This is a genomic window from Aliiglaciecola sp. NS0011-25 (assembly GCF_040370605.1).
GTDB classification, from domain to species: domain Bacteria; phylum Pseudomonadota; class Gammaproteobacteria; order Enterobacterales; family Alteromonadaceae; genus Aliiglaciecola; species Aliiglaciecola lipolytica_A.
Window position 1 is genome coordinate 1 of record NZ_BAABWR010000027.1, and the last position, 53,512, is coordinate 53,512.

Annotated in this window: 55 protein-coding genes; 23 read left to right on the forward strand and 32 right to left on the reverse strand. The window is 40.7% G+C overall.

The genetic code is table 11. The features are described 5' to 3' along the window. Window positions 1-207: 207 nt before the first annotated feature. The 11 genes from ABWV72_RS18870 to ABWV72_RS18920 all read right to left on the reverse strand — a co-directional run bounded on the left by ABWV72_RS18870 (window position 208) and on the right by ABWV72_RS18920 (window position 8,662). Window positions 208-771, reverse strand: coding sequence for a PhnA domain-containing protein (locus tag ABWV72_RS18870; RefSeq protein WP_216049807.1), 564 nt, complete (start codon window positions 769-771; stop codon window positions 208-210). A gap of 100 nt (window positions 772-871) precedes the next feature. Next, window positions 872-1,399, reverse strand: coding sequence for a hypothetical protein (locus ABWV72_RS18875; protein ID WP_303501281.1), 528 nt, complete (start codon window positions 1,397-1,399; stop codon window positions 872-874). 101 nt (window positions 1,400-1,500) lie between these two features. Further along, on the reverse strand, window positions 1,501-2,025 hold the full coding sequence (locus ABWV72_RS18880) for a lipocalin family protein (protein ID WP_216049805.1): 525 nt from the start codon (window positions 2,023-2,025) through the stop codon (window positions 1,501-1,503). Between the two features lie 113 nt (window positions 2,026-2,138). Further along, window positions 2,139-2,600, reverse strand: coding sequence for a GNAT family N-acetyltransferase (locus tag ABWV72_RS18885; protein WP_252729356.1), 462 nt, complete (start codon window positions 2,598-2,600; stop codon window positions 2,139-2,141). A 61-nt stretch (window positions 2,601-2,661) separates the two neighbouring features. Next, window positions 2,662-3,516 (reverse strand): alpha/beta hydrolase family protein, encoded by an 855-nt coding sequence (locus ABWV72_RS18890; RefSeq protein ID WP_342806714.1) that lies wholly within the window; start codon window positions 3,514-3,516, stop codon window positions 2,662-2,664. A gap of 89 nt (window positions 3,517-3,605) precedes the next feature. Next, window positions 3,606-4,634 (reverse strand): methionine synthase, encoded by a 1,029-nt coding sequence (locus ABWV72_RS18895; protein ID WP_216049803.1) that lies wholly within the window; start codon window positions 4,632-4,634, stop codon window positions 3,606-3,608. Window positions 4,635-4,665: 31 nt separating this feature from the next. Then, window positions 4,666-5,640, reverse strand: coding sequence for a DUF1852 domain-containing protein (locus tag ABWV72_RS18900; RefSeq protein ID WP_216049802.1), 975 nt, complete (start codon window positions 5,638-5,640; stop codon window positions 4,666-4,668). 528 nt (window positions 5,641-6,168) lie between these two features. Next, window positions 6,169-6,699 (reverse strand): DoxX family protein, encoded by a 531-nt coding sequence (locus ABWV72_RS18905; protein ID WP_216049801.1) that lies wholly within the window; start codon window positions 6,697-6,699, stop codon window positions 6,169-6,171. Window positions 6,700-6,711: 12 nt separating this feature from the next. Next, a complete protein-coding gene (locus tag ABWV72_RS18910; protein WP_353372391.1) occupies window positions 6,712-7,452 on the reverse strand; it encodes an HvfC/BufC family peptide modification chaperone in 741 nt (246 codons plus the stop codon). Continuing rightward, window positions 7,445-8,293 carry an MNIO family bufferin maturase gene (gene bufB / locus ABWV72_RS18915; RefSeq protein ID WP_353372393.1) on the reverse strand — a complete coding sequence of 283 codons (849 nt, stop codon included), beginning with the start codon at window positions 8,291-8,293 and terminating at the stop codon, window positions 7,445-7,447. Before bufB ends, ABWV72_RS18910 begins: the two co-directional genes overlap by 8 nt. Window positions 8,294-8,308: 15 nt before the next feature. Continuing rightward, a complete protein-coding gene (locus ABWV72_RS18920; protein WP_216049798.1) occupies window positions 8,309-8,662 on the reverse strand; it encodes a BufA1 family periplasmic bufferin-type metallophore in 354 nt (117 codons plus the stop codon). A gap of 486 nt (window positions 8,663-9,148) precedes the next feature. Here ABWV72_RS18920 and ABWV72_RS18925 point away from each other — a divergent pair, with 486 nt between their 5' ends. The 6 genes from ABWV72_RS18925 (at window position 9,149) to gloA2 (ending at window position 15,852) form a co-directional block, all read left to right on the forward strand. Next, window positions 9,149-9,694, forward strand: coding sequence for a GbsR/MarR family transcriptional regulator (locus ABWV72_RS18925; RefSeq protein WP_216049797.1), 546 nt, complete (start codon window positions 9,149-9,151; stop codon window positions 9,692-9,694). Window positions 9,695-9,798: 104 nt separating this feature from the next. After that, window positions 9,799-11,160, forward strand: coding sequence for a cytochrome ubiquinol oxidase subunit I (locus ABWV72_RS18930; protein ID WP_216049796.1), 1,362 nt, complete (start codon window positions 9,799-9,801; stop codon window positions 11,158-11,160). Further along, window positions 11,160-12,158, forward strand: a complete 999-nt coding sequence (gene cydB / locus ABWV72_RS18935) for a cytochrome d ubiquinol oxidase subunit II (protein ID WP_216049795.1) — start codon at window positions 11,160-11,162, stop codon at window positions 12,156-12,158. The genes ABWV72_RS18930 and cydB overlap by 1 nt, the downstream gene beginning before the upstream one ends. Window positions 12,159-12,340: 182 nt before the next feature. Next, a complete protein-coding gene (locus ABWV72_RS18940) occupies window positions 12,341-13,312 on the forward strand; it encodes an aldo/keto reductase (RefSeq protein WP_353372396.1) in 972 nt (323 codons plus the stop codon). A gap of 18 nt (window positions 13,313-13,330) precedes the next feature. After that, on the forward strand, window positions 13,331-15,445 hold the full coding sequence (locus ABWV72_RS18945) for an alpha-amylase family glycosyl hydrolase (protein ID WP_342806706.1): 2,115 nt from the start codon (window positions 13,331-13,333) through the stop codon (window positions 15,443-15,445). Window positions 15,446-15,462: 17 nt separating this feature from the next. Beyond that, window positions 15,463-15,852 (forward strand): SMU1112c/YaeR family gloxylase I-like metalloprotein, encoded by a 390-nt coding sequence (gene gloA2, locus ABWV72_RS18950; RefSeq protein ID WP_216049792.1) that lies wholly within the window; start codon window positions 15,463-15,465, stop codon window positions 15,850-15,852. Window positions 15,853-15,917: 65 nt separating this feature from the next. Here gloA2 and ABWV72_RS18955 read toward each other — a convergent pair whose 3' ends face one another. Then, the gene (locus ABWV72_RS18955; protein WP_216049791.1) at window positions 15,918-16,340 is read right to left on the reverse strand and encodes a VOC family protein; all 423 of its coding nucleotides are present in this window, start codon (window positions 16,338-16,340) and stop codon (window positions 15,918-15,920) included. 271 nt (window positions 16,341-16,611) lie between these two features. Here ABWV72_RS18955 and soxR point away from each other — a divergent pair, with 271 nt between their 5' ends. The 4 genes from soxR to ABWV72_RS18975 all read left to right on the forward strand — a co-directional run bounded on the left by soxR (window position 16,612) and on the right by ABWV72_RS18975 (window position 19,550). Continuing rightward, the gene (soxR, locus tag ABWV72_RS18960) at window positions 16,612-17,079 is read left to right on the forward strand and encodes a redox-sensitive transcriptional activator SoxR (RefSeq protein WP_216049790.1); all 468 of its coding nucleotides are present in this window, start codon (window positions 16,612-16,614) and stop codon (window positions 17,077-17,079) included. A 146-nt stretch (window positions 17,080-17,225) separates the two neighbouring features. Beyond that, entirely contained in the window at window positions 17,226-18,518 is a 1,293-nt protein-coding gene (locus tag ABWV72_RS18965; RefSeq protein ID WP_353372400.1) for an NAD(P)/FAD-dependent oxidoreductase, read from the forward strand. A gap of 465 nt (window positions 18,519-18,983) precedes the next feature. Next, window positions 18,984-19,172: a hypothetical protein gene (locus ABWV72_RS18970; RefSeq protein ID WP_216049787.1), complete on the forward strand. Its 189-nt coding sequence runs from the start codon at window positions 18,984-18,986 to the stop codon at window positions 19,170-19,172. A 21-nt stretch (window positions 19,173-19,193) separates the two neighbouring features. Then, entirely contained in the window at window positions 19,194-19,550 is a 357-nt protein-coding gene (locus ABWV72_RS18975; protein WP_216049786.1) for a hypothetical protein, read from the forward strand. Window positions 19,551-19,563: 13 nt separating this feature from the next. On the opposite strand, the gene ABWV72_RS18980 is transcribed toward ABWV72_RS18975, so the two are convergent. Further along, on the reverse strand, window positions 19,564-20,754 hold the full coding sequence (locus tag ABWV72_RS18980; RefSeq protein WP_353372402.1) for a tetratricopeptide repeat protein: 1,191 nt from the start codon (window positions 20,752-20,754) through the stop codon (window positions 19,564-19,566). Between the two features lie 55 nt (window positions 20,755-20,809). Beyond that, window positions 20,810-21,559: a ferredoxin--NADP reductase gene (locus ABWV72_RS18985; RefSeq protein WP_216049784.1), complete on the reverse strand. Its 750-nt coding sequence runs from the start codon at window positions 21,557-21,559 to the stop codon at window positions 20,810-20,812. Between the two features lie 172 nt (window positions 21,560-21,731). On the opposite strand from ABWV72_RS18985, the gene ABWV72_RS18990 reads away from it, so the two are divergent. From ABWV72_RS18990 to ABWV72_RS19000, 3 genes are all read left to right on the forward strand, one after another. Further along, a complete protein-coding gene (locus ABWV72_RS18990; RefSeq protein ID WP_353372405.1) occupies window positions 21,732-22,796 on the forward strand; it encodes an agmatine deiminase family protein in 1,065 nt (354 codons plus the stop codon). 1 nt (window position 22,797) lies between these two features. Then, entirely contained in the window at window positions 22,798-23,691 is an 894-nt protein-coding gene (locus ABWV72_RS18995) for a carbon-nitrogen hydrolase (RefSeq protein WP_216049782.1), read from the forward strand. A 97-nt stretch (window positions 23,692-23,788) separates the two neighbouring features. Next, the gene (locus tag ABWV72_RS19000; RefSeq protein ID WP_353372407.1) at window positions 23,789-24,682 is read left to right on the forward strand and encodes a transporter substrate-binding domain-containing protein; all 894 of its coding nucleotides are present in this window, start codon (window positions 23,789-23,791) and stop codon (window positions 24,680-24,682) included. Window positions 24,683-24,690: 8 nt separating this feature from the next. Here the strand turns inward: ABWV72_RS19000 and ABWV72_RS19005 are convergent, their stop codons facing one another. From ABWV72_RS19005 to ABWV72_RS19020, 4 genes are all read right to left on the reverse strand, one after another. Next, window positions 24,691-25,299 carry a glutathione S-transferase family protein gene (locus ABWV72_RS19005; RefSeq protein WP_342806698.1) on the reverse strand — a complete coding sequence of 203 codons (609 nt, stop codon included), beginning with the start codon at window positions 25,297-25,299 and terminating at the stop codon, window positions 24,691-24,693. Continuing rightward, window positions 25,286-25,720 (reverse strand): DUF4112 domain-containing protein, encoded by a 435-nt coding sequence (locus ABWV72_RS19010; RefSeq protein ID WP_216049779.1) that lies wholly within the window; start codon window positions 25,718-25,720, stop codon window positions 25,286-25,288. The genes ABWV72_RS19005 and ABWV72_RS19010 overlap by 14 nt, the downstream gene beginning before the upstream one ends. Further along, window positions 25,717-26,796: a ferrochelatase gene (hemH, locus tag ABWV72_RS19015; RefSeq protein ID WP_353372410.1), complete on the reverse strand. Its 1,080-nt coding sequence runs from the start codon at window positions 26,794-26,796 to the stop codon at window positions 25,717-25,719. Before hemH ends, ABWV72_RS19010 begins: the two co-directional genes overlap by 4 nt. A gap of 99 nt (window positions 26,797-26,895) precedes the next feature. After that, window positions 26,896-28,542, reverse strand: a complete 1,647-nt coding sequence (locus ABWV72_RS19020; protein ID WP_436792309.1) for an AbgT family transporter — start codon at window positions 28,540-28,542, stop codon at window positions 26,896-26,898. Between the two features lie 652 nt (window positions 28,543-29,194). Between ABWV72_RS19020 and ABWV72_RS19025 the strand changes: the two genes are divergently transcribed. Genes ABWV72_RS19025 through ABWV72_RS19040 form a run of 4 tightly spaced genes read left to right on the forward strand, consistent with a single transcriptional unit; the run spans window position 29,195 to window position 34,187 of the window. Continuing rightward, window positions 29,195-29,746, forward strand: a complete 552-nt coding sequence (locus tag ABWV72_RS19025) for a hypothetical protein (protein ID WP_216049777.1) — start codon at window positions 29,195-29,197, stop codon at window positions 29,744-29,746. Window positions 29,747-29,757: 11 nt separating this feature from the next. Further along, complete coding sequence (locus ABWV72_RS19030; RefSeq protein ID WP_353372412.1) at window positions 29,758-31,527, forward strand: OmpA family protein; 1,770 nt, start codon at window positions 29,758-29,760, stop codon at window positions 31,525-31,527. 20 nt (window positions 31,528-31,547) lie between these two features. Continuing rightward, on the forward strand, window positions 31,548-32,039 hold the full coding sequence (locus ABWV72_RS19035) for a Rab family GTPase (RefSeq protein WP_216049775.1): 492 nt from the start codon (window positions 31,548-31,550) through the stop codon (window positions 32,037-32,039). 6 nt (window positions 32,040-32,045) lie between these two features. Then, window positions 32,046-34,187: a putative bifunctional diguanylate cyclase/phosphodiesterase gene (locus ABWV72_RS19040; protein ID WP_216049774.1), complete on the forward strand. Its 2,142-nt coding sequence runs from the start codon at window positions 32,046-32,048 to the stop codon at window positions 34,185-34,187. Between the two features lie 37 nt (window positions 34,188-34,224). On the opposite strand, the gene ABWV72_RS19045 is transcribed toward ABWV72_RS19040, so the two are convergent. From ABWV72_RS19045 to ABWV72_RS19095, 11 genes are all read right to left on the reverse strand, one after another. Beyond that, the gene (locus ABWV72_RS19045) at window positions 34,225-35,394 is read right to left on the reverse strand and encodes an acyl-CoA dehydrogenase (protein WP_353372415.1); all 1,170 of its coding nucleotides are present in this window, start codon (window positions 35,392-35,394) and stop codon (window positions 34,225-34,227) included. Between the two features lie 21 nt (window positions 35,395-35,415). Beyond that, window positions 35,416-35,934, reverse strand: coding sequence for a GNAT family N-acetyltransferase (locus tag ABWV72_RS19050; protein ID WP_216049772.1), 519 nt, complete (start codon window positions 35,932-35,934; stop codon window positions 35,416-35,418). A gap of 75 nt (window positions 35,935-36,009) precedes the next feature. Beyond that, window positions 36,010-36,894: a protease modulator HflC gene (gene hflC, locus ABWV72_RS19055; RefSeq protein ID WP_216049771.1), complete on the reverse strand. Its 885-nt coding sequence runs from the start codon at window positions 36,892-36,894 to the stop codon at window positions 36,010-36,012. Window positions 36,895-36,896: 2 nt separating this feature from the next. Further along, window positions 36,897-38,054, reverse strand: coding sequence for an FtsH protease activity modulator HflK (gene hflK, locus ABWV72_RS19060; protein WP_216049835.1), 1,158 nt, complete (start codon window positions 38,052-38,054; stop codon window positions 36,897-36,899). A gap of 77 nt (window positions 38,055-38,131) precedes the next feature. Then, window positions 38,132-39,421 (reverse strand): ribosome rescue GTPase HflX, encoded by a 1,290-nt coding sequence (gene hflX / locus ABWV72_RS19065; protein ID WP_216049770.1) that lies wholly within the window; start codon window positions 39,419-39,421, stop codon window positions 38,132-38,134. A 19-nt stretch (window positions 39,422-39,440) separates the two neighbouring features. Then, window positions 39,441-39,689, reverse strand: coding sequence for an RNA chaperone Hfq (gene hfq, locus ABWV72_RS19070; RefSeq protein ID WP_008843456.1), 249 nt, complete (start codon window positions 39,687-39,689; stop codon window positions 39,441-39,443). 86 nt (window positions 39,690-39,775) lie between these two features. Next, window positions 39,776-40,720: a tRNA (adenosine(37)-N6)-dimethylallyltransferase MiaA gene (gene miaA, locus ABWV72_RS19075; RefSeq protein ID WP_353372418.1), complete on the reverse strand. Its 945-nt coding sequence runs from the start codon at window positions 40,718-40,720 to the stop codon at window positions 39,776-39,778. After that, window positions 40,713-42,578: a DNA mismatch repair endonuclease MutL gene (gene mutL, locus ABWV72_RS19080; RefSeq protein ID WP_353372420.1), complete on the reverse strand. Its 1,866-nt coding sequence runs from the start codon at window positions 42,576-42,578 to the stop codon at window positions 40,713-40,715. Before mutL ends, miaA begins: the two co-directional genes overlap by 8 nt. A gap of 42 nt (window positions 42,579-42,620) precedes the next feature. After that, window positions 42,621-43,910: an N-acetylmuramoyl-L-alanine amidase gene (locus ABWV72_RS19085; protein ID WP_353372432.1), complete on the reverse strand. Its 1,290-nt coding sequence runs from the start codon at window positions 43,908-43,910 to the stop codon at window positions 42,621-42,623. A gap of 53 nt (window positions 43,911-43,963) precedes the next feature. Continuing rightward, window positions 43,964-44,422: a tRNA (adenosine(37)-N6)-threonylcarbamoyltransferase complex ATPase subunit type 1 TsaE gene (gene tsaE, locus ABWV72_RS19090; protein ID WP_216049767.1), complete on the reverse strand. Its 459-nt coding sequence runs from the start codon at window positions 44,420-44,422 to the stop codon at window positions 43,964-43,966. 2 nt (window positions 44,423-44,424) lie between these two features. Next, window positions 44,425-45,936, reverse strand: a complete 1,512-nt coding sequence (locus ABWV72_RS19095; protein WP_353372423.1) for an NAD(P)H-hydrate dehydratase — start codon at window positions 45,934-45,936, stop codon at window positions 44,425-44,427. Between ABWV72_RS19095 and queG the strand changes: the two genes are divergently transcribed. Then, window positions 45,930-47,081, forward strand: a complete 1,152-nt coding sequence (gene queG / locus ABWV72_RS19100; protein ID WP_353372425.1) for a tRNA epoxyqueuosine(34) reductase QueG — start codon at window positions 45,930-45,932, stop codon at window positions 47,079-47,081. The two genes, ABWV72_RS19095 and queG, sit on opposite strands and share 7 nt — an antisense overlap. 39 nt (window positions 47,082-47,120) lie before the next feature. Here the strand turns inward: queG and ABWV72_RS19105 are convergent, their stop codons facing one another. The 3 genes from ABWV72_RS19105 to nudC form a co-directional block, all read right to left on the reverse strand. Beyond that, window positions 47,121-47,741, reverse strand: coding sequence for a hypothetical protein (locus tag ABWV72_RS19105; RefSeq protein ID WP_353372427.1), 621 nt, complete (start codon window positions 47,739-47,741; stop codon window positions 47,121-47,123). Then, a complete protein-coding gene (gene hemE, locus ABWV72_RS19110; RefSeq protein WP_216049833.1) occupies window positions 47,741-48,814 on the reverse strand; it encodes a uroporphyrinogen decarboxylase in 1,074 nt (357 codons plus the stop codon). Before hemE ends, ABWV72_RS19105 begins: the two co-directional genes overlap by 1 nt. Before the next feature lie 292 nt (window positions 48,815-49,106). Then, a complete protein-coding gene (gene nudC / locus ABWV72_RS19115) occupies window positions 49,107-49,928 on the reverse strand; it encodes an NAD(+) diphosphatase (protein ID WP_216049763.1) in 822 nt (273 codons plus the stop codon). Window positions 49,929-50,145: 217 nt separating this feature from the next. On the opposite strand from nudC, the gene rsd reads away from it, so the two are divergent. The 5 genes from rsd (at window position 50,146) to ABWV72_RS19140 (ending at window position 53,314) form a co-directional block, all read left to right on the forward strand. Beyond that, window positions 50,146-50,601 carry a sigma D regulator gene (gene rsd / locus ABWV72_RS19120; protein WP_216049762.1) on the forward strand — a complete coding sequence of 152 codons (456 nt, stop codon included), beginning with the start codon at window positions 50,146-50,148 and terminating at the stop codon, window positions 50,599-50,601. A 26-nt stretch (window positions 50,602-50,627) separates the two neighbouring features. Next, window positions 50,628-51,059 carry a transcriptional repressor gene (locus tag ABWV72_RS19125; protein WP_216049761.1) on the forward strand — a complete coding sequence of 144 codons (432 nt, stop codon included), beginning with the start codon at window positions 50,628-50,630 and terminating at the stop codon, window positions 51,057-51,059. Between the two features lie 84 nt (window positions 51,060-51,143). Next, a complete protein-coding gene (locus tag ABWV72_RS19130) occupies window positions 51,144-51,608 on the forward strand; it encodes a chemotaxis protein CheX (RefSeq protein WP_303502367.1) in 465 nt (154 codons plus the stop codon). A 7-nt stretch (window positions 51,609-51,615) separates the two neighbouring features. Next, complete coding sequence (locus ABWV72_RS19135) at window positions 51,616-52,047, forward strand: secondary thiamine-phosphate synthase enzyme YjbQ (protein ID WP_216049759.1); 432 nt, start codon at window positions 51,616-51,618, stop codon at window positions 52,045-52,047. A gap of 85 nt (window positions 52,048-52,132) precedes the next feature. Next, entirely contained in the window at window positions 52,133-53,314 is a 1,182-nt protein-coding gene (locus ABWV72_RS19140) for an OmpA family protein (protein ID WP_216049758.1), read from the forward strand. Window positions 53,315-53,512: the final 198 nt, after the last annotated feature.

Genomic DNA, 53,512 nt, shown 5'->3' on the forward strand with positions numbered 1-53,512 from the left:
GAAGCCCAAACTACAATACACCCGTAGCATGAGGCTTTAGCCCATGGATATTTATTAATCGCTGCTGCTAACGAGTGAAATGCTAGCGCCTATTCGGGCTGAAGTCCAAACTACAATACACCCGTAGTATGGGCTTTAGCCATGGATATTTAGCAATCGCTGCTGCTAACGAGCGAACGGCTATTCGGACTGAAGCCCAAACTATTATTATGATTTTTTGGTATATGCACTGATGATCACAATTCGCTGACCATTGACTTTGCCTTCGATGTGTTCTGGATTGCTACTAAGGCCAATTCCACGCACTGCAGTACCTCGTTTAGCGGTAAAGTTAGCGCCTTTCACATTTAAATCTTTCACAAGGGTAACGGTATCACCCGCCTGCAGAACTGTACCGTTACAATCTAATGTTGGCTCGTCACTGTGCTCAACAAGACCAGACTCTGCCCACTTAAGCATATCTTCGTCCAGATATAACATGTCTAACAAATCCTGCGCCCAACCTTCAAAAGATAACTTTTTAAGCATTCGCCAGGCAACTATTTGCACCGCAGGGACTTGGCTCCACATGCTGTCGTTTAGACAACGCCAGTGAGTCATGTCCAGTTCAGCCTCGCCCGAAATTTGAGACTGGCATGTGCCGCAAACTAAAATACATTTATCTGCATGCGCCTCTTCTGGCGGGACTTCATATACGACAAGTGAGTCAGTTGCGCCGCACAATTCGCACGTTTGATTGCTGCGAGATAGAAGAGTTTGTTCTATAGACATGTTAAAACCTTTGTGGAATGGAATTTAAGCGGCGATATTATCCATAAAAACCATAAAATTTCTATGGTTTTTACACATTAGGCTAGGATTTTAGATTTAATTAAGCATTGGAAACTGCGGTTTTTCGCGTCTGTTCCCGCTGAAAAGAAACTGTTGCAGGGGCAACACCAAAGTTTTCTGGGGTACTTTGCCCTCTAAGTGACTGGATCACACTAAGTAATGAAAAATGATGAATGGCATGACTTGAGATGAATACCAACTCGCGCGCTAAAGTGGATTGAACTTGAACCTGTTCAACCTTGTTTGCACTGACTTCACAGCTAACTAATAAGTTAACATCAAGATCTTTTTGGCAAACAGAATCTAACCAAGATTCGATTTCCTGCCACTCTTTTAGTGCGGCTTTGGGGCACCTTTCTGATTCCGAATGTCTATTTCGTTTATCATAATCAATTGATTTTATGGCGAGTCCGTTTTTTAGCGCCAAATAATGATCGAGAATATGCCGCATGTGCATACCTGCACTGCCTGAGAGATGAGGTTTTAAGATCTGCTGATATTCAGTCATATCAGTGTAAGTTAAAAATTGCTTGGCTTGGCGCACTACTTCAAGCTGACTTTCGAGCATGTTATTCCTTCCGCTTTCTTCTCATTCAGAGATTTGTTTTTAGCTAAGACCTTCATTCATAAATAATAATTTCAATTTTTTTGAATGATGTCTTTTATTAGTCACTGTTCATGGTCTACGAAGATTAATTTGGAAGTATCATAGCCAGCTGCACTGGCTTCAGTAATTAACATGTCTACAACCGATTTTGGTAAATTTTTGTCTCTACTCAATATCCATAAATACTCTCGGTTCGGTCCGCTTACCAAGGCATATTGGTAATCACGACTATCGAGGAAAAATATGACATAGCTAGAGTAAAAAGGACCGAAAAAAGATACTTTTAAATGTCCTACTGATTCATCATCAACAAAATAAGCCTTGCCTTTGGCTTCTTCCCATTCACCTTCTTCAGGGTTAAATCCCCGATTGGTAACACTGACACCACCATCTTCGAGTAGGGAATATTGCGCAGAGACAGCTTCTAAACCTTCTTCAAAACTGTGGTCAAAACGAGCGATTTCGTACCAAGTCCCTAAATATTTATTCAACTCAAAATTCTTGACCGGTTCTATTCCCTGAGGAATCGATGTGCATGAAGCAACGAACAAACTTATGATTAAAAGAAAACCGAGCTTAAATTTCATAAATACCAAACCTAATTAACTAAAAATGTCTAAATCTAGTAGTTTTAACGCACAAGTAGCTTATTTGTATCAATTACATTGATTAAAAATTTAATTCAAAAGGTAGCGTTTATCTAAAAGTTTAGTTTCATTTCAAAAGTGGATTCAGCAAACCCCGCTTTTCGATAAGCTTTGATCGCTGATTCATTAGTGGCGTAAACATCCAGATAAAAATCATCCAAATTTTGTTCCCTGCCCCAAGCAATTAATGTTTGCATAATTCGTTTATTAATCCCCTGACCACGATACTCTTGAGCTACAAACATAAAGCCTAAATAAACATGATGATCGTGTTTATGGGCTCGTTTCGACTCTCGAATTTGCGCATAACCCGTGGCTATTATCTCGCCCTCGAATTCAGCTACCGCCAAATATGACGATGGGCTGGTTATTAAATTTTCAATATCGTAATAAGTTGCATCTTTTGCTTTTAAAATCGAGTTAAAGGGACGTTCGGCCGCAATCAACTTTTGCTCTAATTCTATTAACTTTTCAAGGTCGCCTATTATCGCTTTTCGTATACTTATATTTTCCAACGGTTAAATTCACTCAGTCTATTTTAGTTAAAATGCACCTAATCAAAGGTTAAGTGTGAATTTAATGTAACTTTTCCAGTAACCATTGCAAAGTAATTTTAAGTAAAACCTCGTCTTCTGTTGCCGTTGGGTCGAGAACATTAAATACATGATCCGCCCCTTTCAATACTACCGCTTGAGCATCCTCAGAGCCTGCTGCCTGTATCAATCTAAGCGAAGATATAGGGTCAACAATAGTATCTGCACCACCAGCAATGGCTAAAACTGCACCAGGATAATTCGCCAGCTCAGTTAATGACTTCTGTTTTTTAACCTGCTCAAACCATTGCACACTTAAATTTAACGGTGCGCGCCACTCGAATGTTAATTCAGCCACGCCGTTATTTTTAGCTTCAGCATAATACTGCCCAAACTGGCTTGAAAACGGTTCACCACCATCGCCCGCAACCGATGACCAAGTTACCAGTGCAGCGAGTTCGGGATGCTCTATCACCAACAATTGCGCAATCAACCCGCCTTGACTAAATCCCAGTACCGCCAGAGAATCGGCTAGAATTTGCGGCTGTTCGATTAAAAACCCCCTTGCCATATCTGCATCACGCACTGCACTGGCTAATGTGTATTGACTATAGTCCACTTCACTATCGCCAGTACCCGCAAAATCAATTCTAATCGATGCGATATTATTGTCTCTTAGCCTTTTGGCTAATATCGCATATAAATCACCTACTTCATTTTTATTCGATGCAGTACCGTGGAGTAAAATTATCGCGGGATATTTGTCCATACCAGATGGAGCGGAGTAAATAGCGGGGATTTGATATTCACCATTATCTAAAAATAACGATGTCTCCCCACTTAAAACCTCTGTTGCCAAGAAAACTTGCAAACAAACTAAATACTTAATGATATTCATATATTTTAGGTTCACTGCCTTTTTGTTTTTAACACTCAATTAAAATTAGGTTGCGAACTTATAGGTAAATATTGTTAAGTCGAACTCTCTTAACTAGAGAGTTCTGTTCGCAGTATTTCTGCCCCTGCACTCAAAGCAGCAAGTTTAGCTCGTGCCACTTGTTGTGATAAAGGAGCCATGCCACAGTTGGTTGAAGGATAGAGCTTGTCAGCATCGACAAACTCTAGGGCTTTTCTTAAGGTACTAGCCACTTCCTCTGCTGTCTCTATTTTATTGGTTGCGACATCAATCGCCCCTACCATCACGTTTTTACCTCTAAGAAGTTCAATCAGGTCCATAGGAACACGAGAGTTTTGACATTCCAGTGAAACAATATCGATATTAGATGTTTGCAATTTGGGAAAGGCTTTTTCATATTGTCGCCACTCAGAGCCCAACGTCTTTTTCCAATCTGTATTAGCTTTTATGCCATAACCATAACAAATATGTACAGCAGTTTGACATTTAAGCCCTTCGATTGCCCTTTCCAAAGCAGCAATTCCCCAATCGTTTACCTCATCAAAAAACACATTAAATGCAGGCTCGTCAAATTGAATAATATCAACACCAGCTGCTTCTAATTCTTTGGCTTCTTGATTGAGAATTTTGGCGAATTCCCAAGCTAATTTCTCACGGCTTTTGTAATGGTTATCATACAGGGTATCTATCATCGTCATAGGACCTGGTAGGGCCCATTTAATCGGTTGATTGGTTTGCTGACGTAAAAATTTGGCGTCTTCAACAAAAACTGGCTTTTGACGAGCAACAGCACCAACGACAGTGGGTACACTGGCATCATAACGATCACGAATTTTAACGGTTTTACGTTTTTCAAAATCGACACCATCAAGGTGTTCAATGAAAGTTGTCACAAAATGCTGACGGGTTTGCTCACCGTCACTGACAATATCAATTCCTGCTTGCTGTTGATCTTGTAATGACAAGCGTAAAGCGTCTCGTTTCCCCTCAATTAGCGCTTCATCTTGTAATTTCCAAGGTGACCAAAGTGTCTCAGGCTGCGCAAGCCAAGAGGGTTTAGGTAAACTGCCGGCAGTTGATGTAGGTAATAGTGTTTTCATAATAAATAAAGTCTTATATTGGAGTTAAATGTTAAGCGTAATTAGCAGACCACTGCTCAAGGACTCTTTGGTAGGGTTTAATGAAATGCTCCTCAGCAAATCTTCCTTGCTCATTAGCCAACTGGCTGCGTTCTTCGCGGTCATACACGATTTGAGTCAGTGAATGATCCTGATTTTGCAAATTTGGTTGATAGCATTTTCCCGCAACTGCATTGGCGTTATAGATTTCAGGTCGATAGATCTTTTGAAATGTTTCCATGGTGCTGATGGTACTTATCAACTCAAGCGCTGTGTAATCATTAAGCAAATCACCGCAACAATAAAAAGCCAAAGGCGCGACACTATTGGGCGGCATAAAATAACGAACCTGTAATCCCATTTTTTTGAAATATAGTTCCGTCAACGATGAATCATTTGGCTGGTATTCAACACCTAATATCGGATGTTGATTTTCAGTCCGGTGATAGGTTTTGTTATCCGAAACACTGAGACAGATAACTGGGAGTTTTTTGAAGTGCTGTTTATAGGCATCTGAATTAATAAAAGATTTAAACAGTTTCCCGTGGAGGTCGCCAAAATTATCGGGAATGCTAAATTTCGGTTGATTCTTGTTATGCTCTAACAACAATACGCTGAAATCATAATCTCGCAGATAAGAGGAAAAGTTATTGCCGACAATGCCTTCTATGCGTTTGTTGGTGTTGTGGTCAACAATATTGGTTTTTAAAATTTCAATCGATGGGAAGCTACGACCACTGCCTTCAATGTCAATATCAACGGTGATGATATCAAGTTCTACCGAATAACGATCTCCATTGGGATTATCCCAACAGGCCATGCCATTAAAACTATTGTCAATCATATTTAAAGCGTTGCGTAAGTTCTTTTGACGGCTCTGTCCTCTTGCTAAATTAGCAAAATTGGTCGTGATACGAGTGTTGTCTGAGGGATGATAATTTTCATCAAACGCAACCTTGTTAATAGTAAATATAAAATCTTTAGTCATCGTGATTTGTATCCAATTTATCTGAGATAAAACCTAAATTTATTGTTAGCTTGTTTTAGACTTTGCAACTTTATTTTGCGGCCTTCCTTGTCGGCCATCGCTTTCACAGCCTCAGGGTTTGGGCCTAACGGACTATCAAGAATCAACGGCAATATGTGTAAAGTAAAAATCTAAAGTCGAAGCAGAGTGGGTTTTATACGCGGTTCAACTCATGAATAAAAATGATATTATTTCATTAATACATGACTGTAATTCATGAGTTAGTTTAATTGATTATTAATAGATGGCGCTTTGCGCTGCACTAAAGGCGGCAAATAAAGCTTGCTCGAAGCGACTAAGGACAGAGCAGGAATATTTATCTCATGTACTGCGTAGGAAAATATAAATTGAAGATGAGTGCTAAATATCGAGTTTTATCGGAAGCAGTGGAATAAATGGCATAGACGCACTACTTTTGATGTAGGCGCCTATATATAAGGATACTTTAGTCAACCCAAACTCTGGCTAACTAACTTAGCAAGGGATACATTATGCTCGGCTTTTTTCTAAGCCCAATAATTTATCGAGAGATATCCTTCCTGGCCCCATACTAAGTACGGCCAACAATACAATAAACCACCAAACTGCAGGATTCCACCAGTGATCCCACGAAGGGAATACAGCTAATTGAATAAATAACGTCATACCAATTAAACCAGCAGCTCCAACACGAGTCAGAAAGCCAAAAGCGAGCATCACCGGAAGCACGATTTCAGCCACCCCAGCAGAAACAGCAAGTGTTTCAATAAAGGACACAATAGTAGACCCTTCGACGTAATCTAACGTATTAGGATCACACAGCAGTAACGCCCCCTCACGAACTGGATCTGGACAGAAAAATTCATATAAAAATAAATCATATTTATCCGGATTAAAACTAAGAAACCCATTCCACTTTGTTAATCCTGATTGAAAAAACACACTTGCTGCTAATAGCCTAGCAAGAAGTAATGTTATGTCGGTTAAATACAAGCTGACTTTGGCCGTGATGTCAGCATATAGGTTCATTAGGGCTTTCATATTTTTTTTCTCTTATGTTAGTAATTTATTAAGTAGTAACTGACTAAATATTTCACTTATGTCTATTTCACCATTTTGCATCGCCACATCCGCGGTTTCACCTAAAGTTCGGCCTGCGTAAATACTAGAAATAAATAGGCTCTCTGATTCAGAAATGACTCGATGCAAAATGCTGCTATTGTCTCGCCACAATAGAAGGTTTTCAGTTGTATTCTCGATGGCGACTTGTTCGCTTAGGTTACTGACTCTTAACTGTGCCCATAAAGACGATACCGACCAATCATTTTTGATTAACTGCACGCTGGGGTGCAAAGACAGTGATTTCGATTCGATATCTTCAATTAGGGATTCAATTTCATCTTGACCAAGAGAAGGTTTATCATCGGCAAAATAGGCATGATGCCAAGCTCGATCCAATTTACATATATCCCATAAATACCTAAGTTCAGGATGATTATGTTGCAAAAAATCGTTTAAATACTCAGGAAAAATTTCACCATATTCTGCCAAAACAGGTGATGTGGGCGGGTTAGTTAAACAGAATTGTCGAGTTAAGGTTTTAAAGAAGTCCTCACCTAATAACTTCTCAGCACTTGGGTACTTGCGTTGCAACGCATCAATACAACTACTAATAAAGGTGTTCCGATATACCGCCAAGCGACGTTTATTTTGTCCATCATCAAGATGTTCGGTGACATCTTGTATGTCTCCAGTTTGTACATAGCCCATTAAGGCGAAATGAAAATCACTCATAGCTAACAACTTTACTACTTTGGATTAGCTCTCGTGCAATATTGCGTTCTGCCAGCAGTTCAGCAAACGGCGGTAAATTTGCATCTCGCTCTATCAGCACAGGACAAGGACCAATGTGACTTAAAGCATCATTTAAAAGTGCCCAAACCGCATTCGACACATCACTATCATGAGAGTCAATTAACAAATCTTTCTCGATAGGGTCAACCGAATGACCAGCCACATGAATCTCACCGATAGCTGTAGCTTCAAGATTGCCAATGTATTGCTGTGGGTCAATCCCAGTGTTGTTCGCGCTTATAAATAAATTGTTAACATCCAGCAAAATACCGCAGCCAGTCTTATTCACCAAAGACATCATAAATTCCGCTTCGGACATGTCAGATTTAAAGTTGAGATAATTAGCAGGATTCTCTATCAGTATGGGCCGTTGAATTGCATTTTGTAACTGGTCAATATTCTCGGCAGTACGAAGAAGGGATTGAGTGGTAATTGGTGTAGGCATTAAATTGCCCATATAATTTCCGTCAGCACCTGACCAAGCTATATGTTCAGAAAAAGCTGCGGTAGGAACCGAATTGACTAAACGAGCCAATCGCTTGAGATGCTCGGGATTAAGTGGGTTTGGTCCACCAAGCGAAGCCCCAACACCATGAATGCTTAACGGAAATCGCTGTGCAACTTCCTGTAATTTTGCAAGTCTAGGACCACCCTGCATCAGGTAGTTTTCTGCATGAACTTCGAACCATAAATGACCATCAACCTTACTTGGTATAGCGTCAAAATGTTCTGGTTTTAAACAAATGCCCGCATCTGCGGGCAATTCAGTTAGCTTTATCATTCGGAAATGAAACGCTTAAGCAATTGGGTCTTTAGAACCAGCACCATTTGGTGTGATTATGTATTCACATGAACCTTTAGGTGCATAAGTCCATGCATTTTTTTGGAAATCAACGGTAGAAGTCCCTTCACAACTTGTGCCAGCGCCAGCTTTACAATCGTTCTCACCGGCTAAAGCAATCCCATAACACTTGTCTTTACGTCCACGTAGTCTATTGCCATCTTTCCATTCTTGGAAAGCGACTTTCACTTTTTCAGGTGTCGCATCTGCTAATGATAATTGATCATTTGGTTTAGCAACGGCGACTTGAGAAGCGGCAAGAGTGGCACCAATAAGTAAAGCAGTTTTAATCGAATTGTTATGTTTCATAAATCGTATCCTCAAAATATTTAGTTGTGAAAAACGGGCTACTTTTTGAACAATGTAGTCCATTATGTAAGTTAAAGACCATTAGCCTTTCGTTAAAATTTCAAAAAAATATTTTATTTAGAAAATTATTTTGTTTAAGAAGTGGATTAACAAAAAATGAAAAAGTATAAAATTTTTATGAATATCAATTAGCTACCTCCATCGCCAGTTCGCTTTCTAACGGCTAAAATGTGTTGAAAAAAACATCCAAAAAGACACCCTTTATTGGCGATTAAGTAGGGATCTAATCGCAATAAACGCTGCTAATTTGGTTTAAATATTATTCTTCGCTCAATACAAAAAGCATATTTCATACAAAAATCCTCACCGAAACTCTTAACCATTCCGCCAATAGCAAACACAAATAAATAAAATAATATTTGATCTGCATCAATTAGTGTTTATAATTTTCAGAAATTACTGAAACTTCAGAAAAGAGTCTTGATTATGAAAATGACACCCATGATAGAAACCTTCGTTATGCATTTCGGTGAAATGGGTAGTCGATGGGGTTTTAATCGAACTGTTGGTCAAATGTATGCGCTTTTAGTAATAAGTGAAGAGCCTTTAAGCGCAAATGATATTGCAGAGGCCCTGAATGTTTCTCGCGGTAACGTCAGTATGGGATTGAAAGAATTACAGTCGTGGCGACTAGTGCAAATGCATCATGTTCCCGGAGATAGAAAAGACTATTTTAAATCTTTAGGCAGCATTTGGGATATGGCCAATAAAGTATTTGAAGAGCGTCGAAAACGGGAAATTGAACCCACTATGAGCGTGCTTCGAGATACTCTTTTGGTTACACCGGCAAATCAACAAGAAGAATATGCGCAACGACAGTTACAAGAGATCCATGACTTATTAGAAAACGTCACACAGTGGAGTGAAGAACTGCAACGTCTGAGTCCTGAAAAAATGGCAACCTTAATGAAGTTAGGTTCAGGCGTCGGAAAGGTCTTAGATATGAAGGATAAGTTCCTAAAAAGCAGTTAAATCAAACATGCAAAAAGCAGATTATCGCCGTAAGCAGGGTTAAATTCATCGAGTTTTAAATTTAAATAAACAACGGCTAAAATCAGCGCCGCTAGGGGGTTTCAATGGCAGATGTAATGCTACTTTCTCGCATTCAATTTGCAGCTAACATTAGTTTTCATATCTTATTTCCAGCCATAAGCATTGCTATGTGCTGGATGCTTTTCTATTTCCGCGTTCGTTTTCACATTAGTAAACATCCAGTGTGGATGCGAATCTACCGTTTTTGGGTAAAGGTATTCGCCCTCACGTTTGCAATGGGTGTGGTGAGTGGCATTACAATGTCATTTCAATTTGGCACCAACTGGCCAGGTTTCATGGCTACGGTGGGCAATATTGCGGGGCCACTCTTGGCCTACGAAATAATGACTGCGTTTTTCTTAGAGGCAACCTTCTTAGGCGTGATGTTATTTGGTATTAACCGCGTGCCGCCTTGGCTCCATACTTTATCTACCTTTATAGTTGCAATAGGAACCTCACTTTCAGCGTTTTGGATTTTAGCCCTTAACTCGTGGATGCATACCCCAACAGGTTTTGAGATGCGCGATGGCGTAGCTTATGCGGTTGACTGGTTTGAGATTATTTTTAATCCATCATTTCCATATCGATTAGGGCACATGCTATTAGCATCAGGGTTAACCATTTGTTTTTTAATTGCCGGAATTTCAGCCTACCGAATCCTTCGAGGCGATAACAAAAAAGCCCCTAATTTAGCTTTAAAAACGGCTATCTTCCTAGCCGCAATACTCACACCATTACAAGTGATTATGGGTGACATGCATGGGCTTAATACGTTTGAGCATCAGCCTCAAAAAGTTGCAGCAATGGAAGGCGTTTGGGAAACAACAAATGGCGCACCACTACTGTTATTTGCTGTCCCTGATGAAGAGCAGCGCACTAACCATTTAGAAATCGCCATTCCAAAGATGGCCAGCGTTATCTTAACCCATGATCCAGACGGACAAATTAGAGGTCTAAACGAATTTGAAGGCAAACATCCCCCCGTTAAGCCGGTGTTCTATGGCTTTAGAATCATGGTTGGACTAGGAATGCTCATGCTATTCAGTAGTTGGTTAGCGAGCTTCTACTTATGGCGGAAAAAGTCACTTTCACCATGGATGCTGAAATTCTTCATTGGGATGACATTTTCAGGTTGGGTTGCAACTTTAGCGGGATGGTACGTTACCGAAATAGGTCGCCAACCTTATTTAGTAAGCGGCATATTAACCACGGCGGATGCGGTAACTGATATTGCGCCAGAAAACGTTGGGGTCAGCTTGGCGATGTATTTGACGCTGTATGCTTTCTTACTGTTTGCATACATAAAAACTTTGTTTTACATGGCAAGAAAGTCAGTAGAAATTGAAGAATACGATGCGGCTGAGTACACACCAGCTCGCACCACAGCGACTGCGGAGGCCAACTAATGTTCTTAGACCACGATTTACCTATTATTTTTGCCGGTTTAATGGCGTTCTCAGTACTAGTTTATGCGATTCTCGACGGTTACGATCTCGGCGTTGGTTTGCTTTTACCTATGGACAATCAACAACAAAGAGACAAAATGATCGCCTCAATTGGCCCATTTTGGGATGCGAATGAAACTTGGTTAGTGTTAGCAGTCGGGTTGATGTTAGTCGCTTTTCCTAGTGCCCACAGTATTATTTTGAAAGCACTTTATTTGCCTACCGCCATGTTATTGATTGGGTTAATTATTCGTGGAGTGTCCTTTGATTTTAGAGCCAAGGTAATCGCTCATAAAAAAGACCGTTGGGACAAGCTATTTAAATTAGGATCTTTCATTGCGGCCGCTTCTCAAGGTTATATGTTGGGCATGTTTGTGATGGGATTTGAAACCAGTATAGAAGCCGTTGGCTTCAGTTTACTCAGTGCCGCAGGTGTAGCAATGGCGTATGCGCTCATTGGCGCGTGCTGGCTAATCATGAAAACGGAAGACGAGTTACAAATTAGATCGGTAAAATGGGCAAAGAATGCTGGGAAAGTATGTTTAGTGGGGATCCTTGCTGTGTGTATTATCAACCCGTTAATTAATCCCTTTGTGTTCGAACGCTGGACGCAACCTCCGCTAGCCTATTTTATCGCGTTGGTACCAATATTATGTTTTGCCTTTTTTGTGATTGGGTATTTCACGCTGCAAAGATTACCGTTAGAAGATGACGCTGGTTGCTGGTTACCCTTTGTACTCTGTACAGCCATTTTCACCTTCAGTTTTGTCGGCTTAGCATTTAGTTTTTATCCTTTTGTGGTGCCAGGCGAATTGAATATCTGGCAAGCAGCAAGTGCACCTGAGTCTCTACGGGTTATTTTGTATGGCGCACTTATTGTTATTCCCTGTATTTTTGCTTACACCTTGTTCTCATACCGTGTGTTCTGGGGAAAAGTAAGAGATTTGGAATACCATTAGAATAGCCATTTTCAGCTTACTTAGGTTCACGCTGATAAATAGCTGAATTTCATTGCAGCGCTTATAAAATGAGTGGTCAATTCACCGACGAGTGTGAATTGACCTAACGCATACGTATTCAATGTAATCTTTTTGTAAACTGATTAGAATGACTGAATTATTTCATTTTAAAAGACGTTGGCATGAAACAAATACCGTTGAATTCGTATTTTCCAAGCATGAGTCAGATATCCCTAGGCTGTATGGGATTAGGTGGATCTTGGGGCACAGCTCCATTTGAATCTAAACATGTTACACAGGCACATACTGCGGTTGACGCGGCATTAGATTGTGGAATTAACAGTTTTGATCATGCTGATATTTACACCATGGGAAAAGCAGAACAGGTTTTTGGTGAAGTATTAAAAGCACGCCCTGAATTACGCGAAAATATCCTACTGCAATCTAAATGTGGAATTGTTTTTGAAGATGAAAAAGGCCCAAAACGATTCGACTTTTCAAAACACTACATTTTAAAATCTGTAGACGGGATCCTCAACCGACTCAATACTGAATATATTGATATTTTCCTGCTGCACCGCCCAGATCCATTGATGCAAGCCGATGAAGTCGCCGAGGCATTTTCGATACTCAAAGCCAGTGGCAAAGTAAAACAATTTGGTGTATCCAATCAAAATTCCCATCAAATGAAACTATTGCAATCGGCGTTAGACATGCCTTTGGTTGCCAACCAAATTGAATTGAATCTAACCCATTTAGATTTCTTAGAGGATGTTGTGCTGGCTAACCATCCTCAGGCAAAATACCTATCCTTTCCTAGCGGTACTATGGAATATTGCCAACTCAACAATGTTCAAGTACAAGCCTGGGGAAGCCTTTGCCAAGGCACCTTGTCTGGCAAGAGTTTAACAAATCAACCACATCATATTCAGCAGACCGCAGATTTAGTCAGTAAACTAGCAGCAGATTACCAAACCTCTGCAGAGGCGATTTTGTTGGCTTTTTTAATGCGCCACCCAGCGAAAATCCAACCCATTATCGGCACAACCAATCCACTGAGAATTCAAGCCTGTAGCCAAGCGTCACAATTTGAACTAACAAGGGAACATTGGTATTCACTGTTTGTAACAGCCCGTGGTTGTGAATTACCTTAACCTTAAAGAGAGCCCATTATGAAATACCTAAATACCCTACTTACTCTGATATTCAGCTGCTCTCTTTTATTTGCTTGTTCCAAGCAAGAGCTGCCCTCATCAGGTACGCAAAAAGTCATATCAGATCCAATAACTTTATCTTTCCCTGATATTTACGACGACTATTTAAATCGAGATGTGCGCGACGATATTTTTTACTTCGTTATGCCTGACCGTTTTTACAATGGCAATCCCGATAACGATATGGGTTCAAAATCCATTCCAATCTCCCAAGGTGGATATAGTATTGATGACATTAAAGGATTTCATGGCGGTGATATCAAAGGATTAGAGCAAAAATTAGATTACCTGAAGGAACTCGGGATCAGTGCAATCTGGATGACACCGATTTTACGCAACAAAGCAATTCAATCCGATGGTTATGCTCATCACGGTTACTGGATTCTCGACTTTACCCAAATCGACCCGCATTTTGGCAGCAACCAAGACCTTAAGGATTTAATAAGCGCTGCTCATGATAAGGGTATCAAAATATTTTTCGACATCATTACTAATCACACTGCGGATGTTATCAGTTATCAAGAGTGTCATAACTCAGACGGCAGTTTTATAGACGAAAGGACCTGCCCTTATAAATCCAAAGCGCAATTAGAAAGTGGCGACAAGTACACAGCATTTGTGCCTGCAGGCAACGAAAATGTGAAAGTTCCCGCGTGGCTGAATGACCCTAAATACTATAACAATCAAGGTGATAGTATATGGCAAGGCGAGAGCGCAATTAACGGTGACTTTGCAGGGCTTGACGACTTAAATACAAAAGATCCACAAGTGATTGCCGGTATGATCGAAATTTATAAAAACATTATTAGCGAATTCAAACCTGATGGTTTTCGAATTGACACCGTAAAACACGTGGATATGGTGTTTTGGTCTTCGTTTAGTCCGGCAATTTTAAACCATGCAAAACAACAAGGCATACCTAACTTTCATATTTTTGGTGAAGTATACAGTGCGGATCCTATAGAACTAAGTAGCTATACAACTTTGGGTAAAATGCCTTCGGTCCTCGACTTTGGATTTCAGGACGCGACCGCCAATGTATTTTATCGAAATAAGCCGGCTCAAGAAATCTATCAGCTTTTTGAAAATGATGACTTTTACAACGACAATGACAGTCAATCTGATTTATTAATGAATTTTTTAGGAAATCACGATATGGGAAGGGCCGGATTTTTTATCAATCAAAGTTTGCCTAATGCCAGTGCAGAAGAAAAGCTCAAGCGAGATATACTCTCTCATGCTTTCATGTACTTATCTCGTGGCATTCCGGTGGTCTATTATGGTGATGAACAAGGCTTTGTTGGCACTGGGGGCGATGTTGGCGCACGAGAAGATATGTTTCCTTCAAAAGTAGCTGCCTATAATGAATTGGATTTACTTGGCACAGAAGCAACAACGGCAACGGAGAACTTTGATCAAAACCACCCAATATATCGCGCTTTGCAAAAACTAGCACAACTGCGTATGGATCACCCTACTTTGCGTCGTGGATTCGCCTTTAACCGCGCAAGCGAAGGTAGTGAATATGCTTTTGCAATATCCAGAGTGGATAAACAAGACTCTACAGAATATTTACTGGCCTTCAATCCAACTAATCAGCCGCAAACTATTAGGTTAAAAGCCAGCAGTGACGGCTATCAATGGATAGATGGTAGCAGAAAATTTAGTATGGATAGCAATGACATACTAATTACCTTGCCAGCTCTTAGCTATACAGTTTTAAAAGCAAATTCAGCCATTGAGAATACCGAGTTAGTAGAACTGGAATTTTTAGGGACGGAATCTCAAGGGCGTGTAATACGTTTTGACTACCGACTTGCTGAACAAGTTTCAAGCCCATTACCACTGTTTGAAGTAACCACTGAAATTAGCAATCAACAAGGCGAATATGAATTAGTCGCCAAAGATAACACCCCGCCATATTCAGCCATTATTGATAAGCAAAAATTTATCCGGCTGGCAGCCAAGGATATTCGAGTTTCGATTAGCGATTGGCAAGGAAAAAGCGTAGTACATACTTTTTCCCTTGAAAAAAATACAGATGTTGAACGTACTATCAACCACATCAATTAACTTATTCAGAGACGAGTATGACTAAATTAAAAGGCTTTCATCATGTGGCAATTATTTGTAGCAACTATGCGCATTCTAAAGCCTTTTATACTGACATTTTAGGATTTCAAATAGTTGCAGAAAATTACCGTGCTCAGCGAGACTCATACAAACTCGACTTAGCACTTCCTGATGGCAGCCAAATCGAACTGTTTTCATTTCCCGGAGCCCCTCAACGGCCCTCTAGACCGGAAGCTCAGGGACTCAGACATTTGGCTTTTAAAGTCGATTCGGTAAGTGATTTTTGCGATTATTTGCGGACCAAAGGTATTATTCCCGAGCCGATTCGAATAGATGAATATACAAACCGGGAGTTTACCTTTTTCGCCGATCCTGACAACTTACCATTAGAAGTGTACCAAGATTAAAGTGATAAGGGGGTTAGCCCCCGTGTCACATCCATCAACCTATGCCAGCGAACTTTTCCACTTAGTTAATCGTCGGCGTTATTCCTTTGACTGGGTATGTCTGATAGATATTCGACAAATTCTATTTCAAAGCCGCTCGGATCAATAAAATACATGTTTTTTCTAAATTGATTTTTAGCGCCTAGGTTGTGGGGTTCGAAACCAGCACTTTGCATTCGAGTTAAAAGTGCCGAAATATCCCTTACCTCAAACGCCATATGGGCCAGCCCTAATTGACTACCTTTTAAGTCCCTATTTTCACCGCTTCCATTGTCGTTGAACGTAAGATAGTTATATTCATCGCCCAAATGTAGCCAATTTCTTTGGGTTCCATACCAATTAGCATTGCCTTGGTGGCGAATAGACCAGTGTGGAAACGCGGCTTGATAAAAATTTAATGTTTCTTGCATGTCTTTGACGACAATATTGATATGTTCTAAACGGATCATTTGCATACCTCACTTTAATTTCATTGTGTTATTAAACAAACTTAAAAAATTGTCTAAACGAATAGTTGATGTTTTGGCTATACAAGGTTTGAACTGTAATAGTTTTCGAGTTTGCTGTTGTTTTGTTGGTAATTGATTTTCTTGAGGTGTCTGCATGATGCTCTCCAAAGTTATATGTTTTGTTGTCTATGAGCACAGAATAAATCCTCAAGTTAACTTGAGGTAAAGGACTTTTTTTCATATTCTTTAAAAAACGACAAAAGGAATCATCATGGCCGAAAGAGAGCTAAGCGTTGGGTTTGTGGCCAAACGCTGCGGTGTAAAAGTATCAACGCTGCATTTCTACGAACAAAAGGGTCTCATTCAAAGTTGGCGTAATTCAGGAAATCAACGACGTTATAAAGCGGATGTTTTAAGACGAGTCTCGGTGATAAAAGCCGCCCAAAAAATAGGCATCAGTCTACAAGACATTAAACTCACTTTTGCAACCTTACCTCAGTCAAGAACGCCGACAAAACAAGATTGGGCCAAGCTATCTCGGAATTGGCAACAACAGTTAGAAGCGCGCATTCAAAGCATGATAAAACTAAAAGATTCGTTAGACGGCTGTATCGGCTGCGGCTGCTTATCGATGAAATCTTGCCCTATATATAACCCCCAAGATAACCTCGCCATTGAAGGTCCTGGCCCCGTGCTCTTAGACCGCCAGAGATCATCTGATCTGAAGGATAATACATAGACTTTTTACGCTTTATTTGGCATGATTCAGGTAAGGCATTTTTCCGGTAATCAGCTCATTCATGTCACGCTTTGGCGCTCTTCTTCTGACTTCAATACCGTCTTTTTTGTTTGCCACCAATTTCAAAATACTATTTAGGAATCAATATGTTAAGAATTGTCATTGTTGGCGGAGGCGCCGGCGGACTCGAACTTGTCAGTAAGTTAAGTAAAAAGTTAGGCAAGAAAGGATTAGCCCACATCACCTTGGTTGATCGAAACCAAACACACCTATGGAAACCCTTGTTGCATGAGGTGGCCGCTGGAGTGATTGATAAAAACTCAGATGGTGTGGATTACCGAATGCATGCAGCTCGATTTGGCTATCATTTTCAGTTAGGCACAATGAGTAACGTGAATGCTGAGAATAAAACTATTTATCTTGACCCCTTGTATGACGATGCTGGTGAGTTATTGCTAAAAGAACGAACCATCAACTACGACTATTTAGTGCTAGCCGTTGGTAGCGTTAGTAATGATTTTGGCACCCCAGGTGTTGCCGAGCACAGTTTCTTCTTAGATTCTCTATCTCAAGCGGAACGTTTCCATAAAGCACTGTTAAATCAGCTTTTACGAATTAATCAAGAAAAGTCTGATTCAGCAAAGTTGAGTATTGCCATTGTTGGAGGCGGTGCAACAGGTACTGAATTAGCTGCCGAATTACATCATGTGGCAAATTTAGCTAAAAATTATGGTATGCCTGAAATGTCAGCATCACGATTAAAAATAAGTATTATTGAAGCCGGTGAAAGTATCTTGCCTGCTCTACCAGAACGTATTGCCACCTCAGCTCGTATCGCACTAACAAAGCTGGGTGTCGATGTGTTGGAAAATACACGAATTTCAAGTGCTAGGAAAGGCGCATTCATCACCTCAGACGACAAGCCAATTGAAGCTGATCTGCTGGTTTGGGCGGCAGGTGTAAAAGCCCCCGATTTCATTCAACAGTTAGGTGTATTCGAGACCAACAGAGCGCAACAAATCTTAGTTAATAAACATTTGCAAAGCACAACCTGTGAAACCATTTTTGTTCTAGGCGACTGCTGTGGCTTTATGCAGGACAACGGCAAATGGGTACCACCTAGAGCACAATCAGCCCATCAAATGGCCAATACAGTCGCAGCCAATATCATTGGCATAGTCCGCGGCAATGTGATGAAAGACTACAAATATGTGGATTATGGTTCATTAGTCCACCTCAGCAAATACAGTACCGTGGGTAGTCTGATGGGCAGCCTAGTAAGTAGTAGTATGTTTATTGAGGGACGATTGGCAAGACTGGTTTATATTTCACTGTACAACATGCATCAATTTGCGGTGCACGGCTGGTTAAAGGCGATTTTGGTTTTACTAAGTCGCAAAGTGAGCAATATTGTGGGCCCTAAACTTAAGCTCCACTAAGCGCAACCTTCAGCATTCCTCTAGCTTGGTCCCTTAAGTTAGAGGAATGAACTACTACATATGAATTTATTGCCATTCCAGAGGCAGCCGCAATACCAGATTTATGTCCATCAGCCATGGTTCTGGCCAATATATACAGCTTTGGCGGGCCTGGTGACACACTCATTATTATGGAGGCAATGGAAAAAGCGATGAATGTATCCATAATTGGCATACTAAATTTGCTCGCTGAAAATGGTATTAAATTTTAAGTTATCACGTTTCATGGGGCTACTAGTCCTCGAAAACCCTTCAAAAAGAGGGTAAAAAGGGATTTTCACTGGACTGATGAGTGTTATCTTGCCCCGAGTTGAACATAATTCCAACAAAAACACTTGCATCAAAAATTAATACCGTCAAAATATGCACGCAGTTGGTTCTCTGTTCTGATTCAAATTTAAAACCAACAAGACAAAAGGAAATGTCATGCTTAAAACAGAAGCTTTATTGGAATGTTTGTGCCCTATTTGCTTATCCGCAAATAGCCTCGATAATCATCAAACCAAAATCATGAACAAACCGCAAACCATGGGTTGTCAAAAATGCAAGTCTAGTTTTGAAATTATCATTGCCAATGGTGTCGATAATGATAAAAATGTGATTGTAATGGGATAACAAACCGATATCGAGGCAATCATGATCTATGTTTTTCACGCACAAGATAAACTAATGGACTTGCTGGCTAATGTGGAAAACGAAAGAGTACTCATTTCTACAGTCATCCAGAATATTCATTTATATCAGTTAGCAACACGGGTTAAACACTCAGAATTAGATATCGCTTTTGCTGCATCTGGTGGACCAACCGCATGGGTAAATGTCGATAATTTATCTGTGGATTACGCGCCAGAGCCTAGCAGACAATCTAAATTTGGAGACGTTTTGGTGGAGATGGCAAACGGTTTTGCAAACCTATCTACACCGGCGGGTTTCATTCCGCTGATTGATGTAATTGAACGTAACGGCCAGTTGTTAAAAAAACAGTTAAATTAACGGGTTTTAGAAACTAGTTTTTTTCTATGGCTAATACCTTCAATTTTGCCTGATATAAGACTTTATCTTGAGGGGTAAAGGTTAATTCCACCGCTGTATCCATATTCTGCTTGGCTGATTCTATTTTGCCCATTTGATAGTAGGTTTTTGCTAAACCGAAATAACCTTCATGCAAGTATGGAGCGGCTTTAACCGACCTTTTAAAATATCGCAAAGCATAGATAAGCTCATCTCTATCAAAATGTCGATTAGCGATATCGTACCAACGATAGGGATTATCATCCTCAATGGACGATAAATTTTCCTGCAAACGTGATAGTTCATCTTGTCGGTTTTGCTCTGTTAGTAGCATTGCATAGTTGCTTAAAATATTGACTGAGCCCGAGGTGTTATTTAAAGCGTAATGATAAATTTTCTCAGCCCTCGCTAAGTCACCCAGGTTTTTGTATAAAACCGCAAGCGTGTTTAACGTTTCTGGATCTTCACTGTTGATTTCCATTGCTTTAGCTAGCAGCGAATAGGTAAGGTCATAATCTTTAGCGATTAAACTATCGCCCGCTAAATTTTGGTAATACATTGATAAGAATTGCGATTCATTCAGAAAGTCACCTCTTACATTTCCCTTTTCTGGGAAGTAATCGATTATCATTTTTTTTCTAGCAACAACAATTTCGTTTTCCTTAACCTCCGTTTCCGGCGCAAAGACATGGGTTCTTACGTGCGACGATAAGGTCATCACGTTATGGTAGCGCTGATAAATTGGCGCGGCATTTACGCGCTGGTAACGAATGTCTAAATCCACTAAATTTGCCAATGCTGTGGTCAAAATCGCCAATGAAAGACAGTTACCACTGTGCTTAGTTAGGGCATCAGATGCAGTATAAGTATCCCCTCGGTAATCAAAACCATACAGAATCATATCTAAATAGTTGTAGAGACGTTCATGTCCTTCAATATGAGCGTTTTTTTCGGCAAAATAATAGGCTTCGAAGTCCTCTTGCTGCTTTTGTGTCAACTGAAAAATATCATCGACAGAAGCGACTTCTCTAGGCGTAAATAAAGTAGATTGCCAACTTAAAGACACTTTAGGTTCATGTTTATTTTGCAATGAGTCATCAGACGTCACTACATTAGCAGTTTGACAAGCTCCCAACCCAATTAACATTGCTAAGAGTCCAATGGTTTTCAATGGCTGTCTTTTCATTCACTTTATCCTTAAACATATACTGTTGCGTCACAATTCGTTAATACTGAGCAACTTACCAATACCGCTCTACACTAATTTGTCCAGGCGAACGACGCAGGTGCTTTTTCAGACCAAAAGCCGAAAGAACCTCTAACGTATCTTTAATCATCTCAGGGTTGCCACACAACATAACCTGACAAGTGATGGGATCAAATTCAAATCCACAACTTCGTTGTATATCACCGTTTCTAATTAACTCAGGAATACGTCCTGTCAATGCATCAGCGCACTGCTGGCGGCTAACAATAGGCACAAAATGAAACTGCGTAGACTTAAGCTCGAGCCATTTTTGAATTTTCTGTTGGTAGGCTAAATCGCTATTGTGTCTTACACCATAAACCAGCACCACATGCTTATACTTTGTCCAAATTTCATCACTTTCTAATATCGATAGAAAGGGGCCGATCCCCGTTCCAGTGGCGATCAGAAACAATATGTCGCTTTGTGGCACTTCATTTAAAACCAAAAATCCAGTTGCAGGTGACATCACTTTCACGCTATCCCCTATTTTTAATTCATGTAATTTAGGGGAGAGACTGCCTTGTTCAACGGGAACTGCAATTATTTCCAAATACTCGTCGTTCGGCGAGTTGACCAATGAATATGGTCGAGATAGAACTGTATTATCGGCTTGAGTGAGACCCACTTTGGTAAACTGACCTGCCACAAATTTAGGAAACTGGTCACATTGAAATTGCAGACTAAACAAATGATCATTCCAATCAACTCGATTCACAATTTTTCCATCATGCCATTGCGCCATAATTTGCTCCAAAGTTGATAATATTGCGGTTAACTTAACATGCTCATTGGTAAAGTCCATTGGCTTAATCAAAAGACCACGGATCTGGTTTTATTGACTACAGATAAAAATGTACCGTTACATTATTGGTTGAGGTTATAATTTCCGCAGAATCTAATTACCCAAATAACTCATGAATCCAGAATTTAAATTGCTGCCTGAATGGCATGCCCAAGAAGCCATTATTTTAGCGTGGCCAGACAAAAGAACCGATTGGAAACCTTGGTTAAAAGAGGTCAGAAATACTTATAAGCAACTCATTGAAGCCATAACCCAAAATAATACAGGGGTGATCTTACTGATTAGAGAGCAAGAAGTAGATACTGCTAAGGAGCTCCTCAAAAATTGTTGCAAATTAATGTTTGTGATTACTAACTATAACGATACTTGGTGTAGAGATTATTGTTTCTTAACATTGCAACACGATAAAAAAATGCAGCCCATTGAGTTTACCTTTAATGGTTGGGGCAATAAGTTTGATGCATCTTTAGACAACAAGGTTAACGCAAATGTGTTGGCAAAGCTGTGTAAAGAGCCCCTTAAAAGTGTTGAGTTAGTAGCAGAAGGCGGTGCGCTAGAAATAGATCAACACGGCCATTTATTGTCAACCGCTTTGTGTTTACAAAACCCACAACGTAATGGCGATTTGTCGCTTGCCGCCTATCAATCCATGTTTATTAAACACTTGGGCGCTAGTCGCGTTAGCATTCTAGAAAATGGCCATTTAGAAGGCGACGATACAGATGGACATATTGATACCATAGTGCGATTCACTGAAGACAATGGTGTTGTAATTCAATCCTGTTTTAACCGACCAGAGGACACTCATTTTAGCGGACTAAATGCCCTTGTGAATGAATTAAAAGTACTGTTACCTCAACATGAAATTTTTGAGCTACCCCTACCAAATATAGTCAATGAAGTTGGTGAGCGCTTACCTGCATCTTATGCAAATTACCTTATTTCAAATCATCAGGTATTGTGCCCTATATATCGTCAACCTGAAGATCAACTGGCTCTGGATATAATCGCAAGTGCCTATCCAGATTACACAATAGTGCCCATAGATAGTTTGCCTTTAGTTCAACAATTTGGCAGTGTGCACTGTATTAGTATGCAGATCCCGAAGGGGACATTAAAACCTGAGGTGCTCAACAACCTTAGCGATGGCTTAACTGTTTATGGATGTGATGCATAAAATGAATAAAAACAAGTTAAAAGTTGGCTTGGTGCAACAAGCGGTTGCTAGCAACGACAAAAACCAAAATTGGGAAAAAAGTGCCAAGCAAGTTGCCAAACTTGCAGCTGATGGTTGTGAGTTGGTGCTGTTACAAGAGCTGCACAGTACCCTTTATTTCTGCCAAGAAGAAAATACCGATTACTTTGATTTAGCAGAGACGATTCCAGGTCCTGCAACCGATTACTTTGCAGAGTTGGCCGCTAAACATAATATTGTTTTAGTTACGTCATTATTTGAAAAGCGTGGTTCCGGTCTGTATCACAATACTGCCGTGGTGTTTGATCGCCAAGCGGGTATGGTTGGAAAGTATCGCAAGATGCATATTCCAGATGATCCCGGGTTTTATGAAAAATTCTATTTTACCCCTGGAGACTTAGGCTTTGAACCCATTGACACTAGTGTTGGTCGACTAGGCGTATTGGTCTGCTGGGATCAATGGTATCCAGAAGCAGCTCGATTAATGGCGATGGCAGGAGCAGATATGCTGTTTTACCCTACCGCAATTGGCTGGGACAACACCGACACTGCGGACGAAAGAGAACGTCAATTTAATGCATGGCAAACGATTCAACGCTCTCATGCCGTGGCCAATTCAGTTCCTGTTATTGTAGCTAATCGCACAGGATTCGAAGCATCTCCGGTAGCCGGTGATCCTGGTATTCAGTTCTGGGGACAGAGCTTTATCACTGGACCTCAAGGCGAAGTACTTGCTCAAGCTAGCAGCGACAAAGAAGAAACCCTGATGGTAGAGTTAGATTTAGCAAGAACAGAAAAAGTTAAACGAATTTGGCCTTATTTTAGAGACAGACGCATCGATGAGTATCAAGACATCACCCGTAGATGGCGAGATTGAGCGATAAAAGTTCAGAATTGCATTTGATTCCTTCTTATTTTTGCGCAATTGACTATTATTAGGTCGACGAAAATTAAGTAAAAGACAAAGGTCGTTTATGGCTCCAATCAAACCTAGCATAATGATTTTTATTAGGCCGCTGACCTTTGTCGTATTCTTTTTCTCTTCATTGACTTCAATGTCATTAAATGCGCAACCAATCAAATATATCGACAATACAGATAGTGTAGACAAACACGGCGCTTATTTTATTAGCGTATTGAAGTTGGCGCTCGAAAAATCCAAAGTGAAATACGGTGACTATGCAATCGAGGGCGTACCTGTTGCAATGCGTCAAGAAAGACAGTTCAAGAGCATCGAGTCGGGGCTAATTGACCTAATGTGGACAGTCACATCAACTCGTCGAGAAGAAAACGCGTTAGCCATACGCATCCCTCTTTTAAAAGGGCTCATTGGGCACAGAGTATTGGTAATTAATAAGACCAAAGAAGCCAGCTTTGCAAACATTAAGAGTCTTGCTCAACTGGCGGAGCTTAGCGCCATTCAGGGACACGATTGGCCGGACGTTTATGTTTTAGAGAATGCCGGATTAAAAGTCGAAAAGACCATATCCCACAGTTCGATGTATAAATTAGTTGCAGGCAATATTGTCGACTACTTTCCCCGTTCTTTGCTTGAAGTGATTGAGGAAATGGAGAGCAATGGTGACGACAGTTTAATAATCGATCCGCATCATCTTTTAGTTTACCCCAGCGCGATCTATTTTTTCGTCACTAAACAAAATCAGCAATTAGCCGAACGTATCGAATTCGGCTTAAAAGCAGCGCTAGCAGATGGTTCATTCGATACACATTTTTATGCCTATCCCGGTCATTCAAAAGCGTTGCAGCAAATTCCGATTGATAACCGGATTATATTTAGGTTAGAAAATCCAATCATGTCGAATTCCACGCCCATACAAGACAAGTCTCTCTGGCTTAATTTAAATTAAGTCAGTGATTACGCACTGGCGCTGGGCCTAGCACTGACCGAGTCATACCAACGCTGCAAGTTAACTTGGTCATCTTTGAGCTTGATTTTTACCACTCGCGCAAAATCAATTGCACACATAGCGGTAATATCAGCAATGGAAAAAGTATCTCCAGCTACATATTCACTTTGCCCCAAGCGTTTCTCAAGCACATTGAGGTATTTACTCGCAGAAATCCCTGCTACTTCCCCGTATTCTGGTACAGGGGTCATGCGGTCTTTAAAATAGCCTGTGGTATGCTGAAAGCACATACCTACCTGCATAAACAAAGCGAATTCAACTTGGCGCTGCCACATTTCAATCTGTGCCTGTTGTAGTGGAGTCGTGCCCATTAACGCAGGCTCAGGTTGTAATGCTTCGAAATATCGACAAATTGCCACAGATTCACCAATACAAGTGCCGTCGTCTAATTCAAGGATAGGAACTTTTCCGATGGGATTTTTCAAGCGCATTTCGGGGCTAATATTTTCACCTTTTGCTAAATCCACTTGCACGTATTCCATATCAATGCCTTTTTCGGCTAGAAATATTCTTACTCTTCTAGGTGTCGGCGCTGTGTGGGTGTCATAAATCTTCATTTTTAGTATCCTGCCAATTTGCCAATGTTTGTTGGGTGTGAGCATCAATAGCTGCTTTGTTTTGACTCAGCCACCAGCGCTCCATTATTCGTACATTCGATTGATTTGATTTGTAAAAAATGTCTGCAATATCGCCTATAAAGGGCACTAAACCTAACACAAAATCAATAACACTATTCTTCAACATTTTTAAAATTAGCGGGCCGGGTAAACCAATACTTTTGCCCAATATAATGATCACAGCGCCCACGATTAACATGACCATGTCGCCAATCCCAGGAATCAATCCAATGATAAAGTCGAGGCCGAATTTTACTTTAGTAAACGGTATCCGTACCGCCGTATCGGACATATTGGCTAGCTTTTGCGCCAGTACCAAAGCTTTTGGCGCGGCAATAGAAGCTGCGGCGTTACCATTCATATTGTTGCACCCTTAGCTTTAGCTAAATTTGCTCGAGAAGAATTGTCTGCTGCCAAATCCCAACCATGAAGATTACTGCCAATGATAGATGCCATCATATCGATGTGCGCAGGATCATCATTAAGGGCAGGAATATATTCGTAACGTTTTCCTCCGGCCTCTAAAAAATAGTCACGATTTTCTACGCCAATTTCTTCTATCGTTTCCAGACAATCAACAGAGAATCCAGGGCAGACGATTTGGACTGACTCAACACCGGATTTTGGAAGGCTTTGCAAGGTATGATCGGTATAAGGTTTTAACCATTCTTCGCGACCAAATCTAGACTGAAAACAAATTAGAAATTGATCTTTTTGCAACCCTAAGTTTTCAGCAATTAAGCGCGAGGTCTTGTGGCACTGGCAGAAGTAGGGATCACCATTAGTTAAATAACGTTCAGGAATGCCGTGGTAGGAAAATATTAATTTGTCAGCACGTTCATGTTGTTGCCAATGCTGACGGATTTTGTCCGCGACTGCTTGTATGTATTCAGGGTGATCGCAGTATTGTGAAATAAACCTCAGATCAGGTATCCAACGACGTTTTTCAAAATCTGCGGCTATGGCATCAAATGTAGATGCTGAGGTAGAAGCACTATATTGCGGATACAAAGGCAAAACCACTAACTTACGTACACCCTGTTGCATCATCTTTTCAACCGTGCCTGAGATGCTAGGTGAGCCGTAGCGCATAGCAAAGTCAACTATCACTCCTTCGCCATACTTTGCTTGTATTGTCTTTTTCAGTGCCGCAGCTTGGTTTATTGAATGGGTCATCAAAGGTGAGCCCTCATCTTCCCACACAGTTGCATAGGCTTTAGCTGAGCGCTTGGGACGAATATTTAGAATCACTAAATTGAGAATCATCCACCACAACAATCGGGGAATTTCAACCACTCGCGGATCGGATAAGAATTCTTTTAGATAAGTTTTAAGAGCCTTCTTAGTCGGCGCTTCCGGTGTACCTAAGTTGGTTATCAATACACCTATTTTATCTGGCTGGTTGTGCTTAAAGTTCGGACTGCCTGTATATTTCATTAATGACTTGGTCTCAATTTTATAAGTTTTACGCACTAATCACGTAATTGGATTAGCGCACAAAACTTAAAGCTAAACAATGCAAACCGCTAACGGTTATCAGCCTCCATTATATAGCGTTTCTACATTTGGTCCTACAGGCATCCCTAACCAAAATACCCAAACATAGAAAAGTAACGTCCAACCGACAAAAAAGGTGATTGAATAGGGTAACATTGTTGCAATTAACGTCCCCATGCCCAAATCCTTTTTATAACGGGCTGCAATGGCCAAAATCAATCCAAAGTAACTCATCATCGGCGAAATGACATTGGTGACAGAATCACCAATTCGATAGGCAGCTTGAATCACTTCAGGAGAATAACCAATTAGCATTAACATAGGTACAAATATCGGCGCCGTTACTGCCCACTGGGCCGAGGCACTACCCAACGACAAGTTCACTATGCCGCACATCAATATAAATAAAATAAACACTTCTGGGCCATCTAAGCCAAGCACAGTTAACAAGGATGCACCTTTAACCGCTAAAACTGTTCCTAGATTAGTCCATTTAAAGAATGCTACAAACTGTGCAGCAAAGAATACTAAGGTAATGTAAAGACCCATCGACCCCATGCTTTTAGACATCGCATTGATTACGTCTTTGTCATTTTTCATGGTGCCAACGATTTTGCCGTACACGAAACCCGGTATTGCAAACGTGATAAAAATGAAGGCCACAATGCCTTTCAAAAATGGCGAGTAGGCAACAAGTCCCGTTTCAGGATGTCGTAAGATGCCATTTTCCGGCACGATCGTAAGCGCCAATAAAATACATAAAATAACAAAGGACAGACCGGCCATTTTAAGACCTTTCTTTTCTAATGCACTGGGTGCTGTCATTTCTTGTTTTTCTAACTCAACCGAAGCTTCACTAGGATCATATTTGCCTAGTCTCGGTTCTACTATTTTCTCAGTTACAAACGCCCCCATAGCGGCAACCACGAAGGTACTTACAATCATAAAGTACCAGTTTACTTCTGGACCAACCATGTAATCAGGTTCAATCATATGTGCTGCTGATTCAGTAATACCAGATAATAACGGGTCTACTGTGCCTAACAACAAATTCGCGCTGTAGCCGCCAGATACACCTGCGAAAGCTGCGGCCAAGCCCGCTAATGGATGACGGCCAAGGGAATGGAAAATCATTGCCGCTAGTGGAATCAACACAACGTAGCCAAGTTCAGATGCCGTATTCGATAAAATACCGGCCAATACTACGGTAATAGTAACCATGCGTTCGGAGGCATTCATTACCATTGCTCGCATCGCCGTTGAGAGTAAACCTGAATGTTCTGCAACTGATACGCCAAGTAAAGCAACCAACACAGTGCCTAGCGGTGCAAACCCTGTAAAGTTCGTCACTAACCCCGTGACAATCCGTTGTAGTCCTTCGGCATTAAATAACGAAATGACTTCAATCAATCCATCCGGATCTCGCCCTTTGGCCCCTAACGGACGCGGGTCTAAAACGGCAACATCAAAATAACCAAGAATACCGCTGAGAATAACAATGAAAAGTGCCAGTAAGGCGAATAGGGTTATAGGGTGCGGGAGTAAATTACCAAGCCATTCTACTGTTGCCAGAAACCGTGAAAACCATCCCGTATTTTGTTCATCTGAAGACTTATTGTTTGTCTGATCTTGTACCAAAACTATTCCTCTGTCTTTACGGACTTTATCACCAACTCCATTGGGCATAAGTCCTTATTATTTTTTTGCATATGATAGCGAAATAAATCCGCAAAGTGCAGTCTATGACACAAATAAGCAGTTGTAGACAGATTTAGGGTGGTTGCTTATACAAGGTTAAAGCTTTCAATCATTCGCGGCATATACTTATCGTTAGCCGATTAAGCCTCTACATTTACAGCTTGCTGTAACGAATCTTTTGCAGTTGCAACATTTTCTTCAATCGACATAACTTCGCCATTAACCCCAGAATTTAATGTTTTTGCCAACTTTTACTCTAATTGTGCAGGTGTTATTAGATCAATATTTTAATTTCGAAAGGCAGCAAACCTAAGTTAATCGCCGCAAAAATAGAAAACACGATCAAACTTGTGGGCGATATTGTTACGTCACTAAACCGCCTTAAAACGAAATTGATAAAACAAAGCACAAGATACTCATGTAGAGATTGTAGAAAGCGGTAAAGGAGATGTTTCAGTATGTGCGGCGGTAATAAGGTTTATCCAATTAACCGGAAATAACCATATATCAGCGGTTTAAAGATTTACTAGGCGCGAAAATAATGGATAGAAAAAGTAATTAGCATCGATTATTTCCCGTGCATAAAGTTGTTTTTTTGGGCTATGATTGATTATCGGTGTTTAAGCAGAAGGAAGTGAAAGTGGCGAATAACAAGTCAGACAATAAAACCGTAGTCGATGAGACCCCCAATATCAGTAGTGAAACCCCATCAGAACTAGCTACTTTACGACAAATTGTGTTCGGTGCTGCTCAAGCAGATATTGAACATAGGTTGTCAGATTTAGAAAGCCGAATGTTAGAACGCTTCCAACAGGCTGAACAAAAGTTAGCAGAACACGTCAAAGACTTGAATAAATCCATGCACAATGGCTTTGAAGATTTACAGCTTAAAGTCAATTCAGTGGACAAAGTCTACGAAGATAAAACCTCTGAACTTAACGCCTATGCCGACAAACTATCTTCTGAATTAGAAATGTCAGATACCAATGGCCGTCAAGAGACTGATGAACTGCATACTCGAGTTGATAAAGAAGTTGCCATGCTCACCGAGAAATATGACGCTCGATTTGCCGAAGCGTTGGAAAGGTTGGATCAGGTTACCAAAGAACTCAGTTCAACTAAAACAGATAGGAAGACGTTGGCCAAACTACTTGCAACCATGGCTGTTAATTTAGAATCTGACGAAGATTAAAGCCAATTTTTATGGCTGACCATCCAAATAACAGCGAACCACATGAAGATGACGTGGCCATGCAACAGCTGCGTGAGCTTTTATTGGGGAAAAATCGAGAACAAATTAAACAAGTCCTCAAAGACAATGCGCGTGAAATTGTCGGCGAGGTTTTGATTGAAGCGATTCACGATCGGCAAAAACGCAATGACGAATTCACCAACGTGCTGACTCCCGTCGTGCAGCAGTCAGTGGAAAAATCAGTCAAAGAACAGAGTGAACAATTTGTTGGTTATTTATACCCACTGGTAGGTCGCTTAGTTCGCAAATCTGTCACCTCATTTCTAAGTGAATTTTTAGAAAAAACCAATGTATTAATTGAAAATAGCCTGACGTTTAAAGGGATGGCCTGGCGCTTTAAAGCGTGGCAATCAGGCGTAAGCTTTTCTCAATATGTGGCGAGTCAAACTTTCGTATTTAAAGTTGAGCAAGTTTTGTTAATCCACAGGGAAACTGGGATTTTACTTAATTCGGTATCTCAATCGGTTAATGAATCTGCCGATGGAGATCTTGTTTCAGCAATGCTGACGGCAATAAATGACTTTGTATCTGATTCATTTAATTCACAACAAGAATCCACAGAACAAAATCTAGAGGTTATAAAAACCGAAGATTTTTCGTTGCTGATAAAGCGCGGGCCAAAGTTGCTTTTGGTCGCTGCTGTTACGGGTAATATCCCACAAGATATATCTACCAAATTTGAAATTACCAATGAGTATATTCATAAGCTCTATGCCAAAGAAATTGCTAATTTCAATGGCGATACAATTGCGTTTGAACCCACCTCCCAACAACTTCGAGATTGTTTGGTTGCGGAGATGCGCCCGGAAGCAATAAAAAAACGAAAAAGAAAACCGATTCTCGCCATTGGTTTGCTGTTACTCATTTTCATCGGATTAGGCTATTTAGGATTTAACAATTACCAACACACTCAACTACTAGAAAACGTTTCGCAAATCGGTAAACAACCGGGTATCGTCATAAGTAAATTAGAACAAGCAGGATGGCAGGATATCAAGCTGTCAATCTTACGTGACCCCGAGGCCATAACCGTAAGGCAATGGATGTCTGAAAAGCAAATCGATACCAGCAGTGTACAAGTAATTGAAAAACAATATTTATCCCTAGAAGCACCATTGGTTAAGGCTAGACTTAAAAAGTTATTAGACCGATACCCACAAATAAGCGTTGATTGGCAATCTTCTGTACCTGTTTTAAGCGGTGTACTGCCAAACGTTCAGCGCTTAGCGTTAGCCAGAGAAATACATGCCATTCCAGGTTTAACTTATGCGGAAGAGTTAATTTCTGGGATCAGCGCCGAAGAATTGGCTACAATCAATGATGATAGCCCAGAAATACTCTTGGCACTTTTCGAAATCAATAGGGCAAAAATAGACAGTACCCAGGTTGAATTTGAACAAGGCCAAAGTGAACTCAACGAAAAGGCACAAGAGCAATTGGCTGCCCTAGCGAGTTACCTTAAAGCGGCGATTGAATTGTCTAAAAAATTGGAGTTAAATGTAGGCTTGATTATTATGGGCGCAAGTGATTCAACTGGCTCCATGCAATTTAATCAGTCTTTAAGTCGAAAACGGGCATTAGCAGCTCGGCAATTTTTAGTTGAGCAAGGAATTGAGGCTCAGTATTTAAATGCCATAGGATTGGGTGTTGTAGAAAATAAAGCGTCGGGCTCAGGATTACGTAAAGTGATTTTTAATATCATCAATTTTAAGACTGATTAAATAAGGACATCAACCGCATTATGTTGCAAAAAAAGATTTGCCTACTTGGCCCCTCGGGAGTAGGGAAAACCAGTTTGGTAAAGCAATTTGTTGAAGGTATTTTTTCTGAAAAATACCTGACCACAATTGGTGTCAAAATTGATAAAAAACTTGTAGATTTAGTAGTCGAACAAGTGCAACTTATGATTTGGGATTTAGAAGGGATTGACCGCTACTGTGGATTTCAACCTAAATACCTTAGAGGGGCCTCAGCTTACGCAATAGTTACCGACCAAACACGCTCTCAAAGTCTTGTAGAAGGAATGGAAATTCATCGCATGGTAAGAGAAATAAGCGATATTCCTGCAATTCTAATTATTAATAAAAGCGACCTTGATGTAGCTTGGCATTGGACTGAAAATGAGCTCAATGGCTACAGCAAAGAATTTATTCGCAGTTTTTCAACTAGCGCCAAAACAGGCGACCAGGTTGAAGAAATGTTCAAATTTATCGCGCAACTAACGTTGAATTAATCAATTATGCAACAATCACTTATTCAAGCTTTAGGCATTATTAACTGCGCGATTTTAAAGCGAGTAGAAAATCGTAAATTCCAATTATTACACTGCAGTGAAGATTGGTTTTATGCTATAGCGCCAGAGGCAATTGGCAGCGAATTTTTCGAATTTATTGGTAACTCCGCCTACTTAGAAGACTTTTTTATTGATGCCGAAGATTTTTGGCAAATTGGTAATGATGGGCAAATTCAGTCGGGGATTTGGTCCGAACAATCCAAAGATGATTTATTACGTTTAGAAGCCATTGCAGCAGTTTCAAAGGGCGAAGCTTATTTAGTCATTCACAATTTGCAAGCAGAATACAAAAAACAACAACAAACTCTGCAGGTGGCCCGCGAACTGCTGATATCAAATGATAAAATCCTCGCCCAACACGAGTATATTCATGAACGTTTAGATCAAGTTCTTCGTGAAAACCAGACACTACAATCATTACAAGAGCCGATTAAGCAGGTCATTGAAAATGCCGACTTTGGTGTTGTAATTACCGATTCCCAATTAAATATCATTAGCCAAAACCCAAATTCTTATAGTTTTTTCGAAACCTCTGAAGCATCCAATGAGGCTTCCCCCTTTACAATTTTACTCGAATTGTTTAAACACCAATGTGCTGAGTTTGAGCGGGTCTTTGAAACTGGCAGTCGCTGGCATGGAGAGCTTTTTTGGCATAAACCGCCGTATTCTAGCAAGTGGTTAAAATTAGCGTTATATCCAGTTACCGACGAAATGCAAAATTTGCAAAATTGGATATTCATTTTCAGCGATGTCAGTCGCGTCAAATACCTATTACAAAGAAATGAAAAGTTAAATCTCTATGATAATGTTACCAATCTTCCCAATCGGCAATTTTTCTGGCAAAAATTAGAACACCAAATTGAGAAGGATAAACCATTTTTCATCGTTTACTTGGATGTAAAACACTTTAAACAAATCAATGAATTACATGGTCATCAAGCTGGTGACCATATATTGGTGACTCTCGCTGAGCGGATCCAACAATGTTTATCTACAGCGGATTTATGTGCACGGGTTGGAGGTAATGAGTTTGGTATTATTTTATCCGGAGCTAAAGAGCAATCAGACTGTATTGAGTTTGCCAATCGTTTAATAGAAGCAACCGAATTTCCTTTTTATACCGAATCAAAACAAAAGGTGCAGATTGGACTCAATCTCGGTGCGGCCCATTTCCCTAGTGATGCGTCAGATTCTGAAGAGTTAATGAAGTTTGCCGACTTAGCCATGTTTTCCGCTAAAAAAGAAGATAAGAGCAAATTGCGTTTTTACTCAAAAGCCCTTAAAGAAGCATCAATGCACAGGCTTGAATTAGAAAATGCGCTTAAAAAAGCCATCGATGAAAATCAGTTTGAACTCTATTTACAGCCAATCATCGATTTAAGCACGGGCAAAATCGCTAAAGCAGAGGCGTTAATTCGCTGGCGCTTAGCTGATGGCACTATAACCAGCCCAGATAAGTTTATTCCTCTTGCAGAGCAGACCGGGTTAATAGTACCTATTGGCAAATGGGTGATTAGTCGTGCGACAGATATGTTGAAAGTGATTATTCAACATCAGCCTAATCTAAAAGTATCGGTCAACTTATCTCCTCGTCAAGTTGCCGATAGACACTTGTTTGATTTTGTTACTCAAGCCATTCAGCACAGTGGGATTCCATCCAAAAACTTGGAATTAGAGCTAACTGAAGGGGTATTAATTGATAATTATGACAAAGTTAAAAACTTATTAGACCAAGTGAGAAAAATTGGTATTTCTACTTCAATCGATGACTTTGGAACTGGCTATAGTTCCCTTTCTTATTTGCAAAAGTTACCTATCGATAACCTTAAAATAGATCGCTCTTTTGTTATTGATTTAGAACAGAACGAGAATGACAAAGCGATTATTTTGGCCGTGATTGCCATGGCACACAGCTTAAAATTAGGGGTTATTGCTGAAGGGGTTGAGAATCAATATCAGGCTAAGTTTTTACTCGATAATAAATGTAATACTGCGCAAGGATATTTATTCAGCAAACCCCTACCATTTGAAGAGTTTTGTGAACTTCTAATAACAGAGAAACATTCTGATAAACAACAATCAAACTGATTATGCCAACTCGGCTGCAAACTAGAATTAACCTGAGTTAAGTGAATGCTTGCAGCCCGGTTTGTGCACGGCCCAAAATTAGCGCATGTACATCGTGGGTACCTTCGTAGGTATTTACCGCTTCTAAATTCATAACATGACGAATAACGTGGTATTCATCCGCAATACCATTACCGCCATGCATATCTCTTGCGGTACGAGCAATATCCAAGGCTTTGCCACAGGAATTACGTTTTATTAGAGAAATGGCTTCAGGTGCCAATAAATCAGCATCCATCAATCTTCCGGCTTGCACGCACGCCAGCAAACCAAGGGAGATATCTGTCTGCATGTCGGCTAGTTTCTTCTGTACCAATTGATTGGCAGCCAATGGACGTCCAAATTGCTGACGATCCAAGCAGTATTGTCGAGCCGCATGCCAACAAAATTCGGCCGCTCCCAAAGCCCCCCAAGCAATTCCGTAACGCGCTTTGTTTAAACAACCAAAAGGCCCTTTCAACCCTGAAACATTAGGTAAGATATTCTCTTCAGGAAGAAACACGTTATCCATCACAATTTCACCCGTAATGGATGCTCTTAATGAAAATTTACCTTCTATTTTAGGCGCACTTAAGCCCTTCATTCCCTTTTCTAAAATGAAACCACGTATCACACCGTCCAACTTTGCCCACACTACAAATACATGTGCTACAGGTGAATTGGTAATCCACATTTTACTACCATTGAGAAGGTAGCCATCTGCTACTTTTTTAGCATGGGAACTCATGCTAGCCGGATCAGACCCCGAGTTTGGTTCAGTAAGACCGAAACAGCCGATCCACTCTCCGGTTGCTAATTTAGGCAGGTATTTCTGGCGTTGTTGTTCGCTTCCATAAGTAAAAATAGGGTGCATCACTAATGAAGACTGAACACTCATAGCGCTACGATAACCGCTATCTACCCTTTCAACTTCTCTTGCTATTAATCCATAGGAAACATAATTGATGTTGGAGCAACCGTATTTTTCGGGCAGGGTTGCGCCCAATAACCCTAACTGCCCCATTTCCTGCATGATGCCGACATCAAAGTGTTCAGTCCGATTAGCCTGCAAGATACCGGGCATCAACTGTTGTTGGCAAAACTGATGAACGCTATCTCTTAAAATCCGCTCATCTTCGTTTAATAAGGAATCTAGATTGAGAGGATCTTGCCAATTGAATTTAGTCATTTTAAGGGTCCCGAATTAATATTAATTAGGTAATTTTACAATTTGCATGGAAACAACCTTGCTTTTATCGTCTGCATCCAATCGACCAACCTGATGAAATCCATAGGATTGATGAAAATTTGCTGAAATGGGATTGGCTGGAATTAAATTGTATTCACAACAAATAAGTTCAATTCTATGTTTGAGTGCGAAACAAAATAAATCATCATACAGCTTCTTTCCCAAGCCTTTTCCTTGCGCCGTAGAATCAATCACTACCCGGTCCACATACAAGAAGTGCTTGTAACGTAAGTCGAACCATTGGTAATTATCACTGCTGTAGTCTGTGGCGGGTTTCATAGCAAGTAGGAAGCCGACAGTGGAGACCTCAGATGTCTGTTTGTCATGCTGCTCTATCACCCGGTGATACGCACTGAGGTTATGTAACTGCTCGATGCGAGCTAGCTCCATTGGGCTGGTAAAGTGTACAAATTTATCGTTTAAGCGTTTAATTTCAGAAAAGTCATCCTGAACCGCATCTCTAATATGAAATTCAAACATAAGCACTCTCGCTTAATAATGACGATTTTAGTGATAAAAAAAGCGCCTTCACGGCGCTTTTATCAACACTTAAATTTAGTTTCTAGCACCTGACATGTCTTTCATGTATTTAAAGAAATCACTGTCTGGTTCAACAACTAAAACGTCTTGTTTACTATCGAAACTCGCTCTATAAGCATCCATACTTCTTAAAAATGCATAGAACTCAGGGCTCTTAGAATAAGTTTCAGCATAAATCTGTGCGGCTTGGGCTTCACCTTCACCTTTAATCTTACGCAGGTTCCGTTCTGCGTCTGCCAGCATAACCGTCACTTTAGCATCAATTGTTGCCTTAATGATTTCGGCTTGCTCTCTACCTTCTGAGCGGTGCTCTTTTGCCACAGCTTCTCGCTCTGCTCTCATTCGTTGGAAAATAGAATTACTCACTTCAGGTGGTAGATTAATTTGTTTAACTCTTACATCAACAATCTCAATACCAAGCTCATCCGAACTAGTTGACGCTTGCTTCATGGCTTCATCCATCAATTCTGAGCGCTCACCAGATACGATTTGAGAAATAGTACGAGTACCAAATTCAGAGCGCAAACCATTATTAACTTTTTGTTTTAATAGTGATTCTGCTTGTAATTTGTTAGCACCAGTTGACAAGTAGTAAGTTGCAAAATCTTTAATCCGCCACTTTACATAAGAATCAACGATTAAGTCTTTTTTCTCTGAAGTAACAAAACGTCCAGCAGGATCATCCAGCGTTTGAATTCTGGCATCGAGCTTAACAACGCGGTCAATCAATGGAATTTTAAAATGCAAACCGGGTGAAAAGACAACAGTTTCACCTGAAGCATCTCGCTCAACTTTTCCGAATTGAATTTTAATTGCTTTTTCGCCTTCAGGCACAACAAACAATGAAAGAAAAACTGCGATGATAACGAGTACTACGACTCCAATACTTAGATTTTTCATTATCAATTTCTCCCTGTTCTAGTTCGATCACTACGTAACGTTGTGCTCGGAGTGGAATTACTACTTTGCGAAGAGGAAATACTATTTTGTTGTAGTCCTTCAAGCGTACTGCGAGAGTTCTCTTTAGGTGCTTGACTATTTTGGCTCTCTAGAATTTTATCTAAAGGCAAATACATCATATTGCCACTTCCCTCATTATCTATCATGATCTTAGTAGTGTTTTGATACACCTGTTCCATTGTTTCAAGATAGATACGCTGACGGGTAACTTCAGGTGCCGCATTGTATTGAGGTAATAACTCTTCAAAACGTGCGATTTCACCGCGCGCTTCTAAAGTAACACGCTCTTTATAAGCCTGTGCTTCTTCTGCCATTCTATTCACTTGACCACGGGCGCGAGGCTCGATTTCACGAGAATAAGCTTCTGCTTCGCGGATGAAACGCTGTTCATCTTCTTGTGCAGCAATAGCATCATCAAAAGCCGCTCTCACCGCATCTGGTGGACGAGCATCTTTAAAGTTAATGTCGACAATTGAAATACCCATATCATAAGGATTAATAATGCCTTCTAACTCTTGCCAAACTTGTTGACGGGCTGATTCACGACCGCGGGTTAACACATCGTCCATTTTTGAATGTCCGACCACGTAACGAATGGCACTATTTAACGCCTGACTAAGGCTTTGTTCTGGGTTAGTTACCGCAAAGCTATATTTGAAAGGCTCTACGATTCGATATTGAACTTCCATTTCAACGCTAACCACGTTTTCATCTTCTGTGAGCATGCTGCCCTCTGAAGACATCGACTTAATAGATTGCACGTCAATTGGAATGACTTCATCTACGAATGTTGGTTTCCAACGTAAACCAGGCTCTACGAATTGACTGAACTCACCAAAACGTAATACCACACCACGTTCTGCTTCACGAATAGTGTAGAAACCGCTAATAAACCAAACGACAACTAGCAAAACTGCGATCACAGTTAAGCCAACTCCACCTAAGCTTTTACCGCCAGATGAGCCGTCACCGCCGCCACCTTTGCTGAATTTACCAAACAAATTTTTGAATATATCATCCAAATCAGGCGGGCCTTGATCACGTCCCCCCTTATTTTTCCAAGGGTCGTTATTCTTTCCACCGGGCTCATTCCAAGCCATCATCACTCTCCGTTAGGTTAAGTCTAAATCTACGCAACCCCGATACTACCATCAGAAGTTAACTTAATTTGCATATACTAATGCTTTACTACCAAACTGGATAAGTCTATCTCTGATCTTTTTTCCAATCGGTTCCAATCACTGGTTGGCATTCTGACATCCACCAGCCAATCGCCGTCCTCTGCATACGATTCTGCAGCGATACAGTTCATTCCAAATAATGCGCCTCGAAGTTTACCTTCTTTAGGCGGAATGCGTAATGTAAATTGCACTATGCTTTGCGATAAACATTCAGTGAGGGCATTAAATAATAAATCAATGCCCTGATCTTGTTGAGCAGAAATCCAGACTCGAATGGGAATTCCTTCATCATTGCGGTCTATATGGGGTTCAACCCCTTCCATTCTGTCAATTTTGTTGCAAATCATTAGCTGTTGAATTTCAGATGCATCAATTTCTTCCAAAACATCATTCACCTGATCAATATTGTCTAGATATTGGTCATCCGAATAATCCACAACGTGCAATAATAGGTCTGCTTCTTGAGTTTCCTGTAAAGTGGCTTTAAATGCCGCCACTAAATCATGTGGTAAGTGCCGGATAAATCCAACTGTATCAGCCAATATAGCGTTACCAACATCTTGTAACTGAATTTTTCGCAAGGTTGGATCTAGTGTGGCGAACAATTGATCTGCCGCATAGACTCCCGCATCAGTAATAGTATTAAACAAAGTCGATTTACCCGCATTGGTATATCCCACCAGCGAGAGCGTTGGCATTTCCGCGCGTTTACGAGCTCTGCGGCCTTGTTCACGTTGTTTTTGTACTTTGGCTAAGCGACGTTGAATACTCTTAATTCTGACTCGCAAAAGTCGTCTATCGGTTTCCAGCTGAGTTTCACCGGGACCGCGTAGGCCAATTCCACCTTTTTGACGTTCCAAGTGAGTCCAACCTCGAATTAATCGAGTTGAAATATGCCGAAGTTGCGCTAACTCTACTTGTAATTTACCTTCGTGAGTACGCGCTCGTTGCGCAAAAATGTCTAAAATCAGACCGGTACGATCTAACACGCGACATTTGCACAATGCTTCCAAATTTCTTTCTTGAGAAGGCGATAGAGGATGATTAAAAATAACGACATCTGCGTTATTGGTACGCACAGCATTAGCAATCTCTTCAGCTTTGCCACTACCCGTAAAGTATTTGGGATGAGGTGCTTGCCGTGAAGCGGTTATCACTTCAACTGCATTAACACCGGCAGATGACACTAGCATTTGTAACTCTTGCAGATCTTCTTTGCTAGAATCATCAGAAAAATCAATATGAACTAAAACAGCCTGCTCGCCTGCTTCGTAACGGTCAAACAAGCTTTTCTCCTATAAGGTTTTATTCACCGTTATCAGAGTCAGGTTGTGCGCCGGTTGACATATTAATGGCCCGAGAAGGCACAACAGTTGAAATGGCATGCTTGTATACCATCTGACTAACAGTGTTTTTTAACAGAATCACGAACTGGTCAAACGATTCCACTTGACCTTGTAACTTGATTCCATTGACTAAATAAATTGAGACAGGAATACGCTCCTTTCTTAACGCATTCAAAAACGGGTCTTGTAAAGATTGCCCCTTTGCCATCACTATTCCTTATCCTTTTCTTTTTATTATGATTTTCACCTGATATACAAATTATACAGTAAAACATGGGGCTGTATAGCTGCCTATTAGGGTACAGTATTGCTGACATTCAATATGGTAGTCAAATTGTCTTTTTCAATACCATCTAAAAAAGTTATATTTTTCCAGCTTCTTAGCCAGGTTATTTGTCTTTTTGCCAATTGACGCGTTGCCGCCACACCTTTAAATACCATTTCCTCGTGATTATAGTCACCATCGAGATACTGCCACATTTGACGGTAACCCACACACCGCATGGAAGGCAAATCTAGATGTAAATCTCCGCGACGCTTAAGATCTTCGACTTCTTGTTGAAAGCCTTTATCAAGCATAACATTAAATCGTTTTTCTATACGCTCATGGAGTATACCCCGATCACTGGGCATGATGGCAAATTCTTTTACCGAATATGGGAGGCTACTGGACTTTGCCGCAGTTAACTCCGTCATCGTCTTTCCGCTCAATACAAATACTTCTAAAGCCCTTAACAAACGCTGAGGGTCATTTGGATGTATACGTTTAGCTGAAATTGGGTCGATTTGTTCTAATCGGTTATGCAATGCGTCCCAGCCTTGGTTTTGTGCGTCTTGGGTTAATTGCGCACGAACTTCTTCATTGGCAGTTGGCAATGTTGACAAACCATCAACTAAGCTCTTGAAATACATCATAGTTCCACCAACCAGTAAAGGAATCTTTCCATTTTCAGTTACCGCTTTCATCGCATTTAACGCATCGTTCCTGAAATTCGCAACCGAATAAAATTCTGCAGGGTCGAGAATATCAATGAGTCGATGGGGAACTTGAGATAGTTCTTCGGGAGTTGGTTTGGCCGTGCCTATGTCCATACCACGATAGATTAGCGCCGAATCTACACTAATGATTTCACAGGGGAGCCTTTTGCTTATTTCTAATGCCAAATCAGTCTTACCTGAGGCTGTTGGCCCCATTAAAAAAATCGCTGGCGGTAAGTTTTCGGTTTGTTTTTTATTCATCAAATTGTGATAACCAATTTTTTAATGGGATTAATTTAGCGCAAGATTTAAGTATTTCTTCAGCATTGAGTTGTTTAGTTAACCATTCACAAAGAAAGTTCATATTAGTATGTTGTGCTGCTAACCCTTTGATTTGGTGCTCTGCTAACACAGTGTAAAAACTTTCAAGTAATAGTTGTTTGTCACTGTCTTGGTCAAATTTACGAATAGGCAGAGTCGCATTTTCCTTGGTACTTTGATTGAGCGCTAGCTCCAATCTATCAAACAAACTCAGCAGCACACTGGCCCAATCCAAAGCTCGGGTTCCTGAAGGGACTTGCTTCAAAAGTATACGTTGATTAACAATAGAAAGCTCAATACCTAAGCTTTTAATACTCTGAATTAATGATGGCTCTATCGCCAGCTTTATCTGGTTCAACGCCAGCGAAATGGGCATTAAAAGAGGTTGCATCACTGGTTGATTAAACTGCCCATCATCGTGTAATTTTTTAGCGGCTAATTTTACTGCGTCACACAGATAATACGCCCCTGCACATTCGATCAATAAACGATTATCAGCAACCTGCATAAAACTCAACAGGTTGCTTTGAGAGTGTTCAGAGGAATGCGGAGTCATTAAATTTTTGTAATGCTTGGCCCCTGACTTTGAATGAGCCGGAGCACTATAACTGAATGTTTTAGGTTGCTGATTAGTGACCTGCTCATGAATTTCAGTGGTTGAGCGCAACGGCTGTTCACTCTGGCTTGGCTTATCAATTACCCTGCTCAATGGACGGATATACTGGTGGCTAGGAGCAACTTCTTGCAATGTCGTTGGTGTGACTTGTCCGCCGCTCTCAGCATGCTCCGTATGATCAGCGAACGATTCAGTCAGCGCTTTTGAAACAGAGCGAAATATAACGTCATGGACAAGTCGGGATTGATGAAATCTCACTTCATGTTTAGCTGGGTGAACATTGACATCAACTTGCATAGGATCCAAAGACAGAAACAGCACGAATGCTGGGTGAGTGTTAGGCTCAATCAAACCTTCATATGCTTGCCTAATTGCATGATTAATTAGTTTATCTTTCATCACGCGACCATTAACGTAAACATATTGCAGATCACTTTGCATACGACTCGCGCCAGCGGCGCTTAACCAGCCGTTAAGCCTTATCCCCTCATACTCACTGTCTATAGCAAGAGAGTTATCCGCAAAATCACTACCGCAAACCGCAGCAATCCGTTTGATATGCGACCCGTCATCCTTAATCGCTGGATATTTTCTAACCGTCTTGCCATTGTGTTTAAGGTTCAACGCCACATCAAATCGACTCAAGGCAATTCGCCTTATCACTTCATCAATATGGTTAAACTCGGTTTTTTCAGCGCGCAAAAATTTACGTCTAGCTGGCGTGTTGAAAAACAAATCAAGTACTTCAATGCTGGTACCTTTGGGGTGTGCAGCAGGCTGAAGTGTCACTTGCATGTCCCTTCCCTCTGCGCAAGCTTGCCATGCTTGATGTTGTTCTTGTGGTTTTGAAGTTAAGGTTAATCGTGACACAGAACTAATACTGGCTAACGCTTCTCCGCGAAAGCCAAGACTACAAATATTTTCTAAATCGTCGAGTTTGGATATTTTGCTGGTTGCATGTCTACTCAGCGCCAATTCTAACTCTTGCTGCGGGATGCCTTTACCATTATCGCGAATAGAAATACGTTTATGCCCACCTTTATCTATCTCAATTTCAATACTGCTGGCACCTGCATCCAAGCAGTTTTCAACCAATTCTTTGACCACAGAAGCGGGCCGTTCAACTACTTCACCAGCGGCAATTTGGTTGGCAAGTTGTGGGGATAGAATTTGAATTGACACAGGAAACCTTTATTAATTTTTTGGGCGGGAATAACTTATTGTTTAGGTGCTTGGAATTGTCAATACTTGACCAATCCTCACCGTATCATTACGCATATTATTTGCTTCTTTTATGGCGCTAATTCGCACTTTATAGCGTTGTGCCAATAATGATAATGATTCACCACTTCTGACTCTGTGAGTGCGTTTTTCAGAACGTGCGTTATTCGCCCATAGCGTACCATCTGGCGGGAGTTTTCTAAAATGCTGTTTGATTGCAGAAAATACCGAACTTGCTAATTTTTGGCGATGTTGATTCCAATTAAGGTTTTTTTCTTCAGTTGGATTAGAAATGAAGCCCACTTCCACAAGTATCGAAGGTATATCCGGAGAGGTGAGTACCGCTAAGCTGGCTGCTTGTGGCATTTTTTTGTGCAAGCTGGTCACTTGTTTCAATTCAGATATAACCATTTTACTGATGTCGTAACTGGTAGTTAATGAGTGGTCCATTGACATATCTAACAACGCTTGAGCTAAATAACGTTCACTTGCCGTATCTTGAATCACCTCGGCAGCGCCACCTAACAACTCAGAGTGACGTTCAGTGCGTTCCATCCATCGACCTAAAACAGAATTCGCTCTGCCCATAGATAAAACCCAAACTGAAGCGCCTTTTGGCTGGGGAGTGGTAAACGCATCAGCATGAACTGAGATAAATAAATCAGCTTTGTTTTTGCGGGCAATATCTGGGCGTGCATTAGGCGAAATATAATAATCACCAGTGCGTGTCATTACAGCTCTTAACCCTGGCTCAGCGTTAATCAGATCTGCCAATCTTTTGCTTACGCTCAGTGTGATATTTTTTTCATAGGTACCCGCTCTGCCAATTGAACCGGGATCCTCTCCACCGTGTCCAGCATCAATAGCAATGATAATATCTCGATCTCGAGTCGAGCTTTCTGAACTCATTACCACCTGCTGGGTGCTGTTCGAGTGGTCACTTAAATCTATCACTAAACGATTTTTATATGGCGCAGTAGGCGGTAACGCAAAAATTTCGGTATTCAATTTTCGATTTAGTTCGAGTACAACCCGCACTGACGAAGCATCTTTGGCAGAGCTGTACCTTATTTTTTTAACTAAATCGGATGATTTGGCAAAACCAGCAAGATCAATATCGCCCTTAGTATTTGCCAAATCGATAACTAACCGCTCTGGGTTTGAAAGGGTGAAATAGGAGTATTCAGGTTGCTCGGTGAGATCTAAAACCACCCGAGTATTATCCGGAGAAGGCCACAGGCGCAACGCTTCAATTGCATTTTGTGCAATACAGAAATGACTGATAAGCAGCATCAAAGTGCCGCTCAATATTTGAGCTATCAGTCTAGATACAGTATTCATCATTATTATTTTTGTAATATCTCTACAATTTTTTGCCCAACATCAGAATGGGAGGCTAGATGGATGCGCCTTCCACCAGCTTCAAATTCTATACTAATCTCTAAATCAGCTGTTGCCAATAGACCAGCGCCTTTATCGGGCCACTCAATTAGGCAAATGCAGTCTTCTGCAAAATAATCGCGAATTCCCATATATTCGAGCTCTTCAGGATCTGCTAAGCGATACAAATCAAAGTGAAAAACTCTCCAAGGTGGCACTTCATAAGGCTCGACGATAGTATAGGTCGGACTTTTAACGTTCCCGACATGCCCCAAACCATGCAAAAAGCCTCGACTAAACGAGGTTTTACCTGCACCAAGATCACCAGACAAATAAATAACTAAATGCTGGGTGGTCAGTTGGGAAATTCGTTTAGCAATATTGAGTGTAGCTGCCTCATCTGGCAAAAACTGCGTATATTTCATTTTCAATTAACTAGTTGTCTTAAATAATCAAATAAATCACTGGCAATCATACCACGTTGACCAAAGTTGTCCGCCACTAAATCGGCGGCCGCGGAATGAATGCAGGTGCCGTATAAGCTCGCATCAGTTGCTGTCATCCCTTGCGCTGCTAGAGATCCCAGAACACCTGAAAGAACATCCCCCATTCCTGCTGTCGACATACCTGGATTGCCATTTGCACATACATATGTGCCGAAGGGTCCATGAACAATACTGCCAGCACCTTTTAGAATACAATTTCCGCCATAGGTTTCGACCAATTTTGATGCCGCTTGATAGCGATCATTTTCCACACTTTCGATGCTTATATTTAGCAACCTTGCCGCTTCGGCACTATGAGGAGACATTATCAAATAAGATAAATTCAACGCGTGCAATTGCTGACTTAGTAAATTTAAGCCATCGGCGTCAATTACTAGTGGTTTATCTTGATCAACCAGATAACTCAATAATTGATTAAAGGTTTCTTGGCTCCAAGAAGTTTGACCTAAACCAGGACCAAATACGATACAATCTGCCCAATCTAATAGCTGCAACAAATTTTCACTGCTAGCCATTATTTCTGCCCTACTCTGCACAATCGATGACGCTGAACTGGGATGACAGTAAACCTTTACCAGCCCGGCCCCCGTGCGCATGGCCGCCTCAGCAGTAAGACGAATCGCTCCAGCCATCCCATTATTGCCGCCGATACACAGCAATTTACCATTATTTCCTTTGTGGCTATATAAAGCACGTGAAGGTAAAGGAGCAAAGTCAGCGTATTCGACTAAGCGTGCTTTAGGCTCAGTGAGATGTGCAAAGGTTTCACCAATGTTCAATTCTTCAAATATTAAATTAGCCGATTTTTGTTTGCCGTTAGCGGTGACCAATCCGGTTTTTATACCAACAAATGTAATGGTGGTATCTGCATTAATACTGGCTCCTAGCGTTGCGCCTGTATTGGCATCAAGACCCGATGGAATATCAATACATAAAATATGAGCCGCCGATTGATTAATTCGCTGAATAACAGACTGATAGGCGGATGATACAGGTCCATTTAATCCAGTGCCTAAAAGTCCGTCTACAATTAGCTCAAAATGTTCGGTATCTAACAATCGAATATCAGCCACTTCGCCACCGCTGGCTACCCAACTTTTTTGCGCCAAAGCAGCATCGCCAGATAATTGTCGAGCCGGATCGATAGATGCGAGCGACACCTTATAACCATCATCCAATAACAGACTGGCAGCAACATAGCCGTCCCCGCCATTATTACCCGTTCCAACCACCACTAAAATATTGGTCTGATGATCGAAATGTTTCTGAATCCATTGAAATAACTTTTCGCCAGCGATCAGCATAACGTCGTAAAGAGGAATAGACATCTGTTTAGCCGCTTCCACTTCGCCTTCTCTTACACACTGCGCTGTATAAAGATTTTGTGATAACCTTTGTTCTGACAATTCTGCTTTTAAGGACCGCTGTGACACAATTATCTCCCGATTTTCTGGATAGCTTAGCCCAAAATATCAAGGAGTGGGGCAAAGCGCTAGGTTTTCAGCAAGTGGGAATTACCGATACCGATTTATCTCAACATCAGGCTCACCTCGAAAGCTGGCTAGACAAAGGCTTCAACGGAGATATGCAGTTTTTTGAGCGAAATCAAGAAAAACGCGCAGATCCAGCCAAGTTGCTCGAAGGCACTTTGCGATTGATTAGTGTAAGAATGGACTATCTCCCCCCTGATGCTAGTTTTGCAAAAGATTTAAAACGCTCTAAAACCGCCTACATAAGTCGTTATGCTGTGGGTCGTGATTACCATAAACTGCTGCGTAACCGACTTAAAAAACTCGGTGAACAAATCAAACAACAATTTGTTGATTTAGAATTTCGTCCATTTGTGGACTCTGCGCCTGTATTAGAACATGCGGTTGCAGAAAAAGCCGGTATAGGCTGGACCGGTAAGCATTCATTAACGATCAATAAAGAAGCGGGTTCTTGGTTTTTTCTAGGTGAATTATTTGTCAATATTCCGCTCCCCGTCGACCAACCCGTGGAGCAAAATTGTGGTAGTTGCACAGCCTGTCTAACTATCTGTCCTACGCAAGCCATTGTAGAGCCTTATGTTGTTGACGGACGACGTTGCATTTCTTATTTAACCATTGAGTATGATGGAGTGATTCCTGAGCATTTCCGAACAGCCATAGGAAACCGCATTTATGGCTGTGATGACTGTCAATTGATTTGCCCATGGAATCGATACGCCCAACTGACCCAAGAAAAAGATTTTTATGGTAGAAAAGTCATTAAAGGCGCTGACTTAGTTACGTTATTTTCGTGGGATGAAAAGCAATTTCTTACTAATACGGAAGGATCCGCCATCCGTCGAATCGGTTTCCAAAAATGGCAAAGAAATATAGCGGTAGCTATGGGTAACGCAGAATTCGACCAGTCTATTTTGGACGCACTACAAGCACAATTGAAAGATACTAGTGAAATGGTTTCGGAACACATTCAATGGGCCATACAACAACAGTTCGAACGCCAACAATCCGTGCCCAGTACGGCGCAAACTCAAAGACTCACAAAGCGACTAATTAGAAGTGTGGAAAAAGGTCTGCCAAGAGATGCCTGATTGATTATCTGTTGGGCTGATTAATGCGTGAGCAGCGGCCTATTTATCTAAAAAAATGTGGAAATAAGTTTTTCCATCTTTGCTTGTAGTGGATGACGACGTCCCAACATAATCCCACCAATCAGAGCCTCGCATACCAGATATTACCTTAGCCCAATCTTGATGTTCACCAGCATATTCGCCGATCATTTGGCATCGGCTGTTATCACAATCAAGTCGATAAAGATCAATTAGTTCAGCATCTTGGTGTAAAGACAAAAAATCACTGATTTGATTTTGCGCGGTTAAGTTGGTGTGGTTGGCGGAGTAATCCTGTTCGAAATCGACTTCTTTTAATTCTGTTAGTTGACGAGACAATTTCGATTGCTGAAATGCTTCACCTAACTCAGCTAAATCTTGATCTTGTTGGTTATTTTTATCATCTAACAAGCTAAGGTTTTCATCCTTGGCTTTTATTTGAATCTCGATTTCTTTGGTCGTCTGCTGATTCGAAGTGGTATGCGTATTTTCAGTTAGCGGCTGTTCACTTTTCTGTTCAATTTCAACTAATACCTCGTTGTTCACAATGTCGCCGTTATGTTCCGATTGAACAGTGCCGAACCAATATCCAGCAAAGAATATTAATCCAGCACTAACCCATAAAACAAACGGCGATTTCATTATTTTGCAGTTTGGTGATAGGGCTTACTGAATTTATGCACCGCTTCCACAAATACACCTGCATTTTCAGGTGGCACATCTAGATGAATACCGTGGCCGAGATTGAATACGTGACCAGTGCCTTCACCAAATCCAGCCAATATCGTTTTAACTTCTTCTTCAATGCGAGGAGCATCCGCGTAAAGAATGGACGGGTCCATATTGCCCTGTAACGCTACTTTATCGCCTACTCGGCGCTTAGCGTCTGCAATATCAATGGTCCAATCAAGTCCCACACCATCACATCCGGTGTCGGCGATTTTCTCAATCCATGCCCCACCATTTTTAGTAAACAATGTAACTGGTATGCGCTGTCCTTCATATTCTCTAATCAGGCCATCAACAATTTTGTGCATGTACTGCAATGAAAATAATTGATAATCTCTTGGAGTTAGCACCCCTCCCCAAGTATCAAATACCATTACCGATTGTGCTCCGGCTTTTATTTGTGCATTCAGATACGAAATCACTGAATCTGCAAGTTTATCTAGCAATAAGTGCAATGACTGAGGATCTGCAAATGCCATTTTCTTAATTTTAGTGAATGCTTTGCTAGCACCGCCTTCTACCATATAAGTGGCAAGCGTCCATGGACTGCCAGAGAATCCAATTAATGGCACTTCCCCTTTTAAGTTGCGTCGAATAGTACGCACTGCATTCATAACATAACCCAGTTCATCTTCAGGATCAGGAATAGGCAGCGCCTCGATTTGCGAGCGACTAGTTAATGGGTGTTTAAATTTAGGACCTTCCCCTGCTTCAAAATACAGACCAAGTCCCATTGCATCAGGAATAGTCAAAATATCGGAAAATAAAATAGCAGCATCTAAATCAAAGCGTCGCAAAGGTTGTAAAGTCACTTCACAGGCCAATTCGGCATTTTTACAAAGTGACATAAAATCGCCCGCTTCTGCACGAGTCGCTTTATATTCTGGCAAATAGCGACCGGCTTGGCGCATCATCCACACTGGGGTGACATCGACTGGTTGACGAAGCAAAGCGCGTAGATAGCGATCGTTTTTTAACTGCATGATTTATCCGTTTATTAAAGGGGTTAAGCCGAGCCAACAGTAATTTTTGTGAATTAGTGAGAAGCTCATTATTTTAAAATTGCGGCATAGTTTAGTAAAAAAGTGTTGTTGAGGGTATATTTATCGATTTTTAGTTTTTTATAACATATTTTAAAAATAATTCTTGATTTACGTTATCACCATTTGCTATAAAATAATGGTGTAAAAGTTCTAACAATTAAGAAGCTCGATTAACGAGCCCTCGACGCTAAAATATTACAACCCTGCTCAGCAGGGTTTTTTATTTCTAATAAGCTTAATTATCGGATTGCGCTATGCGTCGCAAGGTTTCTTCAATTAATTGCCCAGCAATAGATATTCGCGGCGGAATTATTGGCAGCTGGTCAGGTTCGTACCAATGAGCTTCTAAAATCTCATCGCCATCAACTTCAATTTCTCCGCTGTCATGTTCAGCTAAATACCCCATCATCAAAGAATGGGGAAACGGCCAAGGTTGGCTGTCAAAATACTCAAGGTTCTTTACCTTAATCCCAACCTCTTCAAATACTTCTCGATGAACCGCTTGCTCTAAGCTTTCACCACTTTCTACGAATCCGGCTAAGGTAGAAAACATTTTTCGATCTCGTTGTGCTTTACCTTGTGCTAGTAATATTTTATTTCCTTTACGGATAGCAACAATTATACAAGGTGAAACACGCGGGTAGCAGCGATGCTGGCAATTAAAGCACTGGGTTGCCATTTCCCAATTCACTTGCTGCATCGCACTTCCACACTGACCACAGTAACGATGGGTTCGTCTAAACAATATCCATTGCCAAGCACGGGCGACAGTCTGGAACAAAGGAAAATTATTACCAAGGTAAATGCCACGGAGACTAATAGTTTCGTATTCTTCAATAACCAGCTGCTCATTGCCTACATCGACTGCTAGGCAGGGAGTTCCGTCGAACTCACCCAATGAAATGATTTGATCGTCGTAATGATGAATCATTGCCAGATCTTGCCAAGTGGCTCTTAGCAACTCTTGCTGTTCCTTATTTGCGACAACACGGTCGCCCATAAAAATAATCCACTGAACTTCAGTATTAACGCCGATTTCTTTAATATTTATTAGCATAAGTCACACACATGTCGTCTTTTAGAGACACCAAAACAAGGTATAATTACCACAATTTGAAGTCAGAATGATGAAATTAGTTTAACACGATTTCTAGCCTTTCTTGAAAGTCAGATGTTACAATTGATCTGCGTCAATAGACTAAAGCATAGTTTAGTTACACTATTGCCAATGATATACTATGTTTCAATGAAATGGACTCTTGTAAGGATCTACAATGTTGACCAAAGTCGAACTCGCTAAGCAAAAATGGAGTGGCTACCATAAGTCTGTAGATATATGGTTGCAAGAGCGTCAAAAATTACTGGTACAATATTGTCAATTGGCGGGCTTACCGCCGTTTGAGAAGCAAACTTCTGGGTTGCCGGAAATAAGTGAAATCAGGACCTTCTGCGAAACCTTAGTGGATTATGTATCCACTGGGCATTTTGAAGTTTATGATAAACTGGCTTCAGATCCACAAAAGAATAATAACGATCAGAGTCTTGAAAAGTCTATATATCCTCGCATTTCAGAGACAACTGAAGAAGCACTAGCGTTTAATGATTTATTCGCCGAAGTTTCCTCAGATAAGAATTTAGCGAATTTTGACGATAAGCTTTCGTTTTTAGGTCAACAACTAGAAGCACGATTTGAATTAGAAGATCAGTTGCTTCAATCCCTGAATAAATAGGGTTAAAAAGGACATAACTAGCTATAATGAATATCGATGCACAATTGTCTAGAGCTAAAGAATACTGTGAAGGTAAGGGTGCTCGATTCACAAGCCTGAGAGAAAAAGTCTATGAATTACTGTTGAACAAAAGTAGTTCTGTAGGTGCTTACGAGTTGTTAGATGAATTAAAAGTGACAGAAAGCGGCGCCAAACCTGCGACTGTTTATCGTACCTTAGACTTTTTACTCGAATTCGGTTTGGTTCATAGATTAGAATCCACCAATGCTTTTGTTGCCTGTCATCATTTTGATTGCAGTCATCCAGTTCAGTTTTTAATCTGCGATAAATGCGGCTTAGTAAAAGAAATTCAGTCAGAAGGATTGAAAGAAACATTGGATAAACAGGCAAACTCTGTTGGATTCAAAGTGAGTAAACAAACGATTGAAGCACATGGAACCTGCGCACTTTGTCAGTAGTCATCCATTCCATCTTCATTTAGTTCTGGGTAAATTTGTTTTACCTCTGTAAATGCTAGAACGGGATAAGGAAACACTAGTTCTATGAACGCCGAATTCATTAAGCCATTTATTGCATCTTTTATAAATGTGTTGTTGACCATGGCTCAAACCGAATTGAAGCCAGGAGAAGCACTAGAAAAGGTCGACTCTAAGGCTTGCGGTGATGTGTCAGGTTTAATCGGAATGATTGGTGACGATATTAAAGGTTCTTTGTCGATCACTTTCGAGGAATCCTTAGCACTTGATATAATGAATAAAATGCTAGGCGAAAAACCAACAAGTGTAGATGACGATGTTCAGGACATGGTTGGAGAAGTTGTAAATATGGTTTGTGGTGGCGCGAAAAGTACGCTTGCTGAAACAAGTCAAGAATTTGGTATGGCCACACCTATTGTAGTTTTTGGTAAAAACCATACAATTAATCATCAGGTTGACGGCGCTAAATTAGTTATGCCGTTTACCAGCGAGGCAGGAAAAGCATATTTAGAAATATGCTTTAATAAATAGTGTCGCAATGTGGATACAGAAAAGAATAACAATAAGAGTCAAAGCAAGAGGGTTTCATTTAATTACCCAAGAAATCCTTGGACAGCTGCCTGAAATACGAGAGATGTCTGTAGGTATGTTGAATTTATTTATTCAACACACCAGTGCAAGCCTCACAATTAACGAAAATGCAGACCCTACAGTAAGAATTGATCTCGAAACTCAAATAAATCGGATGATTCCTGAAGGTTCGGAACATTACTTGCATGATATTGAGGGTGATGATGATATGCCAGCACATATTAAAGCGAGTATTTTTGGTAACAATTTAAATATCCCCATTAGCTCAGGTAAGCTGGAAATGGGGACGTGGCAAGGGATATACTTAGGTGAGCACCGAGACCATGGGACCCAAAGAAATATAGTGGCGACACTACAAGGACTCGAAAAAGACGTGTGAAAACTATATTTTTGACACGTAGAATTGACAATAATTTGAAAAATTTACTTTTAATTTAGACAACCACTACACACGGGATGGAAACATGAAAAAATCATTAATCGCAGCAAGTCTTTTAGCTGCTATTTCAAGTAACGCTTTCGCAGCTGAAGATTCTTCAGATAAATACTGGATAGGCGGCTTTACTGAGATTTATAAGCCAGATGAAGAGAAAAGCTTCGACTTTACTTCTTTTGATGCTGGCCTAGGACTAGGTGCTGAAGTTGGTGTTAGAGAAAGCGAGCACTGGGGTGGTCGTTTCGAAGTATCTAAAGTTAACTTACAAAGTGATGCTAACCTAGAAGATGACAGCGCAATACGTTTCGGTATTGATGCAATGTATTTCCTAGATGACGACCTAATGTATATATTTGGTGGTTTGAAACATATCGATATGGTTGACTCTGGAAGCATGGCTAACCTTGGTCTTGGTAAGCACTGGGATCTATCTGAAAAAGTTAAGCTAATTACTGAAGTAGCTGCTTACCATGATTTCGGACAAGCATACAATGACGTAAGCGCTAAACTAGGTTTAGCTTACACATTTGGTTCTACTGGTCCTAAAGCTCCTGGTGATGCTGACCAAGATGGCGTTAACGACAATCTTGATCAATGCCCTAACACTGCTATCGGTGCACGAGTAGACAGCAACGGTTGTAGCATAGATTTAGACGGCGACGGCGTATTGAACGACATTGACCAATGTCCAAATACTCCAGCTGGTACACCTGTAGGTGCTAAAGGTTGTAGTTTAGAACTTGATAGCGACCAAGATGGCGTTCTTGATAATGTAGATCAGTGTGCTGACACGCCTCTTACAGATAAAGTAGATTCAATGGGCTGTAGTGTTTTTGAAGAAGTAGAAGTTCGTGAAACACTTAAAGTAACTTTTGCAAATAACAGCAGTGTTATTCAAAATCCGAAGGATCCTAAGTTCCAAGAATTCGCTGATTTCTTGAATCGTTTCCCGAATACTCATACTACAATTGAAGGTCACGCTTCTGCACCAGGTCGTGCGGATTACAACATGACTATTTCACTTAAGCGTGCAAGAGCAGTTAGACAATTGCTTATCGATGACTACGGTATTGATGCAAGCAGATTGAGCGCTGAAGGTTTTGGTGAAACTCAATTATTAGATACAAGCAATACTGCAGCAGCACATAAAGTGAACCGTCGTATTGAAGCTGTTGTAACAGCTACTAAGAAAGAAAAAGTATTACGTTAATACGCAATATTTACGTTAAAAGCGGCTTTTAAGCCGCTTTTTTTATACCTGAAATTCAATCATGTTTTGGCATCGGTGGTTACAAACACCTGCAGGACGGGATTTATCCCGTTGGAAATACAACAGCGACCGACAGGCTAAAGCCCATGGTTATAAACACCTGTAGGACGGGATTTATCCCGTTGGAAATATAACAGC

Bases quoted from the DNA above. Each gene is read 5' to 3' on its own strand.
- ABWV72_RS18870 (WP_216049807.1), bottom strand. From the start codon at position 771: ATGTCTATAGAACAAACTCTTCTATCTCGCAGCAATCAAACGTGCGAA.
- ABWV72_RS18875 (WP_303501281.1), bottom strand. From the start codon at position 1,399: ATGCTCGAAAGTCAGCTTGAAGTAGTGCGCCAAGCCAAGCAATTTTTA.
- ABWV72_RS18880 (WP_216049805.1), bottom strand. From the start codon at position 2,025: ATGAAATTTAAGCTCGGTTTTCTTTTAATCATAAGTTTGTTCGTTGCT.
- ABWV72_RS18890 (WP_342806714.1), bottom strand. From the start codon at position 3,516: ATGAATATCATTAAGTATTTAGTTTGTTTGCAAGTTTTCTTGGCAACA.
- ABWV72_RS18895 (WP_216049803.1), bottom strand. From the start codon at position 4,634: ATGAAAACACTATTACCTACATCAACTGCCGGCAGTTTACCTAAACCC.
- ABWV72_RS18900 (WP_216049802.1), bottom strand. From the start codon at position 5,640: ATGACTAAAGATTTTATATTTACTATTAACAAGGTTGCGTTTGATGAA.
- ABWV72_RS18905 (WP_216049801.1), bottom strand. From the start codon at position 6,699: ATGAAAGCCCTAATGAACCTATATGCTGACATCACGGCCAAAGTCAGC.
- ABWV72_RS18910 (WP_353372391.1), bottom strand. From the start codon at position 7,452: ATGAGTGATTTTCATTTCGCCTTAATGGGCTATGTACAAACTGGAGAC.
- bufB (WP_353372393.1), bottom strand. From the start codon at position 8,293: ATGATAAAGCTAACTGAATTGCCCGCAGATGCGGGCATTTGTTTAAAA.
- ABWV72_RS18920 (WP_216049798.1), bottom strand. From the start codon at position 8,662: ATGAAACATAACAATTCGATTAAAACTGCTTTACTTATTGGTGCCACT.
- ABWV72_RS18925 (WP_216049797.1), top strand. From the start codon at position 9,149: ATGAAAATGACACCCATGATAGAAACCTTCGTTATGCATTTCGGTGAA.
- ABWV72_RS18930 (WP_216049796.1), top strand. From the start codon at position 9,799: ATGGCAGATGTAATGCTACTTTCTCGCATTCAATTTGCAGCTAACATT.
- cydB (WP_216049795.1), top strand. From the start codon at position 11,160: ATGTTCTTAGACCACGATTTACCTATTATTTTTGCCGGTTTAATGGCG.
- ABWV72_RS18940 (WP_353372396.1), top strand. From the start codon at position 12,341: ATGAAACAAATACCGTTGAATTCGTATTTTCCAAGCATGAGTCAGATA.
- ABWV72_RS18945 (WP_342806706.1), top strand. From the start codon at position 13,331: ATGAAATACCTAAATACCCTACTTACTCTGATATTCAGCTGCTCTCTT.
- gloA2 (WP_216049792.1), top strand. From the start codon at position 15,463: ATGACTAAATTAAAAGGCTTTCATCATGTGGCAATTATTTGTAGCAAC.
- ABWV72_RS18955 (WP_216049791.1), bottom strand. From the start codon at position 16,340: ATGATCCGTTTAGAACATATCAATATTGTCGTCAAAGACATGCAAGAA.
- soxR (WP_216049790.1), top strand. From the start codon at position 16,612: ATGGCCGAAAGAGAGCTAAGCGTTGGGTTTGTGGCCAAACGCTGCGGT.
- ABWV72_RS18965 (WP_353372400.1), top strand. From the start codon at position 17,226: ATGTTAAGAATTGTCATTGTTGGCGGAGGCGCCGGCGGACTCGAACTT.
- ABWV72_RS18970 (WP_216049787.1), top strand. From the start codon at position 18,984: ATGCTTAAAACAGAAGCTTTATTGGAATGTTTGTGCCCTATTTGCTTA.
- ABWV72_RS18975 (WP_216049786.1), top strand. From the start codon at position 19,194: ATGATCTATGTTTTTCACGCACAAGATAAACTAATGGACTTGCTGGCT.
- ABWV72_RS18980 (WP_353372402.1), bottom strand. From the start codon at position 20,754: ATGAAAAGACAGCCATTGAAAACCATTGGACTCTTAGCAATGTTAATT.
- ABWV72_RS18985 (WP_216049784.1), bottom strand. From the start codon at position 21,559: ATGGCGCAATGGCATGATGGAAAAATTGTGAATCGAGTTGATTGGAAT.
- ABWV72_RS18990 (WP_353372405.1), top strand. From the start codon at position 21,732: ATGAATCCAGAATTTAAATTGCTGCCTGAATGGCATGCCCAAGAAGCC.
- ABWV72_RS18995 (WP_216049782.1), top strand. From the start codon at position 22,798: ATGAATAAAAACAAGTTAAAAGTTGGCTTGGTGCAACAAGCGGTTGCT.
- ABWV72_RS19000 (WP_353372407.1), top strand. From the start codon at position 23,789: ATGGCTCCAATCAAACCTAGCATAATGATTTTTATTAGGCCGCTGACC.
- ABWV72_RS19005 (WP_342806698.1), bottom strand. From the start codon at position 25,299: ATGAAGATTTATGACACCCACACAGCGCCGACACCTAGAAGAGTAAGA.
- ABWV72_RS19010 (WP_216049779.1), bottom strand. From the start codon at position 25,720: ATGAATGGTAACGCCGCAGCTTCTATTGCCGCGCCAAAAGCTTTGGTA.
- hemH (WP_353372410.1), bottom strand. From the start codon at position 26,796: ATGAAATATACAGGCAGTCCGAACTTTAAGCACAACCAGCCAGATAAA.
- ABWV72_RS19020 (WP_436792309.1), bottom strand. From the start codon at position 28,542: ATGCCCAATGGAGTTGGTGATAAAGTCCGTAAAGACAGAGGAATAGTT.
- ABWV72_RS19030 (WP_353372412.1), top strand. From the start codon at position 29,758: ATGGCTGACCATCCAAATAACAGCGAACCACATGAAGATGACGTGGCC.
- ABWV72_RS19035 (WP_216049775.1), top strand. From the start codon at position 31,548: ATGTTGCAAAAAAAGATTTGCCTACTTGGCCCCTCGGGAGTAGGGAAA.
- ABWV72_RS19040 (WP_216049774.1), top strand. From the start codon at position 32,046: ATGCAACAATCACTTATTCAAGCTTTAGGCATTATTAACTGCGCGATT.
- ABWV72_RS19045 (WP_353372415.1), bottom strand. From the start codon at position 35,394: ATGACTAAATTCAATTGGCAAGATCCTCTCAATCTAGATTCCTTATTA.
- ABWV72_RS19050 (WP_216049772.1), bottom strand. From the start codon at position 35,934: ATGTTTGAATTTCATATTAGAGATGCGGTTCAGGATGACTTTTCTGAA.
- hflC (WP_216049771.1), bottom strand. From the start codon at position 36,894: ATGAAAAATCTAAGTATTGGAGTCGTAGTACTCGTTATCATCGCAGTT.
- hflK (WP_216049835.1), bottom strand. From the start codon at position 38,054: ATGGCTTGGAATGAGCCCGGTGGAAAGAATAACGACCCTTGGAAAAAT.
- hfq (WP_008843456.1), bottom strand. From the start codon at position 39,689: ATGGCAAAGGGGCAATCTTTACAAGACCCGTTTTTGAATGCGTTAAGA.
- miaA (WP_353372418.1), bottom strand. From the start codon at position 40,720: ATGAATAAAAAACAAACCGAAAACTTACCGCCAGCGATTTTTTTAATG.
- ABWV72_RS19085 (WP_353372432.1), bottom strand. From the start codon at position 43,910: ATGCTGCTTATCAGTCATTTCTGTATTGCACAAAATGCAATTGAAGCG.
- tsaE (WP_216049767.1), bottom strand. From the start codon at position 44,422: ATGAAATATACGCAGTTTTTGCCAGATGAGGCAGCTACACTCAATATT.
- ABWV72_RS19105 (WP_353372427.1), bottom strand. From the start codon at position 47,741: ATGAAATCGCCGTTTGTTTTATGGGTTAGTGCTGGATTAATATTCTTT.
- nudC (WP_216049763.1), bottom strand. From the start codon at position 49,928: ATGCTAATAAATATTAAAGAAATCGGCGTTAATACTGAAGTTCAGTGG.
- rsd (WP_216049762.1), top strand. From the start codon at position 50,146: ATGTTGACCAAAGTCGAACTCGCTAAGCAAAAATGGAGTGGCTACCAT.
- ABWV72_RS19125 (WP_216049761.1), top strand. From the start codon at position 50,628: ATGAATATCGATGCACAATTGTCTAGAGCTAAAGAATACTGTGAAGGT.
- ABWV72_RS19130 (WP_303502367.1), top strand. From the start codon at position 51,144: ATGAACGCCGAATTCATTAAGCCATTTATTGCATCTTTTATAAATGTG.
- ABWV72_RS19135 (WP_216049759.1), top strand. From the start codon at position 51,616: ATGTGGATACAGAAAAGAATAACAATAAGAGTCAAAGCAAGAGGGTTT.
- ABWV72_RS19140 (WP_216049758.1), top strand. From the start codon at position 52,133: ATGAAAAAATCATTAATCGCAGCAAGTCTTTTAGCTGCTATTTCAAGT.